This window comes from Aromatoleum tolulyticum (assembly GCF_900156155.1).
Classification (GTDB): Bacteria; Pseudomonadota; Gammaproteobacteria; order Burkholderiales; family Rhodocyclaceae; genus Aromatoleum; species Aromatoleum tolulyticum.
The window spans coordinates 1-55,762 of the sequence record NZ_FTMD01000021.1 but is presented as its reverse complement, the minus strand read 5'-3'; the positions used below and the strand labels follow the sequence as shown (position 1 = coordinate 55,762).

Below are 55,762 nucleotides of genomic sequence, written 5' to 3'. Positions count from 1 at the left end.
CTGGCCCGAACCGCCGCAGCACGAGTTCCTCGCCGAGGAGGTGTGGCACCAGACCGCCTACGGCGGCAACGCGGTGTATGACCACGGCCACCACGGCAACGCGATCCTGAGCCGGTTTCCGATCGTCTCGACGAGCAATCAGGACGTCTCCGACCACCGCTTCGAGCGCCGCGGGCTGCTGCATTGCGAGGTGCAGGTGCCCGGGGTCGAGTTGCCGGTGCACTGCGTGTGCGCGCACCTGGGACTCTTCGCGGCCAGCCGGCGCAGGCAGATGGAGGCGCTGGCCGACCGCATGGAGCGCCTGGCGCCGGACGGTGCGCCGCTGATCATTGCGGGCGACTTCAACGACTGGCGCAACCGCGCGCAGGATCTGCTGGTCGAGCGGCTGAGCGTCCGGGATGCGTTCGATTCCGGGTACGGTCGTCCGCCACGCAGTTTTCCGAGCAGGATGCCGGTGTTCCGGCTGGATCGCATCTACGTGCGGGGCTTCTCCGTGAGGCAGGCCGACGTGCATTCCGGCCCGCCCTGGTCGCGGATCTCCGATCACGCCGCCCTGACCGCGGAACTGGAGTCCGCCGGGTGAGCGTCTTCCTCGGCGGCAATGCGATCACGCTGCTGGAGAACGGCTCCGACTATTTCCCCGCCTTGATGCTGGCGATAGAAGGCGCCGAGCGCGAGATCTTCCTCGAGACCTACATCTTCGAGAACGACGGGGTCGGCTCTCGGGTAGCGACGGCGCTGGCGCGCGCGGCCGCGCGCGGTGTCGCGGTGCGCGTGCTGGTGGACGGTTTCGGCGGCCGCGCCTTCGTGCGTTCGGTGATGCCGGGCCTCGCCGCCGGCGGTGTCGGCGTGCAGATCTATCGCCGCGAACTGCGCGTCTTCGCGATGCGCCGCCACCGCCTGCGCCGCCTGCATCGCAAGCTCGCGGTCGTCGATGGGCGCGTGGCCTTTGTCGGCGGCATCAACATCGTAGACGACCTGACGCGCCACGGCCCTCCTCACCCGCGCTACGACTACGCGGTGCGCGTCGAGGGGCCGCTGGTCGAGCCGATCCTGCATTCGGTGCATCACGTGTGGCGGCTGGTTGCGTGGGCCGGGCTGCGGCAGCGGCGTCCGCAGCCGCTCGTCGCGCCGGCGCGCACCGAGCCGGCGGGCAACGTGCGCGCGTGCTTTTTGATCCGGGACAACCTGCGCCATCGTCGCGACATCGAGGAGGCCTACCTCGATGCGATCGATGCGGCCCGGCGCGAGGTGGTGATCGCCTGCGCGTATTTCTTCCCCGGGCGGCGCTTTCGCCAGGCGCTGGTCGATGCCGCCGAGCGCGGCGTGGAGGTGGTGCTGCTGCTGCAGGGAATGTCGGATCATCCGATGCTGCAGTACGCAACGCGTGCGTTGTACCCCTTCTTTCTCTCCCGCGGCATCCGCCTGTTCGAGTACCGGCAGAGCGTCCTGCACGCGAAGGTCGCCGTGGTCGACGGTCAGTGGGCGACGGTCGGGTCGAGCAATATCGATCCGTTCAGCCTGCTGCTCGCGCGCGAGGCGAACGTCGTGGTCGACGATGCGGGCTTTGCCGCAGACCTGCGCAGCAGCCTCGAACGGGCGCGCGCGAACGGCGCACACGAGCTGCGCAGCGGGGACTGGGGGCGCTTGTCGCGGCTGCGCCGGGCGGCGACCTGGGCGGCCTATCAGGTGGTGCGTCTGGCGATCGGCGTGGCCGGCTACGGCCGGCACAGCTGAGGCCGTGCCGGGCTGAACTCGACCGGGACGGCAAAGTCGAAGGGTTGTTCGGCGCCGCGCGATGCGCGTCGCGCAGGTGCCGCCCACCCCAGGAGGTGTCCCATGGAACCGCCGCTCCACACGATGAACAACCTGTTTGCCCAGCTCGGGCTGCCGTCCGACGAATCCGCGATCGAGCGCTTCATCGCCGCGCACGCGCCTCTGCCGTGCGGCGTGGAGCTCGCCAAGGCGCCGTTCTGGTCGCCGCAGCAGGCGGCTTTCCTCAGCGAGGAGCTGAAGGAGGACGCGGACTGGGCCGAGATCGTCGACCAGCTCAGCGCGCGCCTGCGCTCCTGAAACCCGCGCCCGCGTGCCGCGGTGCGGCGCGCGGCGGGGAGAGCCAACATGGAAGACCGCATCATCTCGGTCGTCAGCGGGGCGAGCCGCGGGCTCGGGCGCGCGGCGGCACACCGCCTCGCGACGATGGACGGCTATCTGGTCGTCGCCACCGCGCGCAATCCGGACGACCTCGAGCCGCTGCGCTCGAAGCTCGCCATCAGCGGCCACGTCGTCGAGCCGCACCAGCTCGACATCACCGACGACGCCTCGGTGATTGCGCTGCGCGACTGGATAGCGGGGCGCTTCGGACGCGTCGACGTGCTCATCAACAACGCCGGCATCCTGATCGATCGCCACTCGACCAGCATCCTCGAGCTGCCGCTCGAGCAGGTGCGTGAGACGCTGGAGACGAACCTGATCGGGACGCTGCGCCTCACGCAGGCGCTGGTGCCGCTGATGCGCTCGAGCCGCGCGGGGCGGGTCGTCAATCTCGCGTCGAGCATGGGGCAGCTGGCGGAAATGGATGCGGGCACGCCCGCCTACCGCATGTCGAAGACCGCGCTCAACGCGCTGACGCGCATCCTTGCGGCCGAACTCGCGGGAACCCGGATCAAGGTCAATTCGGTATGCCCCGGCTGGTGCCGCACGGATCTTGGCGGGCCGGAGGCGCCGCGCCTGCCTGAAGAGGGCGTCGAATGCGTCGTGTGGGCGGCGACGCTGCCCGAGGACGGGCCGACCGGCGGCTTCTTCCGCGATTGCCAGCCGATCCCCTGGTAGGGCGGCGTCAGGATACCGTCGCGGCGAGCCCGGCCGGCGCCTGCGCCTGACTCCGTCGCGGCACGCGATCGAGCGCCCAGTTTGCGCAGGCCCACGCCCACAGCCCGGACAGCGGCCCGCGCGCGAGCTTGGCAGGTGGCGTGTGGCCGAGGAACTCCAGCCCGGTGGCCAGGGCGGCGGCGGGCGGCAGGGCGTCGATCGGTGCGGCGAGCGTCTGCTTGGAGAGCTTCTCGCCCGCCGCGTTGACGACCACCGGCAGGTGCGCATAGCCGGGTGTCGGCACGCCCAGCAGGTGCTGCAGGTGGATCTGGCGACCGGTCGAGCCGAGGAGGTCGGCGCCGCGCACGATGTCGGTGACGCCCTCTGCCGCATCGTCGACGACCACCGCGAGCTGGTAGGCGAACTGCCCGTCGCCGCGCAGCACGACGAAGTCGCCGACCTCCCGCGCGAGATCCTCTTCCTGCCGGCCCTGGATGCGGTCGTCGAACGCCACCGTCCCTTGCGCGCGCACGCGCCACGCGTGGGCGCTGCGGCCGGGCGGCAGGCCGTTGCGGCAGGTGCCGGGGTAGATGCGCGAGCCGTCGCGCGCGAGCGCGGAGTCGGCCATCTCGCGGCGCGTGCAGGCGCACGGGAAAACGTGGCCGGCGGCCCTGAGCTGTTCGAAGGCGGCGCGGTAGGCGTCCAGCCGCCGGCTCTGCCAGACGATGTCGCCGTCCCACTCGAAGCCGAAGCGCGCCAGCGTCGCGATGATGGCGTCGGCGGCGCCGGGGATCGTGCGCGGGGCGTCGACGTCCTCGATGCGCAGCAACCAGCGGCCCCCGCGGCTGCGCGCCTCCAGATAGCTGCCGATCGCGGCGACGAGCGAGCCGAAATGCAGCGGCCCGGTCGGGGAGGGCGCGAAGCGGCCGATGTACGGTAAGGGGGCTGGGGGCATGGGGCGGAGGACGTCGCGGGCGCGGCGCTGCGCGTTCGCAGGGGCGCAAGGGCGCAAGGCGCGCATGATAACATTGCGCGCCGCGGCGACCTGCCGCCGCCGCGGGGCGCGGGCTGCACCCGAACCGCCCGCGCTATCCGACCACGCTCCCTGCCAAGGCCTCCCGCCCCGCCCCATCGTGACGCCCGATTCCCGAAACCTGTACGGCTTCTACCTGCTGCTGGGCGTGGTGTATCTGGGCGGTCTGTGCGTGCCGCTGATGAACAACGATTCGGCGCACCACGCGACGATCGCGCTGCACATGCATCTCACCGGCGACTATGCGTCGCTCGTGACCCAGGGCGAGCCCTATCTGGACAAGCCGCACCTGCTGTTCTGGCTCGCGGCCGGCGCGTACAAGCTGCTGGGCGTCACGACGCTCGCGTTCAAGCTGCCGTCGCTGCTGTTCAGCGTGCTGGGCGTCTACGCGACCTACGGGCTTGGGCGGGTGCTGTATTCGCGCGAGGTCGGGCGGGTCGCGGCGCTGATTCTCGCGAGTTCGCTCGCCTTCATCCTCGCGAACAACGATGTGCGCATGGACGCGGTGCTCACTGCGGCGATCGCGTTGTCGATCTGGCAGCTCGCGGAGTTCGCCACCTACCGCCGCTGGCGCAATCTCGTACTTGCCGCGCTCGGACTCGCGCTGGGATTCGCGACCAAGGGGATGATCGGCGTGGCGATGCCGGCGATCGCGATCTTCGTGCATCTGCTGTACCGCCGCGACTGGCGCGGGCTCTTCGATCCGCGCTGGCTGGTGCTCGCGCTGCTGACCCTGGTCCTGGCGACGCCGGTACTGTGGGCCTATCACCGCCAGTTCGGCATCGACGGCGTGAAGTTCATCCTGTGGTCGCAGAACTTCGAGCGCCTGTCCGGCGGTCGTTTCGGCACGGCAGGGGGAAGCGATCCGCTGTTCTTCTTCCACACCTTCGTGTGGGCCTTCCTGCCGTGGAGCCTGCTCGGCGCCGCGGCGGTGTGGGCGCGCGGGCGTGAACTGGTCGCGGCGCGCCTGCGGCCGGTGCCCGGGCAGGAGATGCTGACGCTGGGCACGATCGCGGTGATGTTCGGAATCATCTCGAGCTCCGGGTTCAAGCTGCCGCATTACCTGAACATCCTGCTGCCGCTCTTCGCGGTACTGCTCGCGTCCTGGCTCGTGCCGCGCATGCGGGCGCCGGCGCCGCGCGGCGCGAAGCTGGCGCAGGGGCTGGTGTGGGCCCTGATGGGCGTGCTGGCGCTCGCGTTCAACGCGTGGGCCTTCCCGCTCGACCGCGTCGCAGTCGGCGCGGGCGCCGTGGCGCTGGCGCTCGCGGGAGTCGTGCTGGCGCGTCCGGCGCAGGGCATGGCGCGGCTGGTGTTCGCCTCGGTGGTGGTCGCGGCGGTGTTCAATTTCCTGCAGAACTTCAATTTCTATCCGCAGCTGTTGCGCTACCAGGCGGGCAACAATCTCGCGCTGGCCTTGCAGGCGCGTGGCATTGACGTCGGTGGGGTGCGGCATTTCGGCGCGCGCGCGAACAGCTTCGATTTCTACACCGGACAACTCGCGCAGCCGGTGACGCTCGACGAGTTGAAGGCGACGCGCGGGGCGGTGCTGGTGTACGCGGGCGATGCGGGGCGCAAGGCGATCGAGGAGGCCGGACTGAGGGTCGAGGAACTCGCGGCGAGTCCGGAGTTCCGCGTCACGCGGCTCAGCATCCGTTTCCTCGATCCGCGCCGGCGCGAGGAAACCTTGTCGCGCCACTACGTGCTGCGCGTTTCGGGGGAAGATCGGCAATGAATCGGAACGCATCGGGCGGGCTGCGTGCGTTCGCGCTCGCAGCGATCGCCGGCGTGAGCGTGTGGGCGGCCTGGCCGGGCTTCCACACGGCACCGGCGGCGGGGTTCGTCGCACCGGCTGCGGCGGAGCGCGTCGGCAAGGGTGGCGAGCCGATGCTCGCCACCTTCGTCGTGAATGCGGCCGAACCGGCGCGCGTGCATGCCGCGTCGATCGCCGCACTGCCCGACGGGCGCCTTTTCTCGACCTGGTTCGGCGGCTCGCGCGAGGGCGCGACCGACGTGAAGGTCTATGGCGCCTTCTTCGATCCTGCAGCCGGACGCTGGGGCGAGCAGCTCACGCTCGCGACGCCCGCGCAGACCTCGCGCGACCTCGGCCGCCTCGTGCGCAAGATGGGCAACCCGGTCGCCTTCATGGTGCCGTCGGGCGAGCTGTGGGTCGTGTATGTGAGCGTGACCCTGGGAGGTTGGGCGACCAGCCACCTCAACCTGATCCGCTCGGCCGACATGGGGCGAACCTGGACGCCGGCCACGCGCCTCGTTGCCTCGCCCTTCTTCAACCTGAGCACCCTCGCGAAGGGTTTTCCGGTGTTCTTCGACAACGAAGACATCGGACTGCCCGTGTATCACGAGATGGCCGGCAAGTTCGGCGAGCTGCTCGTGCTCACGCCCGAGGGCAGGGTGCGCCGCAAGGAGCGCCTGGATCACGGCGACCGTTCGCTGCAGCCGGTGATTCTGGTCAAGGATGCGCAACACGCGGTCGTGCTGCAGCGCTTCGCCGGCGAGACCAAGCCGCCGCGCGCGTGGCGCAGCGAGACGCGCGACGGCGGGCGCACGTGGTCCGCCGTCGAAGCGAGCGATCTTGCGAACCCCAATTCGGCGCTGGCCGCGCTCGCGCTGGAAGACGGCCGCCTGATCGCGGTCGCCAACGACACCGAGGACGAGCGCCTGCGCCTGACGCTGCTCGTGAGCGAGGACGACGGCCGGCACTGGCGTGCGATTCACCGCTTCGAGGACCGCGAGGACTTCCTCGGCCGCAGCTTCGGCCCGGACGTGCTGCGTCCGCTGCTCGCGAAGGATGTCGCGTCGCTGGGGCCTGGGCCGGCCGCCGATTCCGTCGTGCGCAACGCGGAGGCCAACCTGTGCCGCGGCGAGACCTGCGCGTGGCAATACGACTATCCCTATCTCGTGCGCGGTGCCGACGGCGACTTCCACCTCGTGTATACGTGGAACCGCTCGTTCATCCGCCATCTGCGCTTCAATCAGGCATGGCTGGAGGCAAGGCTGTGATCCCTGCGCTATTCGATTCCCTCGCCTGGGCCTGCGCGTTCGCGTTGTGCCTGCCGGGGCTGCGCCGACGGCCTGCGTACGGCGCGGTTGCGGTGCTCGTGATCGCCGCCCTGCTGTGGCTGCCCGTCGGCGGCACCAGCCTGCTGGCCGTGCTGCGCGGTGCAGCGGGGGCAGCGTCGGTGACGACTGCGGCGACGCTCGCTGCCCTGCTGTGCGCGCGCTGTGCGTGCGAATGCGTCTTCCCGCGCGGCGAGCGCGCGCTCGTCGCCGCGCTGGCCGCCGCCGCCGGGCTGCTGTTCTACCCGCCCGCGCTGGGGCTCGGTGCCATCGACCCCTATGCGTGGGGCTACGGCGGCGCGCTGATGCCGCTGGCGGTCGGTGCGCTCGCGCTGGCCGCGGCTGCGACCGGGCGCTGGACGATTGCCGGGGCGCTCACGGCCGCGCTGGCGATGTGGCGGCTGCAGCTGCTCGAATCGACCAACCTGTGGGATTACCTGATCGATCCGTTGCTCGCGTCGGGCGGGTTGATCTGGCTGATTGTCGGCGCCTGGCGCGGGAAATCGGTGAAGCGCGCGGGATGCAGTCCCGCCGCGGCCAGATCCTCGGCGAACGCGGGTGACGCGAGGTAGGCGAGTTCCGTCTCGCGCGGCGTCGTGAGCACGTCGCAGGCACGCAACTCGTCATCGACGCGGCCCGGGTGCACATGCACGAGCGGCCGTGGGCCGCTGCCGGCGAGGAAGGACTGCATCAGCGTGCGGAACGGAACCCGGCCGGAAAAGTCGTGCAGGCCGGCGAAGCCGTCGTTGGCGGGCAGCCCGTGGCGGCGCAGCAGCCGGTGCAGGCCGAGGCCGAGCGATGAGATCAGCAGCGCCTTCGGCAGTGCCGTGCGACGGCGCACGCAGCGCGCCAGCGGCTCCCGGCAGTCGCGCACCCACACGGACCCGGACGGGTAGCGGCGCAGCAGCTCCTCGACCAGCGCTTCGCGGATGCCCGGCAGCACGTGCGCGTGCTGGTGGCCGTCGACGTAGTCCGGCGCGGCGTTCCAGGCGTCTTCGAAGGCGTCGAGCTGCGCGCGCAACTCGTCGCGGATCGCCTGCCACGGCAGCGCCCGTGCGAGCGCGCGCGGCAGCAGCCAGCCCATCGCCGGGAGCCGTCCTGCCTGGGCGAGTCCGACTGCAGCGGTGAGTGGCACGTGATCCGTCAGCGTGAGGTGCAGGCCGACATCGGCCGGATGTGCCGCGACGGTTTCGCGCAGCAGGCCCGCGCGCCGTTTCCAGTCCGGCAGCGGGGTCATGCAGCTCGTCGCGGACAGGCGCCCGGCCGCGATCAGCCCGGCGATCGCGGCGCTGACGCCCGGCGCGATGCCGTAGTCGTCGGCACAGACGATGATAGGGCGGGTCGGTCGGCGGTCGGCGGGGGGCTGTTCGTTCATGGCCCCCCTTATAGCGGCTCGCGCGTCAACGCGCCAGAGCCCGTTTGCGTTTATCCTGCGAGGTTTGGCGCCTCGCCCATTCATCATCCGCCGGAATAACGTGTCAGCTCCCACCACCCGCGCCACCGTGCGCGTCGCCCCATCCCCCGTGTCCGCGCCGCTGTTGTCGGTCGTGATCCCGCTGTACAACGAAAGCGGCTCGCTCGGGGCCCTGCACGAGCGTCTGAAGGCGGCGATCGCGGACCTGCCGCTGGCCGGCCACGAGTTCGTCTTCGTCGATGACGGCAGTCGCGACACGACCTTCGACGAGGTCGCCGCGCTGGCGGCCATCGATCCGGCGATCCGGGCGATCCGCTTCGCGCGCAACTTCGGCAAGGAGGCCGCGATGGCGGCCGGCCTGCGTGCGGCGCGCGGCGACATCATCGTGCTGATGGACGGCGACCTGCAGCATCCACCCGAACTCATTCCCGAGATGCTCGCGCGCTGGCACGACGGCGCGAAGATGGTCACCGCGGTGCGCCGCTCGCGCGACACCGACCCGTGGCTGCGGCGCCAGCTCTCGCGCGGTTTCTACGGGCTCTTCAAGCGCGTGTCGGAAGTCGCGCTGGAGGAGGGGGGAGGCGACTTCCGCCTCTTCGACCGTGCGGTCGTCGATGCGATCAACAGCCTGCCCGAGCGCACCCGTTTCATGAAGGGCATCACGAGCTGGGTGGGCTTCCGCCAGGAGACGATCGACTTCGAGCCTGCCGAACGTGCCGCCGGGGCTTCCGCGTGGTCGCTGCTGCGCCTGCTGCGCTACGCGATCGACGGCCTGTCGGCCTTCAGCACGCTGCCGCTGCGTGTGTGGTCGATGATCGGCGTGTGCATTTCCGGGCTGTCGGTGCTGTACGGCGGCTGGCTGGTCGTGCGCACGGCGATCTTCGGCATCGACCTTCCCGGCTACGCGTCGATCATCGTCTCGGTGCTGTTCCTGTCCGGCATCCAGCTGATCAGCCTGGGGGTTCTCGGCGAGTACGTCGGACGCATCTTCACCGAGGTCAAGCAGCGCCCGCTGTACCTGGTCTCCGAACGCATCGGCTTCGACGAGGCCGCGAAGTGAGCGCTCCCGCGGTCGCTCCGGGCGCGCCGATCGCGTCCGCAGGCCTGCTGTCGCCGCAGTTCGCCTTCCGCCTCGCGCTGGTCGTCTTCGCCGTCCTCGGCGCCTACGTGCTGTTCTCGTTCGACCAGCACGGCATCAGCAACGACGAGGAAGTGCAGCACGTCTACGGGCGCCTGCTGCTCGACTTCTATGCTTCGGGCTTCGCCGACCGCAGCGCCTTCGCGTACAAGAACCTCTATCTCTACGGCGGCCTCTTCGACCTGATCGCCGCAGCGCTCGAACGCATCGTGCCGCTGAACGTGTGGGACCTGCGCCACCTGCTGTCGGCCGGCTTCGGCGTGCTCGGCCTGGCCGGGACCTGGCTGCTCGCGCGCCTGCTGCTGGGCGAGGCCGCGGGGCTGGTCGCGCTGGTGCTGCTCGCCCTCACCGGGGCGTGGTCCGGTGCGATGTTCACGCACACCAAGGACGTGCCCTTCGCGACGACGATGGTGTGGTCGCTGTATTTCACGACGCGCTTCGCGGCCCGTCTGCCGGCGGTGAAGGCGGGCGACCTCGTCGGTCTCGGCATCGCGATCGGCTGCGCCTTCGGCCTGCGCGTCGGTGCCGTGTTCGCGGTGTTCTACCTCGGCGTCGCCGTGCTCGCCGCGGCCTGGCTGAACGGCGAGGATCTGCGTGGACGGCTGGCCGTGCTGCGCCGCGCGGTCCTTGCGCTGCTGCCCGCGGCGGCGCTCGCGTTCGCGCTGCTGGGCCTCTTCTGGCCGTGGGCGGTCCAGTCGGGCGGCAACCTCGTGAAGGCGATGACGACCTTCTCGCGCTTCTCGTTCGAGCTGTACACGATCCTCGACGGGGCGGTGATGAAGAACGGCGACGTGCCCGGCCGTTACCTCGCGAGCTACCTGCTCGTGCGCCTGCCGGAACTGTTCCTGCTCGGCATCGCGCTCGCCGCGTTGAGCGGATTGCGCGTGCTGCCCGGCCTGTTCGCGTCGGCACCCGCGCGTGCGCAGGCCCTGCGCTGGCTCCCCGTGACGCTCGCCGCGGCGTTTCCGCTCGCCTATACGCTGCTCGCCGCACCGCCGCTCTACAACGGCATCCGGCATTTCACCTTCCTGCTGCCGCCGCTGGCGGTGCTTGCCGCCGCCGGCCTGGTCGCGACCGCGGCCCGCGCGTCGCGCTGGCCCAAGGCGCGGCTCGCCGCGGTCGCGGGCTGCGGCCTGCTGGCCGCGACCCACCTCCTCACCCTCGTGCGCCTGCATCCCTACGAGTACGTCGCGTACAACGGATTCACCGGCGGTCTGCGCGGTACCGAAGGGCGTTGGGAACAGGACTACTGGGGCGACGCGCTGCGTGAGGCTGCCGGTCTCCTCAACGTCTACGTCGCTGCGGAGGGCGTGGCGCCGCGGATCTGGACCGTCGCCGTGTGCGCCGAGTCGGTGCAGGGCACGGCCTGGCTCGCGTCGGGGCTGGAGGTCACGCGCGACTGGCGCGCGGCGGACTTCTTCCTGTCGCCGACGCACATGGACTGCGATACGGCGGTGAAGGGCAAGATCATCGGCGAGATTTCGCGTGAAGGCGTTGCCCTTGCGGTCGTGCGCGACCGCCGCATGCTCGTCGGCGCCGATCGCGAGCCGCGCCCGCCGCAATGAGCGACACCGACCGTCTGCGCGGCCACGCAGGTCGCTTCCTGCGCTTCGCGCTCGTCGGCGCGATCGGCACCGTGGCCCATTACGCGCTGCTGCTCGCGCTGGTCGAGGGTGCCGGCGTCGATCCGATCGCCGGTTCCGTCGCGGGCTTCCTGCTCGGCGCGCTGGTCAACTACACGATGAATCGCACCCTGGTGTTCCGCTCCGACCGCGCGCACGCGGAGGCGCTGCCGCGCTTCCTCGCGATCGCCGGCATGGGGCTGTGCTGGAATGCCCTGCTGATGTATCTGTTCGTCGATCTTGTCGGCGTGCACTACCTGATCGCCCAGATCGTCACGACCGCCATCCTGCTCGGCTGGCACTACGTAGGCAACGCCCTGTGGACCTTCCGCAAGCGTCCGGCCGGTAACCGCGGTGGGCGGTAGAATAGGCGCTCCATCGCACATCGTGTCGCGCGCGCCGCGCGCATCCGTCGTTTCTCAAGCCTCGATTACCGTGCCGCATCTCGAACCCCGGATCGTCCATGTCGACGACTACATCATCGTCGCCGAAAAGCCCGCCGGACTGCTGTCCGTGCCGGGGCGCGGCGAGCACAAACAGGATTGCCTGATCGCGCGCATCCAGGCGAGCTACCCGGACGCGCGCATCGTCCACCGGCTGGACTTCGACACCTCGGGCCTCATCGTCCTCGCGCGCGGCGCGGAGATGCATCGCCGACTCAGCATGGCCTTCGAGAAGCGCGAGGTGGATAAGCGCTATTTCGCGCTCGTGCACGGCCATGTGCTGTCTCAGGACGGCGAGGTCGACCTGCCGCTGATCGTCGACTGGCCGAACCGTCCGCGCCAGATGGTGGATCCCGTGAACGGCCGGCGCGCGCTCACGAACTACCGCGTCGTCGAGCGCAGCGGCACGGGGCCGGACGCCGTCTCGCGCGTCGAACTCGAGCCCGTCACCGGGCGCTCGCACCAGCTGCGCGTGCATATGATGACGATCGGCCACGCGATCCTCGGCGACACCCTCTACGCCCCGCCGGAAAGCGCCGAGCGCCACCCGCGGCTGCACCTGCACGCGGCGATGCTCGCCTTCGACCATCCGCAGACCAAGCAGCGGATGAAGTTCGTCAGCCCGGTGCCGTTCTGAGCTCGCCCTGAATGAAAAAGCCCGGCGGACCGGGCTTTTCGGGTGATGGGTCGAGGCGGCTCAGACGTTGAACAGGAAATTCAGCACGTCGCCGTCCTTGACGACGTATTCCTTGCCTTCGGCGCGCATCTTGCCGGCTTCCTTCGCCCCGGCTTCGCCCTTGTAGGCGATGAAGTCGTCGTAGGCGATCGTCTGCGCGCGGATGAAGCCGCGTTCGAAGTCGGTGTGGATCACGCCTGCGGCCTGCGGGGCCGTATCGCCGACGTGGATCGTCCACGCGCGCACTTCCTTGACGCCCGCGGTGAAGTAGGTCTGCAGGCCCAGCAGCGTGTAGCCGGCGCGGATCAGGCGATCCAGGCCCGGTTCCTCGAGGCCCATCGACTCGAGAAAGTCCTTCTTGTCGGCGTCCTCGAGGTCGGCGATCTCGGCCTCGATCGCAGCGCACAGCGCGACGACCTGGGCGCCTTCGGCGGCCGCGTGGGCGCGCACGGCGTCCAGATGCGGGTTGTTCTCGAAGCCGTCCTCGGCGACGTTGGCCGCGTACAGCACCGGCTTTGCAGTGATCAGGCAGAAGGGCTTGATGCTCGCCCATTCTTCCTTGCTGAGGTCCAGTGCGCGCACCGGCTTCGCCTCGTTGAGCTGGGCGAGGCACTTCTCGAGCACTGCGACGAGGATCTTGGCGTCCTTGTCGCCGGCGGCGGCCGGGCGCTTGTAGCGGTTCACGGCCTTTTCGACGGTGGCCATGTCGGCGAGCGCAAGTTCGGTGTCGATGATCTCGATGTCGCGGATCGGATCGACGCTGCCGGAGACGTGCACGACGTTGTCGTCGGCGAAGCAGCGCACCACGTGGACGATCGCGTCGGTCTCGCGGATGTTGGCGAGGAACTGGTTGCCCAGGCCTTCACCCTTGGAGGCGCCCGCGACCAGGCCGGCGATGTCGACGAACTCGACGATCGCGGGCTGGATCCTCTGCGGCTTGACGATCTCCGACAGCGCGGCGAGGCGCGGATCGGGCACTTCGACGATGCCGACGTTGGGCTCGATCGTGCAGAAGGGGTAGTTGGCCGCTTCGATGCCGGCTTTCGTCAGCGCGTTGAACAGGGTCGACTTGCCGACGTTGGGCAGGCCGACGATGCCGCATTTGAGGCTCATGGGCGGGGTTCTTCCTTGGGTTTTGCCGGCTTCGGCGCGGCCGGGCGGGCGTTGATTCGGGTGCTGGCGGTGTTCCACTCGCCGCGGGCGATCATCGGCCAGGTCGCGAGGGCGCGTTCCATGGCTTCGTCGATCAGCACCTGTTCCTCGCGGCGCGCGGGTTTCAGGACGAAGTTTACGACCTCGTTGCGGTCGCCGGGATGGCCGATGCCGATGCGCAGGCGCCAGTAGTCGTTCGTGTTGAGGTGGGCCGAGGTGTCCTTGAGGCCGTTGTGTCCGCCGAGTCCGCCGCCGAACTTCAGGCGCAGCTGCCCGGGGGGGATATCGAGTTCGTCATGCACGACGAGGATTTCGGCCGGAGTGATGCGGTAGAAACGCGCGAGCGCGCCGATGGCCTGGCCCGAGCGGTTCATGAAGGTCTGCGGCATCAGCAGCCACACGCCGGCGTCGCGCGCATTGGCGACCAGACCGTGGAAACGGGATTCGTGATTGAAGCGCACGCCGAGCTGGTCGGCGAGGCGCTCACAAAACCAAAACCCGGCATTGTGCCGGGTCTCGGTGTATTCGGCGCCGGGGTTGCCGAGGCCGACGATGAGACGCGGTGCTGCGGCGCTCATCGTGTCGGTTCCTGCGTCATCCCGGCGCTGCGTCCCGAGGCGTCAGCCTCAGGCGGCTGCGCCTTCGGCGCCTTCTTCAGCGACAGCGCCCTTGACGGTGACTGCGGTCGCAACGACCGGGTCGCCTTCGCCGTGCGCAACCAGCTCGACGCCGGCCGGCAGCGGGAGCTGCGATACGTGGATCGACTCGCCGGCCTGCAGGTTCGCCAGATCGACTTCGATGAACTCCGGCAGGTTGCCCGGCAGGCACTGCACGTCGACTTCGGTGATGGTGTGCGAAATCATGCAGCCGCCGAGCTTGACGGCCGGGCTCGCCTCGCCGTTCGCGAAGTGCAGCGGCACCTTGAGGTGGATCTTCTGGCTCGCATCGACGCGCTGGAAGTCCAGGTGCAGGATCTGCTGGCGGAACGGATGCCATTGGGTGTCACGCAGCAGCACAGCCTGCTTCGCGCCGTCGACGTCGACCGACAGGATCGACGCGTGGAAGGCTTCCTTGCGCAGCAGGTGGTACAGCTCGTTGTGGTCCAGTGCGATGGTCTCGACGTCGCCCGAGCCGTAGATGATGCCCGGGATCTGGCCGGCGCGACGCAGGCGGCGGCTCGCACCCGTGCCCTGTTCCACGCGCTTGGTGGCCTTGAATTGGATCTGCATGGTGATACTCCTGGTTGAAACGATCCGTCCGCGACCAGACGGATGGGTTGAATCCCCGGAACTCCCGGGGACGAAATTCATTCCATGAACAGCGAGCTGACCGACTCTTCGTTGCTGATGCGCAGCATCGTGTCGGCGAGCAGCGAGGCGACCGAGACCTGGCGGATGCGCGGACAGGCCTTGGCGTCGTCGCGCAGCGGGATGGTGTCGGTGACGACCAGTTCGTCGAGATCGGATTCGGAGACGCGCGAAATCGCCGCGCCGGACAGCACGGCGTGCGTGCAGTAGGCGAGCACGCGACGGGCGCCGTGTTCCTTCAGCGCAGTGGCGGCCTTGCATAGCGTGCCGGCGGTATCGACGATGTCGTCCATGATCACGCAGGTGCGGTCCTTGACCTCGCCGATGATGTTCATCACCTCGGAGACGTTGGCCTTGGGACGGCGCTTGTCGATGATCGCCAGGTCGCACTCCATGCGCTTCGCGAAGGCGCGGGCACGGACGACACCGCCGACGTCGGGCGAGACGACCAGCAGGTCGTCGTACTTCTGCTTGTCGAGGTCGGCGAGCAGCACCGGCGCGGCATAGACGTTGTCGACCGGGATGTCGAAGAAGCCCTGGATCTGGTCGGCGTGCAGGTCCATGGTGAGCAGGCGCTGGACTCCGACGGCCTGCAGCATGTTGGCGACGACCTTCGCGGTGATCGGCACGCGCGCGGAACGCGGGCGGCGGTCCTGGCGGGCGTAGCCGAAGTAGGGGATGGCGGCGGTGATGCGGCCGGCCGATGCGCGCTTCAGGGCATCGACGAGGACCACCAGTTCCATCAGGTTTTCGTTCGTCGGCGTGCAGGTCGGCTGGAGGATGAAGACATCCTTGCCGCGCACGTTTTCGAGCAGTTCGACGTTGACCTCGCCGTCGGAGAAGCGGCCCACCGTGGCCGAGCCGATGGAAATGCCCAGTCTGCGAACGACATCCGCCGCGAGTTTGGGGTTGGCGTTGCCGGTGAAGACCATCAGGCTGCCGTAGGCCATGTCCGAATCTCCGATGCCGCTAGAATGGCGAGGGTAAAAACGACTCGGGCAGGCGCGAGGCCTGCCCGAATATGTTGGCTGGGGAAGAAGGATTCGAACCTTCGAATGCCGGAATCAAAATCCGGTGCCTTGACCAACTTGGCGACTCCCCAATAAAACTTTTTCGCCCGCTCAATCGAGCCAGTCGCTCAGCGGATGTCTTGCCAGACTTTTCGCCTTCCATGCCCGCATCGGCGCTGGGCACTTTTCGACGATGTCTTTCGCTTCCATCTCGCTGCCAACCTCGGCAAACACGCAGGCGCCTGACCCGGTCATCCGCGCGGGCGCAAACTGCGCCAGCCACTCGATTGCAGCACCGACCTCGGGATACCGATTGCATGCTACTGCTTGCAGATCGTTGCGGGTGGTGCTTGCTGCGAAGTCCGTTATTCTGATGGGTCCCGTATCGCGCGTCAACTCCTCCGCGCGGAAAATTTCGGCGGTGGGCACCAGGACCGGGGGCGCGACGACCACGTACCACGCCGGCGGCAGCGTCAGCGGCTGCAGTTCCTCCCCCACGCCCTCGGCGAAGGCGTCGCGTCCGAAGATGAAGAAGGGGACGTCGGCGCCGAGCTGCAGGCCGAGTTTCGCCAGGGCGGCGCGGCTCAGGCCGGTTCCCCACAGGCGGTTGAGGGCGATCAGGGTCGTGGCGGCGTCCGAGCTGCCGCCGCCCAGGCCGCCGCCCATCGGCAGGCGCTTGTCGATCGCGATGTCGGCGCCGTGGCGGCAGCCGCTCGCCTGTTGCAGCAGCCGGCCTGCGCGCACGACGAGATCCTGCTTTTCGGGCACGCCCGCCACTTCCGTCGTGCGATGCACGGCACCGTCCGCGCGCAGTGCGAACGTGAGGCTGTCGCCCCAGTCGAGCATGCGGAAGGCGGTCTGCAGCAGATGGTAGCCGTCGGCACGGCGACCGACGACGTGCAGGAAGAGGTTCAGCTTGGCCGGTGCGGGGCAGCGTTCGAGGCGGATCAACGGCGGGGTGTCCATTGGTCGATGACGAGCCGGATGCGCGCGTCGCCCCAGGCCGCGTCGATGCGGCGTGGAGCGGCGTCGGCCGCGGGGCCGGCGTACTCGGTGTAGTCGATGATCCAGCCGGCGTCGGCGATGCGCGTCGGGCGGCCTGCCTCGTCCAGGCTCAGCACGCGCGCGCCGGGGCGCGTGGAGGCCTGGACCCAGTGCTGCAGCCCGTCGATCGGTGCGGGAACGCCCAGCAGGCGCGGCAGGATGGCGTCGGCGTCTTCGGCCTGTTCCGTGCGGCCGTCGGCGGTGAGCAGCATCGCGCCGCGCGGGGTGCGCACGAGCTGGCCCACGATCTGGCCGAGGGGGCTGTACACGGTCCATTCGTCGGCGACCGGCGTGTGCGACCACGTCAGGGAGCCGTTCGCGGCCCGTTCGCCGTCACTGGCGGCAAGGCGTCCTTCGAGTTCGAACGCGCTGGCCACGGGGCGCGGGGCGGCGGTGAGGCCGCGCATGGCCTGGCTCGCGCAGCCGGCCAGGAGCAGCGTGGCGAGCGCGGCGGCGACAGCGCGTCCGGCTGTCCGGGATGCGGTGCGCTTCATTGGCCGCGCAGGCGCTTGACGACCGACTTCAGCGCATCGTTGTCGGGGTTGCTCTTCAGCGCCTCGTCCCACACGCGCGATGCGTCGGATTGGCGCTTGAGGGACCACAGGACTTCACCGAGATGGGCGGCGATCTCGGGATCCTGGCGTATGCCGTAGGCCTTTTCGAGATGGGCGAGGGCGCCGGTCGCGTCGTTGCGACGGAAGCGTACCCAGCCCATGCTGTCGAGGATGAAGGGGTCGTCGGGGGTGAGTTCGAGTGCGCGCACGATCAGCGCTTCGGCCTCGTCGAGGCGCACGCCGCGATCGGCGAGGGAATAGCCCAGCGCGTTGTAGGCGTGCGAAAAGTCCGGGCGCAGCGCGATCAGCTTGCGCAGCCGCCCTTCCATGATGTCGAGCTTGCCCAGGCTCTCGGCGAGCATCGACGACTCGTACAGCAGATCGGTGTCGTCGGCGTTGTCGCGCAGCGCGCCGTCGATGAGGTCGAAGGCTTCGGCCTCCTTGCCGGCGCTGCGCAGGAGTTGCGCTTCGGCGAGCAGCAGGCGTTTGCGCTCGGGCTCATCGGCCTTGACGCCGCGCAGGTGCTCGCGCGCTTCCTTGAGCTTGCCGTCGCGTGCGAGCACCGACGCGACGCGCAGCTGGGCGTCGAAGTGCTGCGGCCCCGGTTCGACGGCGCGGTACCAGCGCAGGGCCGTTTCGCTGTCCTTGCGCCTTTCCGCGACCTGGCCGAGGTTGAGGCGGATGCTGTCGCCGTCGGGATGGCCGGCGTTCAGCGCGCGTTCGAGCTGGGTCGTCGCGGTGTCGTAGTCTTCGAGCTGGGCCGACAGCAGGCCCACGGCGTACATCAGCTCGCGGTCGTCGGGGGCGCCGTCGAGGAGCTGGCGGAATTCCTTGCGCGCGGCCTCGAACTGGCGCGTCGACACCAGCGCGCGCGCATGGGCGAGGCGGGCGTTGCGGCTGTCGGGGTGGCGTTCGAGGTATTCACGGACGAGCTTCGTGGCCTCCTGCATCGCGCCGGACTGCGACAGGAGCTGCGCCTTGAACAGGATGGCCGGCTCCCAGTCCGGGCGCAGGCGCAGCGCGGTGTCGATCGAGGCGACGGATTCCATCATGTCGCCGGCTCCGACGGCGGCCTGGGCGCGGGCGAAGTGGGCTTCCGGATGGCTCGTGTAGGGCTCCGTCAGGCGCATCACGATGCCCTTGACGGCTTCCTTGTCCTGCACGCGCGAGAAGGCGCGGTTGAGTCCCATCAGGTGGTTGTCGACGTTTTCGGGCGACTGCGCGAGCAGGCGGGCGAGCTGGGTCTGCACCTGTTCGAGCTGGCCGTCGCCGCCCGCGAGCAGGCCCGCGAGGATGCGGCGCGCCTCGTCGGAGCCCGGTTCGGTTTCGGACCAGATGCGGGCGGCTTCGACCGCCGCGGGCATGTCGCGCGCGAACAGCGCGATTTCCATCGCCCGGCGGGCGATGCGCGGGTCACGGGTGCGCTGTGCGAGGTCGGCGTAGGCCTGCACGGCGATGCCGATTTCGCCGCGCGCGCCGGCGATTTCGGCCAGCAGGAAGGTATACAGGGTGCGCGCGCTGAGTTCCTGGGCGGGCAGCGAGGCAGCGGCGGCCGCCTCGTCAGGGGCGGGGGCGGCCTGCGCAGGGGCCGGGAAGGCCAGCGCGACAGTCAGTCCCAGACCGGAAGCGAACAAGGAGATAAGGCGATTCATGTACTTGGCCCAGAGGGGATTGCACGAACTTCAAACCGGCCCTGCGGTCGTGTCTGACGTATGCTGTTGCCGCGGTGCGTCGGCAGTCGTCCGTTAGAAGGCCCGAATGCGGATGCGTTCGCCCGATGTTATGCAGTTTCTTCGTTTGCGGGCAAGCGCGGCGGCTGTACGGGCCGGTTTCCGGGGCTTGTCCCCTTTGCTTTCGAGTGTCGTGAATGCCTGAATTGCCTGAAGTCGAAACGACCTGCCGCGGCATACGCCCGGCCATCGACGGCCGGACCATGACCGGCGTGAGCGTGCGTAACGGCCGCCTGCGCGTGCCGGTGCCGCCGGACCTGGGCGAGCGCGTGGCCGGTGCGCCGCTGCAGGGCGTGAGGCGGCGGGCGAAGTACCTGCTGCTCGATTTCCCCGCCGGCAGCGTGATCGTGCATCTGGGCATGTCGGGCAGCCTGCGGGTGGTCGATGCGGGTCAGCCGCCGGGCGCGCACGACCATGTGGATCTGGTCTTCGGCGACCGGGCGCTGCGGCTGCGCGACCCGCGACGCTTCGGGCTGGTCGTGTGGCAGCCGGGCGATGCGCTCGCGCATCCGCTGCTCGCGCGCCTCGGCATCGAGCCGCTCGGGGACGAGTTCACCGGCCCTTGGCTGCACCGCGCATTCAAGGGGGTGCGGGCGCCGATCAAGCAGGCGCTGATGGACGGACACCGTCTCGTCGGCGTCGGCAACATCTATGCGTCCGAGAGCCTGTTCCGGGCGCGCATTCACCCGCTGGCGCCGGCCGGCAGCGTCGGCGCGCGGCGTATCGGGCGCCTCGTCGAGGCGGTGCGCGAGACGCTGCAGGCGGCGATCGCCGCCGGTGGCAGCTCCCTGCGCGACTTCGTCGGCGGCGACGGGAAGAAGGGCTACTTCCAGCAGGAGTATTTCGTCTACGGCCGCGCCGGGCTGCCGTGCCGCGTGTGCGGCACGAGCGTGCAGCGGGTGGTGTGCGGGCAGCGTTCGACCTTCTTCTGCCCGCGCTGTCAGCGCCTGTGAATGAAATGGCGGTGGCATCGGCCGCGGGCGTCGTTCGTCGGCGCCGGCGTGCCGCCGGTCGAGCCCGCATCTTCGCGCATTGGACGGCGCCCGATTCGGCGCTATGCTCCCAGGATCTGAAACCTGTGCGCGCCCGGCCCGCGGGAACGCGCTAGCGAGACCTTAATGACCCTCGTGGATCAATTTTCCGCTTACAGTCAATGGCGTGCCGATGCGGCCGGGGCGGTCGCGCGTCTGCGGCAGTGGCTGTCGCGCAACGAGCTCGGCGACGTGCAGGGCGACCTGCGGCTGCAATACGTGCTCGACCGCCTGCGCGACGACAAGCTGACGGTGGCCTTCGTGGCCGAGTTCTCGCGCGGGAAGTCCGAGCTCATCAATGCGATCTTCTTCTCCGGGCACGGCGATCGCGTGCTGCCGTCCAGCGCCGGGCGCACGACGATGTGCCCGACCGAGCTGCAATGGACGCCCGGCGCACGGGCCGAGATCCGCATGCTGCCGATCCGCTCGCGCGCGACGCATGCGAGCGTGAGCGAGCTCAAGCAGTTTCCGGAAGAGTGGATGGTGTTGCGCCTCGATGCCGGGTCGCTCACGGACCTGCAGCAGGCCTTCGCGCGCGTCGGCGAGACCGAGCGGGTGTCGACCGAGCTGGCGTCGCGCCTGGGTTTCGACATCGACGACAAGGGCGAAACCGGCCTCAAGCCCGGTGCCGACGGCATGGTCGAGATCCCGAGCTGGCGTCACGCGGTGATCCAGTTCCCGCATCCGCTGCTCGAGCAGGGGCTGGTCGTGCTCGACACGCCGGGCCTCAACGCCATCGGTGCGGAGCCGGAGCTGACCCTGTCGCTGCTGCCCAACGCCCATGCGGTGCTGTTCGTGCTGGCGGCCGATACCGGCGTCACGCAGAGCGACATGGCCGTGTGGCGCGAGTACGTGCAGTGCGGGCAGAGCCGGCGCAAGGGCCGCCTCGTCGTGCTGAACAAGATCGACGGGCTGTGGGACGGCTTGCGCGACGAGGCGCAGATCGATGCGGAGATCGCACGCCAGGTGAGCTCGGTCGCGGAAACGCTGGACGTTCCCGAGACGACGGTGTTTCCGGTGTCGGCGCAGAAGGGGCTGGTCGGACGCATTTCCGGCGACGCCGCGCTCGTCGAGCGCAGCCGCCTGGGCGAGCTGGAGCGGGCGCTGGCCGAGGATCTGCTGCCGACCAAGCAAGAGATCGTGCGGGACAGCACGCTCTCGGAGACCGACGACCTGGTGAGGCAGACCGATACGCTGCTCGGGGCGCGGCTCACCGGCCTGCGCGAGCAGCTGCAGGAGCTGACCGACCTGCGCGGCAAGAACCAGAGCGTCATCGAATACATGATGCGCAAGATCCGCAGCGAGAAGACCGAGTTCGAGCAGGGTTTGCAGAAGTACTACGCCGTGCGCAGCGTGTTCTCGACGCTGACGAACAATCTGCTCGCCCATCTGGGTATGGACACGCTGCGCGATGAGACGCGGCGCACGCGCGAGGCGATGCTGGAATCGACCTTCACCAAGGGTTTGAGCGTGGCGATGGAGAGCTTCTTCCTGTCGCTGCGCGGCAACCTTGCGCGCTCGGCCGACGAGATCGCCGAGATCACGCGCATGCTCGACAGCATGTACAAGCGCTTCAGCGTCGAGCACGGGCTCAAGCTCGCTGCGCCCGAGGCCTTTTCGACGCTGCGCTACGAGCGCGAACTCGACCGGCTGGAGTCGGCCTTCAACCGTCAGATCAACTCGGCGCTGGCGCTCGTGACGACCGAGAAGCACACGCTGACGCAGAAATTCTTCGAGACCGTCGCCGTCGAGGCGCGGCGGACCTTCGAGGTTGCCAACCGCGACGTCGAGCAGTGGCTGCGCGCGGTGATGTCGCCGCTGGAGACGCAGGTGCGCGAGTACCAGCTGCAGTTGAAGCGCCGCCTCGAGAGCGTCAAGCGCATTCACCAGGCGACCGACACGCTCGAGGAGCGCGTCGCCGAGCTGGAGCAGGCCGAAGCGGCGATGATCGCGCAGCTTGCCGAGCTGAAGGAGATCGCCGGCGGCATCCGCGCGGCGCTGGGGGCGCCGGCACGGGCCGGGGCAAGGACCGGCATCGCGCACGCGGCCTGAGTTTTGCGGGGCCCGGGGCTGATGCCGCCGGGTGCCGCGTGAACGAAAAAGCGGACCGCTGCGGTCCGCTCTTTCGTGAATCTTCCGGCGCCGGCCGGGGGTGTTCAGGCCGTCTTGCCGGTCAGGCGCACGAACTTCTCCATCAGCTGTTCCTTGGTCTCGACCACATCCGGGTTCAGCGGGATACAGTCGACCGGGCAGACCTGCTGGCACTGCGGTTCGTCGAAATGGCCGACGCACTCGGTGCACTTGTTCGGATCGATCTGGTAGATCTCGTCACCCTGCGAGATCGCGCCATTGGGACATTCCGGCTCGCACACATCGCAGTTGATGCATTCGTCCGTAATCATCAGAGCCATCTTTCAATTCCTCGTATTCACTTCACTGAAACTTTCTGCAGCAGCCGTTGGTAGACGGCAGGCTGCACGAACTTGCTGACATCGCCACCCAGACGGGCGATTTCGCGCACCATCGTGGCCGAGATGAACATGTATTCCTCCGCCGGCGTCAAGAATACCGTTTCGACGTCGGGAAAGAGCTTCCGGTTCATTCCGGCCATCTGGAATTCGTACTCGAAGTCCGACACGGCCCGCAGGCCGCGCAGGATCAGGCGGGCGTTCTGGGCGCGCAGGAAATCCATGAGCAGGCCGTCGAAGCCGACGACGTCCACGTTGCCGAACGGAGCCACGACGTCGCGGGCGATCTGCACACGCTCGTCGAGCGTGAAGATCGGCCCCTTGCCGCGGCTTTCGGCGACGGCGACGACGACCTTGTTGAACAGCAGCGACGCGCGCCGCACGAGATCCTCGTGCCCGCGCGTGAAGGGGTCGAAGGTCCCCGGATAGATCGCCACCCCTTCCTTCATTCCTGCCTCCCATGCAGAAGATGAAAATGCACCTGGCCGGCACGGCCTGCCTTGACCGTGCTCAATCCTGCCAGTTCAGTCACTGCTGCTTCAGATTCGGCGTAAATCCAGCCGTCCGGCTTCAGCACCCGGCCGAGCCAGGGCTCCAGCCGCTCGAGCCAGCCCTTGTTGTAGGGCGGGTCGAGGAACACCACGTCGAACCTGTCAGAGGTGGTTTGCGCGAATTTTAGCGCATCGCCGCGAATGAGCTCCACCTGCGATGCCTGGAGGGTCGTTGCGGCCTGGCGCAGGGCGGCGAACGCGCGTGCGTCCGACTCGACGATCACGACGCGTTCGGCGCCGCGCGAGGCCGCCTCGAAGCCGAGGATGCCCGAACCGCCGAAGAGGTCGAGGCAGGTGAGGCCGTCGAGTTCCTGCCCCAGCCAGTTGAACAGCGTCTCGCGCACGCGGTCGGGCGTCGGCCGCAGGCCGGGGACGCTGGCGACTTCGAGCAGGCGCGAACGCCATGCGCCGCCGACGATGCGCACCCGGCTCACTTGCCGTGGCCTGCCTTCTTTGCCGCCGGCGCTGCGCTGCCCGCGCCGTTGTCGCCGTCGCCGCCGGCGACCACCGTGACGAGGTTCTCCGCCTTCACCCGCCGGGCGAAGGCGTCGCGCACCGATTCGACCGTGACCGCCGCGACCTTCTTCGGGTAGGTCTCGAGCCAGTCGAGCGGCAGCTGGTAGAACGCGATCATGCCGACGTAGTCGAGGATCTTGCGGTTGGAGTCGAGGCGCAGCCCGAAGCCGTTGACGAGGTTGTCGCGTGCCGCCTTGAGCTCTTGAGGCGTCGGTCCCTTGGCGACGAAGTCCTGGAGGACGCCGTTGGTCACCTTCAGCGCCTCCTCGGCCTGGCTGCCGCGGGTCTGCAGGCCGATCTCGAACGGGCCGGCGACGCGCAGCGGCATGAAGTAGCTCGACACGCTGTAGGCGAAACCGCGCTTCTCGCGCACTTCCTTGGTCAGGCGCGACACGAAGCCGCCGCCGCCGAGGACGTAGTTGCCGACGAGCAGCGGGAAGTAGTCCGGGTCGTCGCGGCTCATGCCGGGCATGCCCATCAGGATGTGGGCCTGCGCCGACGGGTGGGCGATGTGCTCGGTGCCGCGTGCGGGCAGCTGCGGCGCGGCGATCGGCGCGGGGGCGGCGCCCGCGGGCAGTCCTTCGGTGAGCAGGCGCGCGATCGCATCGGCGTCATCCCGGCTGACGTCGCCGACGATGGTCACGGCGGCGCTGCCCGCGGTGTAGTGCGTGCGGTGGAAGGCCTGCAGCTGATCGCGCGTGATGCCCTGCAGCGACTCGACGGTGGTCGAGCGGCCGTAGGGGTGGTTGCCGTAGATCATCGCCATGAAGCGGCGCGACGCGAGGGTGTCGGGCTGGGTGAGCGCTTCCTTCAGGCCGGCGATCGCGCGGGCGCGCTCGCGTTCGAGGATGTCGGCCGGGAAGGTCGGCTTCGCGAGCAGGCGGGCGGCGAGCGCGATTGCGGCGTCGCGCTCGGCGGCGCTCGACAGCGTGCGCACCGACAGTGTCGCCATGTCGGTATCGGCGCCGCCGCCGATGCGCGCGCCGGTGTCGGCGATGCGCTCGGCGATTTCCTGTTCGTTCAGGCCTTCGGTGCCGGCGTCGAGCAGGCTGCGCGTGAGGCTGGCGACGCCCGTGGCGCTTTCGGGTTCGTAGGCGCTGCCGGCGGGGAAGGAGATCTGGATGTCGATGAGCGGCAGGGCGTGGCTTTCGACGAAATACACGCGCGCGCCGGTCGTGGCGTTCCAGTGCTTGATGTCCGGGCCGGCGGCGGCGTTCGGGCTCGCCAGCGGGCCGAGCAGGGCGGCGCAGGCGAGCAGGGTGCGGAAGGAGCGGAAATTCGGGCGGAGAATGCGCAACGCGGTCATGGGCTTCGTCTGCATGTCAGTGTCTCGCTCCCGGGACGGCTGCGCGCGGCTTCGCGTCGGCGGGCAGCGGCAGGGGGTCGAGGCGGGCGCGGGTGAGGGTGTTGTCGGTGAAGTACTTGCGGGCGACGGCCTGGACGTCCTCGGCGGTGACCTTGCGGATGCCTTCGAGGAGCTTGTCGTCGTCGCGCCAGGACAGGCCGGTGGCTTCGAGGAAGCCGATCTCCATCGCCTGGCCCATCAGCGAGTCGCGCTTGTAGACCTGGCCGGCGACGGTCTGCGTCTTGACCCGGCGCAGTTCGTCCTCGGCGACGCCTTCCTTCTGGATGCGTTCGATCTCGGCGCGCAGCGCGGCCTCGACGTCCGCGACGGTCTTGCCGGCGGCGGGCGAGCCGTCAAGGGTGAAGAGCTGCGGGCCGCGGCCGGTGCCGTCGTAGCCGGCGCCGGCGGAGACGGCGACCTGGTTCTCGCGCACGAGGCGGCGCGGCAGGCGGGCGCCGTCGTAGCCGTCGAGGATCGCGGCCAGCACCTTCAGCGCGTGCACGTCGCGGTCGTTCTCGGGATCGCGCAGGGTCGGTGCGCGCCATGCAAGGGCGATGTAGGGCAGTTCGGCCGGCGCCTTGACGACGGTCTCGCGCGGCCCGAGCTGTTCGGGTTCGGCGGTGATGCGCCGCGGCGGCAGGGCGCGCGCCTTGATCGCTCCGTAGTGCTTGCGCGCCATGTCGAACACGGTCTTGTGATCGACGTCGCCGACGACGACCAGGCGCGCGTTGCCGGGCGTGTACCAGGTCTTGTGCCACTTGCGCGCGTCTTCCGCGGTCATCGTGTCGAGGTCCGTCATCCAGCCGATGATCGGGCGGCCGTAGGGATTGGCCTGGAAGGCGGTCGCCATCAGCTGCTCGCCGACGAGCGAGCGCGGCTGATCGTCGGTGCGCAGGCGGCGCTCTTCCTTGACGACCTCGAGTTCGGGCTTGAAGTTGGCGTCGGTGATCCTGAGGTTGCTCATGCGGTCGGCTTCGAGCTGCATCACGTCGGCGAGACGCGAGGACGGGATCTGCTGGAAGTAGGCCGTGTAGTCGTGCGACGTGAAGGCGTTGTCGCGGCCGCCGATCGCGGCGACGCGTTTGTTGAATTCGCCCGGGCCGACCTTGTCGGTGCCCTTGAACATCATGTGTTCGAGCAGGTGGGCGATGCCGGAGACGCCGGCGGGTTCGTCCATCGAGCCCACGCCGTACCACACCATGTGGACGACGGACGGGGCGCGGCGGTCTTCCTTGACGATGATCTTCATGCCGTTCGCAAGCGTGGTCTCGTACGGATTGGCTTGCAGAGGGCCGGCCGCCACGGTGAGCGCGGCGGCCACGAATGCGGCGCGTGGAAAGGTCTGGCGAAACATGGACATGTCCTGCATCTGGTAGAATTTGCGGTTCACGTGGCCCGCGATCCGGGCATCCGATTCGACGCGAAGCCGCATCTTAGCGTTATTGGCGGCTTGGCGTCCGGCGTCGTTAAAACCTCACAAGAGACCCGAGTGAGCATGTTTGGTTTCCTGAAGAAGTCCCCCAAACCCGAAGCGGCGGCGCAGCCGCAGGCGGAGGTCGCACCTCCGGCCGCAGTCGAGGCGCCCTCTTCGGCTCTCATCTCGGCGCCGGCGGCCGAGCCGGTGGTCAAGCGCTCCTGGGCGGACCGCCTGAAGGCGGGCCTGTCGCGCACGCGGCAGCAGATCGGCGGCGGGCTCGCGAGCCTGTTCGGCCGGCGCAAGATCGACGAGGATCTGCTCGAAGAGCTCGAAACGACCTTGCTGATGGCCGATTGCGGCGTCGATGCGACGCAGCACCTGCTGGACGAGCTGCGCAAGCGCTGGAAGCGCGACAAGCTCGAGACCGCGGACCAGCTGCAGGGGGCGCTTGCGGAGGAACTCCTCGCGATCCTCGCCCCGCTCGAGCAGCCGCTGGACGTGTCGGGGCATTCGCCGTACATCATCATGATCGCGGGCGTGAACGGCTCCGGGAAGACGACCTCGATCGGCAAGCTGGCGAAATACTTCCAGTTGCAGGGCAAGAGCGTGCTGCTCGCGGCCGGCGACACCTTCCGTGCCGCGGCGCGCGAGCAGCTGACGACCTGGGGCGAGCGCAACAATGTGACGGTGATCGCGCAGGAAGGGGGCGACGCCGCGGCGGTGATCTTCGACGCGATCAACGCGGCCAAGGCGCGCGGCATCGACGTCGTGCTGGCGGACACCGCCGGCCGGCTGCCGACGCAGCTCCACCTGATGGAGGAGATCGCCAAGGTGCGCCGCGTGATCGCGAAGGCCGAGCCGTCCGGCCCGCACGAGGTGCTGCTGGTGCTCGACGCCAACATCGGGCAGAACGCGCTCGCACAGGTGAAGGCCTTCGATGCGTCGATCGGCGTCACGGGGCTGGTCGTCACGAAGCTCGACGGCACCGCGAAGGGCGGCGTCGTCGCGGCGATTGCGCGCCAGTATCCGCGTCCGCTGCGCTTCATCGGCGTCGGCGAGGGGATCGACGACCTGCAGCCGTTCAATGCGCGCGAATTCGTCGATGCGCTGTTCGAACCCGTCGCAGGAGCCGGCAGCGCGGCATGATCGTCTTCAACGAAGTCGTGAAGCAGTACCCCGGCGGCTATACGGCTCTCGCCGGGGTCAGTTTCGAGATCCGCCACGGCGAGCTGGCGGTGCTGTCGGGCCACTCGGGTGCGGGCAAGAGCACGCTGCTGAAGCTGATCGCCGCGATCGAGCGGCCGACGTCGGGCAGCGTGAGCATCAACGGGCAGAACGTCTCGGCGCTGCGCCCGCGCGCGATTCCCTACCTGCGCCGCAACCTCGGCCTCGTGCTGCAGGAGCACCGCCTGCTGTACGACCGCAGCGTGGACGACAACGTGATGCTGCCGCTGGTGATCACGGGGCATCCGCCGCGCGATGCGGCCAAGCGCGTGGCGGCGGCGCTCGAGCGCGTCGGGCTGTCCGGGCGCGGGCGCGAGATGCCGGCGGGGCTGTCGGGCGGCGAGCAGCAGCGCGTCGCGATCGCGCGTGCGATCGTGAATCGTCCGTCCATCCTGATCGCCGACGAGCCGACCGCGCACCTCGACGTCGCCTACGCGAACGAGATCGCAAGCCTGTTCAAGTCCTTCAACGCCGCGGGGGTCACCGTGCTGGTGTCGACGCACGACGAGCGCCTGTTCGCGCAGCACAGCCCGCGCCGGCTGGTGCTGCACAAGGGGCTGCTGCAGGGAGCTGGAGCATGAGCAACTGGTTCTACCTGCACGGCCGCGCCTTCATGCAGGCGCTGCGGCGCCTCGCCTCGCAGCCGCTGGGGACGCTGCTGTCGGCGCTGGTCGTGGGCATCGCGCTGTCGCTGCCGGCCGCGGGCTATCTGCTGATCGACAACGTCGCGTCGCTGGCACGCGGGGTGTCCGGTACGCCCGAGATCAGCGTCTTCATGTCGCAGGATGCGTCGGCGGAGGACATCGCCGCGGCCGAAAAGCGGCTGCGCGGGGATGCGCAGCTCGCGGGCTACCGTCATGTGACGAAGGACGAGGCCTTGCGCCAGCTCGAGAAAGGCGGCTTGGGCGACGTGCTCGGCGGCCTCACCGCCAATCCGCTGCCGGATGCCTTCATCGTCACGCCGCGCGGCGAGGATCCCGCTCTTTACGACAGCCTGCACGCGCGCTTCGCGGCCTGGCCGGGCGTCGCCCACGTGCAGCTCGACTCCGCGTGGGTGAAGCGCCTGCATGCGCTGCTGGGGCTGGGCCGTTCGGCGGTGCTGCTGCTCGCGGGCCTGCTGGGCTTCGCGCTCGTGATCGTCACGTTCAACACGATCCGGCTGCAGATCCTCACGCAGCGGCACGAGATCGACGTGAGCCGGCTGCTGGGCGCGACCGACCCTTTCATCCGCCGTCCGTTCTACTGGTTCGGCAGCCTGCAGGGCCTGCTCGGCGGTTGCGTTGCGCTCGCGACCGTGTGGGCGACCGTGCATGCGCTCGGCGGGCCGGTGGCGAGCCTCGCGGAGACCTACGGCGCGGTGTTCGCGCTGACCGGGCCGGGGCCGCACGAGAGCGCGGCAATCCTCGGCTTCGCGGCTTTCCTCGGCTGGCTCGGCAGCGCGATCTCGGTGAGGCGGCACCTGGCCGAGCGGCTGACCTGATTTTCGCCCGATCGTTTGGCATGCGCCCCGGTTCGCGCCGGGGAGCGCCCCGAACATGGCCGGCAGGCGGGCGCCCATGCGGTCGCGATGATCGTCCCCGCGTTGCGCGGGGCCCGCTATAATCTTCGCCCCCAATGTTGGGGGTAAATCTTTCTCGGGATCGGATACGCACATGAATGCGCCGGAACTGCGTTCGCCCATCGTCGGCAACCGCGTCGAACTGAACATCTTCACGACGCTGACGTGCAACCTCAAGTGCTCGTACTGCTCGATCGCGGTCGGCGACGTCGTCGGCTCGCAGGGCAAGGCCCAGTATTCGCTCGACACGCTGGATACCTTCGTCGCGACGCATCTCGCGGACAAGGAGATCTACGTGACCTTCTACGGCGGCGAGCCGACGTTGAACATTCCCTTCATCGTCGGGCTGATGGAACGCCACCCGACCTGGCGCTACCAGCTGCAGACCAACGGCACGCTGCTGCATCGCCTGCCCGACGCGGTGCTGGCGAAGCTGTCGAACGTGCTGGTGTCGGTGGATGGCGCGGAGCACACGACCGACCATTACCGCGGCCGCGGCGTGTATCGCAAGGTGACCTCGAACATCGCGAAGATCCGCCCCAAGCTCGGCGGCAAGCTCACCGCGCGCGTGACCTGGGGGCACGAGGACATCAGCTTCGAGGAGCTCGACAGCCTGCTGCCGACCTTCGACTATGTGTACTGGCAGTTCGCACAGGCCGAGGGCTTTTACGATGCCGAGAACATGCGGCGCAAGAAAGCCGCGCTGACGCAGCTGATCGACAAGTTCTTCACGACCGACGGGCTCTACCCCTTCATCCCGCTGATGGGCACGGTGCGCAACAAGGTGCTGCCGTCGCGCGCCCGCGAGGCGTGCAGCGGGCACACGCAGTGCCGCTCGTCGACGCACATCCTCAACATCCTGCCCGACGGGCGCATCTTCCCGTGCCCGGATCTCACGCATCTGCCCGAATTGCAGAGCGGCGACCTGAACGCCAACTGGCTGAAGCCGAGCCCGCTGCAACCGGCCCCCGAGATGCCCTGCGAGGGCTGCGAAGCGCTTTCCTTCTGCCGCCGCAACTGCATGAAGAACCTGTACGTGGGCTACGTGCTCGACGATGCGCCGTATCGCGAGCAGGTCGTCGAGCCGATCTGCGAGCTGGTGAAGTTCATGGGGGCGGAGATCGACCGGCGCGATCCGCATGCGTGGTACGCGCAGGCGACGCTGCCGGTGCGGCGCGAGATCTCGGACTGCGAGATCTACGAGTATGTCGAAGTGATGCCCTGAGGCCTACGCGGGCCCGGTATCGAGGACTTCGCGCACGATCTGCGCGAGGTCCTCGATGCGGTAGGGCTTGCTGATCATCCGGAACTCGCCGGGAATGGCTTCCAGCTCCAGCAGCGCGTTGCCGGTGTAGCCCGAGGTGTAGAGCAGCTTCAGGTCCGGGCGCTGCTGCCGTGCGCGGCGCGCGATCTCCGGTCCGTTCATGCCGCCGGGCAGGACGACGTCGGTGAACAGCAGGTCGATGCCGGGTTCCTGCGCGAGCAGCGCGAGCGCCGTCCTGCCTTCGGGGGCCTGCAGGATGCGGTAGCCGAGTCCCCCCAGCACGCGACAGACGAGTTCGCGGACCTTGTCCTCGTCCTCGACGACAAGGATGGTCTCGCTGCCCGAGGCGTCGGGACGGGGGGCGGGCGCGTCGGCGGGCAGTGCGCCCGCCGGGCGGGCGATGATCGGCAGGAAGATCTTTACCGTGGTGCCGGTGCCGGGCTCGCTGTAGATCTTCACGTGGCCGCCGGACTGCTTCACGAAGCCGTACACCATCGCCAGGCCGAGGCCGCTGCCCTTGCCGGTTTCCTTGGTCGTGAAGAAGGGGTCGAAGGCGCGCTGGACCACCTCCGGCGGCATGCCGCAGCCGGTGTCCGATACGGCGAGCATCACGTAGGCGCCGGGCTTCACGTCGCCTTCGAGCGCTGCGTAGTGCTCGTCGAGGCTCACGGCGCCCGTCTCGATCGTCAGGGTGCCGCCTTCGGGCATCGCGTCGCGCGAATTCACCGCGAGGTTGAGCAGCGCCGATTCGAGCTGGGTGACATCGGCGAGGGCCGGCGGCAGGTCCACGGCCTCATGGAGCTTGATGTTGATGTGCTCGCCGAGGCTGCGCCGCAGCAGGCTGGTCATGCCGGCGATGAGGTCGTTGAGATCCAGCGGCACGGGGGCCAGGCGCTGCTTGCGCGAGAATGCGAGCAGGCGCCGGTTGAGCTCGGCGCCGCGCCAGGCCGCGTCGAGCGCGCCCTTGATGAGCTCGGCGGCTGTGGGGTCGTTGTGCACGCGGCGGGCGAGGAGCTGCAGGTTGCCCATCACGACCGTCAGCAGGTTGTTGAAGTCGTGCGCGATGCCGCCGGTGAGCTGTCCGACGGCCTCCATTTTCTGCGCCTGATGCAGCGCGCGTTCGGCCGCCGCGCGGTCCTCCATCTCCGTTTGCAGGGCGCGATTGGCCTGCTCGAGTTCGGCGGTGCGCTCGCGCACGCGCAGCTCGAGCTCGTCGCGCGCCTGGCGCAGCGCCGCTTGCGCCGCGCGGCGCTCGGTGATGTCGCGGATCGCCGCGGAGATGAGCACGCTGTCGCCGTTGCCGAGGGGGCTGAGGCTGATCTCGATCGGCACCTGCGAGCCGTCCTTGCGCTGGCCGGCGAGGTCCAGCCCGGTGCCCATCGGGCGCACGGAGGGTTTGCCGATGTAGGCGTTGCGTTTGCCGACATGGTCGCCGCGTAACTGCTGCGGGACCAGCATCTCGATCGACTGGCCGATGAGTTCCGCGCGCGCATAGCCGAAGAGCCGTTCGGTCTGCGCATTGATGAGGACGATGCGGCCGCCGTTGTCCACGACGACGATTGCGTCGGGGGCCGATTCGATGAGCTGCCGCGCGCGCTCCGCCATCGCCCGGCTGCGCGCGAGTTCGTCCTCGAGGCGGGCGATTTCCGCTGCGTGCGAAGTGCCGAGTCCTTCCATCCGCGCCTCTCTGCGGTTGTAGCGGGACGTGCGGGCGATCCGTGTGCGCGGGTCGGCTCCGCCGTCCTGTTCTCGTGGCTTGTCTGTTGTTGGTCCGGTGTCGCGGCGATCGGTTCCCGTGGCCGCCGGGTGTGCCTGTGCCGGACATCGTAGTCCAGGCCGACGGCGGGCAGTGCGAAATTGTGCCGCGTTGCGCGTGCTCCCGCCCGCAAAGGCGCGGGCAGGGCGTCAGCGCACGAGGATGGCGCGGAAGTCGTTGACGTTGGTGAGCGTCGGGCCGGTCGCGACCGAGTCGCCGAGTGCCTCGAAAAAGGCGTGGGCGTCGTTGTCGGCGAGGCGGTCGGCGGGGCGAAGCCCCAGATTCCAGGCGCGGGCCAGCGTATCGGGGGTGATGATCGCGCCGGCGATCTCCTCCTGCCCGTCGACGCCGTCGGTGTCGCCGGCGAGTGCATGGATGCCCGACGCGCCGTTGAGTCCGAGGGCGAGCGAGAGGAGGAATTCGACGTTGCGGCCGCCTCGTCCGTTTCCGCGCACCGTCACTGTGGTCTCGCCGCCCGACAGCAGCACGCAGGGCTTCGCGAAGGGCTGGCCGCGCCGGGCGACCTGCAGCGCGATGCCGGCCAGCACCTTGCCGACATCGCGGGCTTCGCCTTCGAGGCTGTCGCCGAGGATATGCACCGCTAGGCCCGCGTCGCGCGCGACCTGCGCGGCGGCTTCGAGTGCGAGTTGCGGCGCGGCGACGATGCGCGTCTCGTGGCCTTCGAGTCGCCTGTCGCCGGGTTTGATGCTCTCGCCGCGCCCGCTTTCCAGCACCTCGCGCACCGCGGTCGGCAGCGCGATGCCGTAGCGCCGCACGATCGCGAGGGCGTCGTCGCAAGTCGTCGGGTCGGCGACCGTCGGGCCGGAGGCGATGTCGGTCGGGTCGTCGCCGGGCACGTCCGAGAGCAGCAGGGTGACGACACGCGCAGGGTGGCACGCCGCGGCGAGCCGTCCGCCCTTGACTGCCGAGAGGTGGCGGCGGATGCAGTTCATCTCGGAGATCGTCGCGCCGGACTTCAGCAGGGCGCGATTGACCGCCTGCTTGTCCTCCAGCGTCAGCCCTTCCAGCGGGGCGTTCAGCAGCGCCGAGCCGCCGCCGGAGATCAGGCACAGCACGAGATCGTCGGGGCCGAGGCTGCGCACGCGTTCGCGCACGCGCCGCGTCGCGGCGAGGCCCGCGGCGTCGGGCACCGGATGGGCCGCTTCGACGATCTCGATGCGCTCGCAGGGCACGGCGTAGCCGTAGCGGGTGATGACGAGGCCTTCGAGCGGCCCCGGCCAGTGGTCCTCGACCGCACGCGCCATCGCCGCCGACGCCTTGCCGGCGCCGATGACGACGAGCCGGCCGGTGGGCGGCGCCGGCAGGTGCGGCGGGATGCAGCGCGCGGACTGGGCGGCGGCGATCGCCGCATCGAACATGCGGCGCAGTAGCGCGCGCGGGTCGAGGTCGGGGCTCATCAGTAGGCGCCCTTGACGAGGTTCGTCGGGCGGCCGGCGACGAAGTTCTCGATGTTGTCGATGAGCTGGTCGGCGAGCGTCTGCTGCGCCTCGTCCGAGGCCCATGCGACGTGCGGGGTGAGGATCACGTCGGGGCGGGCGGCGATGCGCATCATCGGGCTGTCGGCGGCAGGCGGCTCGCCCGCGGTGACGTCGAAGCCGGCGCCGCTGATGAGGCCCTCGTCGAGCGCCTGCACCAGCGCTTCCTCGTCGACCAGGCCGCCGCGCGCGGTGTTGATCAGCAGCGGGCGGCGCGCCATCTTGCGGAACTCGGGCAGCGCGATCATGTTGCGCGTCTCGGGCGTGAGCGGGCTGTGGAGGGTGATGATGTCGCTTGTCGCGAGCATCTCGTCCCATGGCGTGTACAGCTGGCCGAAGCCGCTCCTGCCCTTGTGCTCGGCGAACAGCGGCACCATGCCGAAGGCGCGCGCGATCGCGGCGACGCTCTGGCCGAGTGCGCCTTCGCCGATGATGCCCAGGCGTGCGCCGGCGAGATCGTGGATCGCATGGTTGAAGAAGCAGAACTGGCCGGACTTCTGCCATTCTCCCTTGATCACGTCCTCGCGGTAGGCCACGACGTTGCGGCGCAGCGCGAGGATCAGCGCGAAGGTGTGCTCGGGCACGGTGTTCACCGCGTAGCCGCGGATGTTGGCGACGGCGATGTCGTGGCGCTGGCAGTACGCCTTGTCGACGCAGTCGGTGCCGGTCGCGGCGACCGCGACGAGGCGCAGGTCGGGGAGCTGTTCGAGGATCGCGGACGTGAGCGCCACCTTGTTGGTGATCGCGATGCCCGCGCCCTGGAGGCGTTCGACGACCTCGTCGGGGCGGGTGCGCTCGTGCACGACGAGTTCGTGCACGAAGGCCGGAGTGCGCAGGCGGATTTGCGGGGCGATGGTCGCGCGGTCGAGGAAGACGATCTTGTGCATGTTGTTCTCTGTTTGGGTGGGGTCAGAGGTGGCGCTTGGCTTCGGCGGCGACGGCCGCCGGGGTGATGCCGAAGAGCTCGTAGAGCTGGTCGACGGGGCCGGAGGCGCCGAAGCCCTTCATGCCGACGAAGCCGCCGCGGCTGCCCAGATACTGGTCCCAGCCGAAACGCAGCGCGGCCTCGACGCCGACACGCACCGTGCCTTCGCCGAGCACGGCATTGCGGTAGGCGGCGTCCTGGGCGTCGAAGAGCTCCCAGCAGGGCATCGACACGACCGCGGTGGGGATGCCGTCGGCCTGCAGCAGTTCGCGCGCGGCGAGCGCGACGGCGACTTCGGAACCGGTCGCGAGGAGCGTGACGGCGCGCTTGCCGCCTTCGGGCTGGGCCAGCACGTAGGCGCCGCGGCGCGAGAGGTTGTCGTCGATATGAGACCTGCGCACGGTCGGCAGGGCCTGGCGCGCGAAGATCAGGCTCGCCGGGGTGCGGCGCTGCTCCAGCGCGACCTCCCAGCATTCGGCGGCCTCGACCGCGTCGGCCGGGCGCATCACGAGCATGTTGGGCATCGCGCGCAGCGACGCGAGGATCTCGACGGGCTGGTGCGTCGGGCCGTTCTTGCCGACGCCGATCGAGTCGTGGCTGAACACGAACTTCACCGGCAGGCCCATCAGTGCGGCCATGCGCATCGACGGGCGCTCGTAGTCCGAGAAGGCGAGGTAGGTCACCGCGAGCGCGATCGCGCCGCCGTGCGCGGCGATGCCGTTGGCCATCGAACCCATCAGGTGCTCGCGCACGCCGCAGTGGACATAGGCGCCGCTGCGGTCTTCCGCGGTGAAGGCCGTGAGGCTGCGTTTGTGGGAGGTCGGCGCTTCGAGGTCGGCGCAACCGACGATGCGCTCGGGAAGCACCTCGGTGAGCAGGTCGTTGATCTCGCCCGAGGCGAAGATGCCGGGCCTGGGCTCCGTTGCCGCGGCGGCGTCGCGCTTGTATCCGAGCAGGACCTCGCGCCAGCCTGTGGGCAGCTCGCCCGCCTGCACGCGCTCGAACTCGGCGCGTTCGGCAGCGGGCAGCGCAGCGAGGCGGGCCTGCCACGCGGCGTGGTCGGCGTCGCTGCGCCGGCCGGCGGCGCGCCACGCGGCGAGGATGTCGCCGGGGATTTCGAAAGGCGGGTGAGTCCAGCCGAGGAGTTCGCGTGCGGCGGCGGCGTCTTCGGCGTAAAGGCGCGCGCTGTGCCCGCCGCGGCTGCCTTGCAGGCGCGGGATGCCGCGGCCGATCACGGTGCGGCAGGCGATCAGCGACGGCCGCGGATCCTTCTTCGCCAGCGCGATCGCCGCCGAGACGGCCTCCACGTCGTGGCCGTCGAGCTCGACGACATGCCAGCCGGCGACGCGGAAGCGTGCGGCGACGTTCTCGCTGATCGACAGCGAAGTTGCGCCGTCGTCGGTGATCAGGTTGTCGTCCCAGAACAGGATCAGCTTGCCGAGCTTGAGGTGCCCCGCGAGCGAGATCATCTCCTGGCCGATGCCTTCTTGCAGGCAGCCGTCGCCGACGAAGGCCCACGTGTAGTGGTCGATGAGGTCGGGGCCGAACTTCGCGTTGAGGTAGGCTTCGGCGACCGCCATGCCGAAGGCGTTGGCGATACCCTGGCCGAGCGGCCCGGTCGTGACCTCGATGCCGGCGGCGGGGTCGAACTCGGGGTGGCCGGCGCAGTGCGAGCCGAGTTCGCGGAAGCTCTTGACCTGGTCGAGGCCGATCTTGGCGTAGCCGGTGAGGTACAGCAGCGAGTAGAGCAGCATCGAGCCGTGGCCGTTGGAGAGCACGAAGCGGTCGCGGTCGGGCCAGGTCGGGTCGGCGGGGTTGAACTTCAGGTGGCGCGTGAAGAGGGCCGTAGCGATCTCGGCCATGCCGAGCGGCACGCCCTGGTGGCCTTCGGTCGCATGCACGATGGTGTCGATGGACAGGAAGCGGATCGCGTTGGCCAGCGGCGTGAGATCGGCGGGGGACATGGCAAAGGTTCTCCTGTGCGCCTCCCCGGAGGGGAGGCGTCGGTAGCGAGGAAGAGCGGGGAAGGGCCGTCTAGCGGATCGTGAGCCAGGGCAGGTAGGCGAAGCCCAGCAGCAGGCCGATGGCGACCATGTAGAAGGGGATGAGCTCGATGACCACGTCGCCGATGCGTACCTTGGCGATGGAACTCGTGATGAACAGCGTCGTGCCGATCGGCGGGTGGTACAGGCCGATGGAGAGGTTCACGATCATCATGATCCCGAGCTGGACCGTGTCCATTCCGACGGCCGAGGCCAGCGGCACGAACATCGGCGTCAGCAGCAGAACCGCCGCGGGCAGGTCGATGAACATGCCGGTCGCGAGCATGATCAGGTTCATCGCCAGGATGATCAGCCAGGGGGACTGCAGGGTTTCCTTCGCGAACTGGGTGAAGGCCGCGGGCAACTGCTCGTAGGTCACGATCCAGCCGACGACGCTCGAGGCCATGATGATCAGCAGCACCACGCCGGTGGAGATTCCCGCCTCGATGGCGGCGGCCTTGAGCTTGGCCACCGAGAGGTCGCGGTACACGATGCCGGAGGCCAACAGCGCGTAGAGCGTGGACATCACGCTCACCTCCGTCGGGGTGGCGATGCCGAAGCGCAGGAAAATGATGATCAGGACCGGCATGGCCAGCGCGGGGCCGGCCTGCGCGAGCAGGCGCCAGAAGGCCGGCCACTCGAAGGGCGTGGTGTCGCGCGGGAAGCCGCGGCGCCGGCCCTGCACGTAGCACACCGCCATGAAGCCGCCGCACATCAGCAGGCCGGGCAGGATGCCGGCGATGAAGAGCGCGCCGATCGAGGCGCCCGACACCAGGGCATACACGATCATCGGGATCGAGGGCGGGATCAGGATGTCGATCGTGGCGGCCGCGGCCAGCGTGCCGGCGGCGAAAGGCGCGGGGTAGCCGAGCTTCTTCAGCCAGGGGATCAGCATCGAGCCGATGGCCGAGGCGTCCGCGACCGCGGAGCCCGACACCCCGCCGAAGATGGTGGAGGACAACACCCCCACCTGCGCCGGGCCGCCGTGGATGCGGCCGATCATCATCGACAGCAGGCTCACGAGGCTCTGCCCGAGCCGGCCGCTGACCATCAGCGCGCCGGTCATCATGAAGAAGGGGATGGCGATGAGCGGGAAGCTCTGCGTCTGGGCGAGCATCTGCTCGACCGCCAGATGCACGGGCACCCGGTCGAGGATGAACAGGCCGCCGACCGCGGCGAGCACCAGCGCGTGAGCGATGGGGATGGACAGCAGCGCGGCGCCGATGAACAGCAGGATGATGAGGGTGGTCATGGTCAGGCTCCGTGGGCGAGTGCTTCGGCGTCGGCGTCGGCGTCGGCTCGCATGGCATGCTCTCCATGCGCGTGCCATACCTGGGGCAGCCTGCAGAGCGTCACGACGGACAGCAGGATGAAGCCCAGCATCAGGCAGCCCACGCTCACCGAGCCGGGCACTTTCAGGATGGGGGTCCGCTCGTCGGCGGCGATTTCCATCAGCGGCCAGGCGAGCCCGGCCATCGCGACGTAGAGCGTGGCGACCACCAGGGATCCCCCGGCCAGCACCCAGCGGCGCGAGGCGCCGAGTTTCTGCGTGAGGATCACCACGGCGATGTGCGAGCCGTGCTGCGCGGCCAGGACCACGCCGGCCATGATGAGCCAGGGGAACATCAGCTCGGGCAGTTCGGATGCCCAGGTGATGCTGGTGCCCGCGGCATAGCGCAGCCCGACGTTGATGCTCAGGATCGCGAACACCACGGAGATCGTGACGTACAGCACGCCGCGGCACGCCGCGCCGATTGCACGGTCGATGAAATTGAGGAATGGCATCACTTGCCCTCGCAATAGGTCCGTGCGCTCGGCACGGTATTGGAACGGGTGCAGCCGGGATCCCGTCGGCGCGCGCAGTGCGCGTGCCGACGGCCCGGCTGCCCGGACGGTCAGCGCACCTGCTGGACCGCGCGCTTGACGAAGTCGCCGGTGTCGCCGGCGCTCCATTTGTCATAGACCGTGCGGGTCGCATCGACAAAGGCCTTGCGGTCGACCGTGTCGATCTGCACGCCCTTGGCCTTGAGCTCGCCGGCGAGCTTTTCGTCCGCTTCCTTGGACAGCTTGCGCTGCATCTGGGTGGCCTCGGCCGCGGCCTCCATGAACACCTTCTGATCCGCGGCGGCGAGGCGGTCCCACGTGCGCTTGCTGATCAGGAAGGGGGTGGACTCGTACTTGTGACCCGTGAGCGAGAGGTACTTCTGCACCTCGTAGATCTTGGAGGCGGCGATGTTGGCGAGCGGGTTCTCCTGGCCGTCCACGACCCCCTGCTGGAGGGCCACGTAAAGTTCGGAGAACTTGATCTGCTGCGCGTCGGCGCCCAGCGCCTGCATGATGTCCACCGTCATGGCGTCCGGCGGGGTGCGGATCTTCAGTCCCTTCAGGTCGGCGGGCGCCTTGATCGGGCGCTTGCTGTTGGTGATGTGGCGGATGCCGTTGTCCCAGTAGCCGAGCACCACCATGCCCTTGGCGGCGGTGCGCTTGGCAAGTTCCTCGCCCACCGGGCCATCGAGCAGCTGCCAGGCCTGCTGGATGTCGCTGAACAGGAAGGGCAGGCCCAGGGCGTTGTACTCGGGCACCACCGCGGACATCGCGCCCTGGCTGTTGGCCGACATGTCCAGCGTGCCGGAACGCAGCGCCGTGACCATCGCGGCGTCGTCGCCCAGCTGTGCGGAGTGCGCGACCTGGATTTCGTAGCGGCCGTTGGTCCTGGCCTTGACGGTTTCGGCGAACTTCACCGCCGCCTCGTTGCGCGGGTTGCTGGGGGCGGCGCCGTGGCCGAGCGTGAGCTTCACGGTCTGCGCCATCGCGGGGAAGGCCAAGGTGGCGCTCAGCGCGAGCGCCGCGATCTGGAAGGTTCTGCGGTTCATCAGTGTCTCCTCTGGCGCCGTCTTCGCGGCATCAGGTTAATCGAGGGCCCCCCGGCGTCGGACCAGGGGGAATGCGGCTTAGTGAATCAGCATGCCGCCGTTCACATCCAGCGTGACGCCGGTGCAGTACTTCGACAGGTCGCTGGCGAGGAACACGACGCAGCCGGCCACGTCGTTGGGCTCGCCGATGCAGCCCAGCGGGATCGATTCCAGGATCGCGGCGCGGCGGTCCTCCGGGATCTTGCCCTTGTTGATGTCGGTGGCGATGAGGCCCGGGGTGATGCAATTGACACGAATGTTGTCGGCGCCGTATTCGCGCGCCATCGCACGCGCCAGGCCCAGCACGCCGGCCTTCGCCGCCGAGTAGTGCGGGCCGCCGAGGATGCCGCCACCGCGCTGCGCCGACACCGACGAGATGCACACGATCGAGCCGCTCTTCTGCTGCTGCATCGCCGGGATCACGGCCTGCGACATGTAGAGCGTGCCGCGCAGGCTGACGTCGAGCACCGCGTCGTAGTCGGCGCCGGTGATGTCGAGCGTCTTGCGCGGCTGCGTGATGCCGGCGTTGTTCACCAGCACGTCGATGCGGCCGAGCTGCTTGAGGATTTCGGCGGCGGCAGCGTCGCACGAGGCCTTGTCGGTGACGTTGGCGACGAGGCCGATGTGCTGCGGGCCGAGCTCGGCGGCGGCGCCGGCGGGGTTGGCCTGCGCGAGATCGAGAATCGCGATGCGGGCGCCCTGCGCGGTGAGCATGCGGGCGGTGGCGAAGCCCAGGCCGTTGAGACCGGCGCCGCCGGTGATGACGGCGACCTTGCCGTCGAGGAGAAGGGATTGCGACATGTGTGTGTTCCTCTCTTTAGATGGGGTCGGGGTATCCGGCGGCTCAGCCGAGCCAGCCCTTGATCGTGTTGCTCATCGCCTCGGTCGAGATGCCGTAGCGGTCGTGCAGCGTCGGCAGCGCGCCGGCGTCGAGGAAGGCATCCGGCAGCGCGATCTGGCGGAATTGCGGGGTCACGCCGGCACGCAGCAGTGCGGCGCCGATCGCTTCGCCGAGTCCGCCGATCGTCGTGTGATTCTCGGCGACGACGACCAGACGCCCGGAGCGGCCCGCCTCGCGCAGGATCGTCGAGGTGTCGAGCGGCTTGATCGTCGGCACGTGCAGCACGCCGACATCGATGCGGTCGGCCGCGAGCGCCTTGGCGACTTCCAGCGCACGCATCGTCATGATCCCGGACGAGATCACGAGCACGTCGCGGCCGTCGCGCACGAGCTTGGCCTTGCCGAGCTCGAACTTGTAGTCGTACTCGTCGAGCACCAGCGGCACCTGGCCGCGCAAGAGGCGCATGTACACCGGCCCCTTGTGTTCGGCCACCGCCGGCACCATCTGTTCGATGTCGAGCGCGTCGCACGGGTCGATCACGGTCATGCCGGGCATCGCGCGCATCAGCGCCAGATCCTCGGCCGCCTGGTGGCTCGGGCCGTAGCCGGTGGTGAGGCCGGGCAGCGCGCAGGCGATCTTCACGTTGAGGTCGTCCTCGGCGATCGTCTGGTGCATGAAGTCGTAGGCGCGGCGCGTCGCGAACACCGCGTAGGTCGTCACGAAGGGCATCGCGCCTTCATGCGCGAAGCCGGCCGCGGCGCCCATCAGCAGCTGCTCGGCCATCCCCATCTGGTAGAAGCGCTCGGGGTAGGCCTGCGCGAAGATGTGCAGGTCGGTGTATTTCGCGAGGTCGGCGGTCATGCCGACGATCTCGGGCCGCTCGGCGGCGAGCTTCACGAGCGCGTGGCCGAAAGGGGCCGCGACGGTGCGCTGGCCCTCGCCGGCGATCGACGCGATCATCGCCGAGGTCTTCAGCTTGGGCTTTTGTGCGGTAACGGTGCTCATGCTTTCCTCCCGGCGTCCAGCGCTTCGAGGGCCAGCTGCCACTCGTTCGGCTCGACGCGGATGAAGTGGTTCTTCTCGCGCGCTTCGAGGAAGGGCACGCCGCAGCCCATCAGGGTGTCGGCGATGATCATGCGGGGCTCGGGGCCGGGGTGGTTGCGCGCGGCGTCGAAGGCGGCGATCACGGCGTCGAGGTCGTTGCCGTCGATGCGCTGGGTGAACCAGCCGAAGGCCTGCATCTTCTCGGTGAGCGGCTCGAAGGCCATCACCTGCGACGACGGGCCGTCGGCCTGCTGGTTATTGACGTCGACGATCGCGATCAGGTTGTCGAGCTTGTGGTGTGCGGCCGACATCAGGCCTTCCCACACCGCGCCTTCGTCGAGTTCGCCGTCCGAGAACAGCGTGTAGACGAAGGATTTCGAGCCCTTGCGCTTCAGGCCCAGGCCGCGGCCGACGGCGATCGTCAGGCCCTGGCCGAGCGAGCCGCCCGACATTTCCATGCCCGGCGTGTAGCTCGCCATGCCGGACATCGGCAGGCGGCTGTCGTCGCTGCCGTAGGTCTCCAGTTCTTCCTCGGGGACGATGCCGGCCTCGATCAGCGCCGCATACAGCGCGATCGCGTAGTGGCCGTTCGACAGCAGGAAGCGGTCGCGCTCTTCCCACGCCGGGTCTTCCGGCCGGTAACGCATCGCATGAAAGTAAGCCGTCGCCAACACGTCGGCGATGTCCAGCGCCTGGGCGATGTAGCCCTGGCCTTGCACTTCGCCCATCCGCAGCGCGTTGCGGCGGATGCGGTAGGCGTGCTCGGCGATCTTGGCGCGGGGGGCGGTAACGCTGGTATCCACGCAGTTCTCCTTGGTTGGGTCCGCTGCCCTGGGGCGTCGGGACGAATCGTTGCTCTCTGTCAGGAGAGGGGGCTCTCCGCCTTCGCTCGGGCTGTCTGCACAACGTCCGGCGAGTGGGAGAAAGCGTATTCCCTTGCTCGGTGTCGCTCAAACGAATAAATTAGCCTTATAGGTGAATTCAATTCATGTGGGTTTTGCGATGCAGCATCGAGTCCCTCTCAAGGCCATACAAGCGTTCGAGGCCGCCGCGCGGCTGTCGTCTTTCGCGCATGCAGCAGAAGAACTGTTCGTGACCCCCTCGGCGGTGAGCCACCAGATCAAGCTGCTGGAGGACCAATTCGGGGTGCAGCTCTTCCATCGCGTGCATCGCGCGGTGGTGCTGACGGACTCGGGCCGGCGCTACGCGGAGGAGGTGTCGGCGGCCTTCGCACGCATCGACCTCGCGACGCGCGAACTCGGGCGCACGGAAAAGAGCGACATCCTCACGGTGCATGCGACGCCCAGCTTCGCGACGCAGTGGCTGATGCCGCGCCTCGCGCGCTTCAGCTCGCTCAACCCCGACGTCGACGTGCGCCTCAACGCGTCGACCGATACCGTCGATCTGGTCGCGGAGACCGTCGATATCGACATCCGTTACGGCATGAAGCGGCTGCAGCCGGCCGGCACAATGGTGCTGACCTTCCCGCCCGAGACCATCGTGCCGATGTGCTCGCCGGCATTGATGAACGGCCCCCACCCGATCCGCACGCCCGACGACCTGGTCCACCACACGCTGATCCACAGCGAGGTGTGCCTCGTCGGCTGGCGCGACTGGATGCGCCAGCACCGCAAGGTCAAGCTCGACATCTCGCGCGGCCTGCGCTTCGACCGCTCCTTCATGGCGCTCAGCGCGGCCGTGGACGGTCTCGGCGTGTGTCTGGAAAGCCTGCTGCTCGCGCAGCGCGAGCTCGAAACCGGGCGGCTCGTCGCGCCGCTCGGGCTCGACGGGCCGAAGGTGCAGGGCTACACCTTCAATCTGTTGAAAGCGCGTGCCGAGCTGCCCAAGATCCGCAATTTCCAGGACTGGCTGTTCGGTGAACTGGAGAAGGCGTCCGCGTGAGCGGATGTCTGGCCCGGCCCGCTGTCGTGTCCTATTAATGAATGGGGGACTGCCCGGACGAGGAGGTTCCCGATGGCAAGGGAAGGGGTGGATTCAGGGGGCGGGGCGGCCGGGCCTTCAGACGGCCGCCCGTCGCCGCGGGAACGTGGATCGAGATTGGGAGCATGGATCATGTTCGACAAGGAGCGATTCATCCAGGACTGCACGCAGGCCGTGGCCGAAGGGCCGGCAGCCGTGCGCGAACTGGTGGCCGAGGCGGTCTCGGACGGCGCGGCGATCGTCGCGCAACTCGGTGAACCGAAGCACGCGGGCATCAACGCGCTGTACCGTTCGCCGGAGCTCACGATCATCAACTTCGTATGGGCGCCGTGCATGAGCCTGATGCCGCACAACCACCAGATGTTCTCGGTGGTCGGGATCTATGCCGGGCGCGAGGACAACGTGTTCTGGCGCCGCAACGCGGGCAGCATCGAGGCGATCGGCGCAAGCTCGCTGGGCGTGGGCGACGTCACCGCGCTCGAACGCGACGCGATCCACTCGGTGCTCAACCCGATCGGCAAGATGAGTTGCGCGATCCACGTGTATGGCGGGGACTTCTTCGCCCCGCCGCAGCCGCGCAGCCTGTGGGACCACGAGACGCTGGCCGAGCAGGCGTGGGAAGTGGAGAAGGTGAAGGTCCTGTTCGAGCAGGCGGAGGCGCGCTTCAACGCGTGGCATCAGTGACGCGAAGGCGGTCCCGCGCGGGCCGGGGCGTGCGAGAATCGCGCCCCCGTCTGCACGAGATGCCGCCATGAGCCAGGTCCAGCACACCATCACCCACCTCGTCGTCCACAAGCTCCACCGCGCCGGCGAGGGCCCCGCGAGCGCCGAACTGCGCGACGGCGCCTGCCGCGTCGACGATGCCGCAGTGCGCCTCGTCGAGCGCCTGTGCGGACACTACGCGGACCGCAGCAGCAGGGGCTACGGGCGTTTCGCGGAGGAGGAGGGCGAGGAGGGCTCGCCGCTGCCGCGTCTCGTGCGCGAACACGTCGTCGACAAGCGCCTCGATTTCGCCGCACTGTCGCAGCGCATGATGGACGCGCTGCGCCTGTGCGCGGACGAGGAGGGCGCGGAGGTCTCCGGCTACGTCGTGATCGCGCGCATCCTCGAAGGCGCCACCGACTGCCTGTGGATCGCCGTGGTCGGCGAAGCGGTCGGCAGCGCCGTCACGGGCGCGCTCGACATCGTCGACTGCCTGCATCTGGACTTCGCGGCGCTGCCCGCGGCCGGGCGCATCGACCTCACCGGCTGGCAGCGCGGCGACGAGCGCTACGTCAGCTTCCTCAAGGGGCGCAGCGACGTCGCGCCGTGGTTCAAGCGCTTCCTCGGCTGCGGTGACGTCGTGATCGCGCTGAAGGAAACGAAGAAGCTCGTGCAGCGCCTGTCCGACTTCGCCGAGACCCAGCGCCTGGAGGCGCCCGCGCGCGACGCGATGCTCGAGCGCGCGCACGGCTACCTCGACGAACTCGGCGAAGCCGGCTCGCCGCTCGCGCTCGACGAGATCGCACGCAAGGTGTGGCCCGAGCAGCCGGAACGCCTCGACGCGGCCCTCGCGTCAGGCGAGGCGCCGCTCGCCGGTGGCTTCGTCCCGGACCGTCGCGCAATCCGCCCGCTGGTGCGCTTCCGCGCCGCCGGCGAGCAGTGGAAGCTGGAATTCGACCGCGCCAGCCTGCATTCGGGCGCCGTGCACTACGACCGCGCGAGCGACACGCTGGTGCTGTCGGGGCTGCCGGAATACCTCAAGAAGCTGCTGCAGGAGGAATGAGGCGCCGGCACGCGCCGCTGCTCAGCGTGCGGCGAGGCGCCACAGCGACGTGACTTCCGCGGCCCGCGCCGCATGCAGCGGGTCATCCGCGTCGCTCGCCTTGCCGTGCCGGGGACGGGCGTCGAGCCGCCCGATCACCTGCAGGCCGCCGGCGTCGATCGCCGCGAGCAGCTCCTCGCGCGCGCGCAGGCCCAGATGTTCCGCGAGATCCGACAGGATCAGCCAGCCTTCGCCGCCGGGGGCGAGATGCGCCGCGAGGCCGCCGAGAAAGGCGTGCAGCATGCGGCTGTCGGGGTCGTAAACGGCGTATTCGACGGGCGAGCTCGGGCGTGCCGGCACCCACGGCGGGTTGCACACGACCAGCGCCGCGCGCCCTTCCGGGAACATGTCGGCCGGTACGACCTCGACCTGTCCCGCATAGCCGAGGCGCGCGATGTTCTCGCTCGCGCAGGCCAGTGCGCGCGGATCCTGGTCGGTCGCGACGATGTGCGCGACGCTGCGGCGCGCAAGTACCGCCGCGATTACGCCCGTGCCGGTCCCCACGTCGAAGGCCGTCGCATCGCCCGCCAAGGCCGCGGGCAGGGGCGCCTTGGCGACGAGATCGACGTATTCGCCGCGCACCGGCGAGAACACGCCGTAATGCGGATGGATCGCCGCGCCCAGCGCCGGGACCGGAACTCCTTTCTTGCGCCACTCGTGCGCGCCGATCAGACCCAGCAGTTCGCGCAGCGACGCGACATAGGGTTCGTCGGCGGCGCCGTAGGCTTCGAGGCAGGCCTGCCCCACCTCCGGCGCGCGGCGCAGCGGCAGGCTGTGGCCGGCATCGAAGGGCAGCAGGAGCATGCCCAGCACCCGCGCGCGCTGCGCCTGCGCCTGGCGGTGCAGGTGGAAGGTTTCCGCCGCGCTCTTCGCCGCGGCCGGCTTGCCGGGGCGGCGCGGTTTGCGGTCGATGCGCCGTGCCATCGCCTGCAGCAGCTGCTTCGCGTTGTGGAAGTCGCCACGGTACAGCAGCGCCGTGCCCTCGCACGCGAGCCGGTAGGCTTGGTCGGCGGGCGTCTGGTCGTCGGCGAGCACGACCCGCCGCGGCGGCGGGCTGCCGCTTTCCGAGCGCCAGCGGGCCGAATGGGGGGCGCCGGTCTCGTCCTGCCAGACGATCTGCGGGTGATCTTGCATCGGGTGTCCTTTCAATGACTGCGCTACCCGCGGGGCGCAGGGGGCCGGATCAGGCCTTGTCGTCCGAGCCGTGGGTCTCGGCGAAGCGCCGTTCGAGCTCCAGCCGCAGGGCCTTGCGCGCCTCGGCGGCGGCAAAGCGTCGCTTCTCCTTCGGGCTGAAGGGGCGCAGCGCCGGCACGGCGACCGGCTTGCCGTCGTCATCGACGGCGACCATCGTGAAGAAGCAGCTGTTCGCGTGCCGCACTTCCTGCGTGCGGATGTTCTCCGCGAGCACCTTGACGCCGATTTCCATCGACGACTTGCCGGTGTAGTTCACGCTCGCGAGGAAGGTGACGAGTTCGCCCACCATGATCGGCTGGCGGAACATCACCTGATCCACCGACAGCGTGACGACGTAGCGCGCGGCGTAACGGCTCGCGCAGGCGTAGGCGACCTGGTCGAGCAGCTTGAGCACGGCGCCGCCGTGCACCTTGCCGGAGAAGTTCGCCATGTCCGGTGTCATCAGCACCGTCATGGTGAGTTGGTGTGCGGGAAGATCCATCTGTGTTCTCGTCGGGGGGCTCGGGAGGTTCGGGGGCGTGCCCTGTGCGCAGGGTCTGTCGGCGTCTTGCCGCTACCCGCGATTCTGAGCGCGCGCGCCGGGCGACGCAAACCCGTGCGCGTTCCCGGCGCCCCGCGGTGCGACTATCACCAGAACTTCCACCACCACTTCTTTTTCTTCATCGTCGTCTTCACCTCTTCGGACCATTCCGTATAGCTCTGCAGGTCGGTGTTGCGGACGAAGTGGTTGCCGAAGCGCTTGTCGCTTTCGTTGATGTGCTTCGTGAGCCACACCTGCAGGAAGTGCAGCAGCTCGAAACTGATCGACGCCTGGCCGGTATCGAGCTTGTCCTGCAGCGACTTGACCTGGGAGATGAGGTCTTCGTGCTGCTGCTTGTGCAGCTCGAAGCCGGGATAGTGCGATACGCGCATCAGGCTTTCTTCCAGCAGGAAGTGGGTGCGCGTGTACTCGGCCAGCTGGTCGAGGATCGCGCGACAGGCCTGGCTGCCCTTGTGGTCGCGGATCGCCGCATGCAGCTGGTTGAGCAGGTCGACCAGGGTGCGGTGCTGTTCGTCGATCTCCTGGATGCCGACATTGAAACTGTCGGACCATTCGAACAGGACTTGGCTCATCGGTGTTCTCCGTACGACTTTGGAATTGTCCTGCGATAGGGATTTTCCGCGGCACACGGCCGCGCGGATACCGGATTCGCATGGTCCGATTATGCGCTGCGGAAAGGGGGCTTGTCATGCCGGATGCCGCCCGCATCGGGGCCGTGGCGGTGCTGGTGTCGTGCGCCGAAGTTCGCGACAATCGGCGCTCCGCGGAGCGCTCTTCCCGCGCCCTGCCGTCTCCCTCTCTTCCCCCCGAGGAAGCCGCGATGCCGAAGTTTGCCGCCAACCTGACGATGATGTTCAACGAGCACCCGTTTCCGCTGCGTTTCGCCGCGGCGGCGCATGCCGGGTTCGAGGCCGTCGAGTTCCTGTTCCCCTACGAGCACGCGCCGGCGGAGGTCGCCGCGTGGCTGAAGGCGCATGGGCTCGTAAACGTCCTCTTCAACATGCCGCCGGGCGACTGGGCGGCGGGCGAGCGCGGCCTTGCATCGCTGCCGGGGCGCGAGGCGGAATTCCGCGCGGGCGTGGTCCGTGCCCTGGAATACGCGCAGGCGCTGGGAACCCCGCGTCTGCACGCGATGGCCGGCCTCGTCGTGCCCGGGGCAGCGCCCGGCATCCAGCGCGCCCTGTACGTCGACAACCTGCGCCACGCGGCACGCGCCGCAGCGCCTTACGGCGTCACGGTGCTGATCGAGCCGATCAACACGCGCGACATGCCCGGATACTTCCTGAGCACGCAGGCCGAGGCGCACGCGATTCGCGAGGAAATCGGCGAGCCCAACCTGCTGGTGCAGATGGATCTCTACCACGCGCAGATCATGGAAGGCGACATCGCCACCAAGCTGCGCCGCTACCTCCCTCACGTCGGCCACATACAGATCGCGGGCGTGCCGGAGCGCAACGAACCGGACGACGGCGAACTCGACTACCGCTACCTGTTCCGCCTCCTGGACGAACTCGGTTACGCCGGCTGGGTCGGCTGCGAATACCGGCCCCGCGGCCGGACCGAGGACGGGCTGGGATGGCTGAGGGAAACCGGGGCCTGAGTGGTGGGGGATGGGGTGAAATCCCGCCCGCGAATCGGGCGAACGCGACGGGAGTCCCTTTCTCCGGCTATGCTTCGGTTTGAACATTCAACCGCATGGCCCCTCCGTCCCGCTTCCCTGAATGAGCTTCCGCATCGTAATCAACGGCTACGGCCGCATCGGCCGCTGCTTTCTGCGCGCCCTCCACGAATCGCCGCTGCGCAACTCGCTGTCCGTCGTCGCCATCAACGAGCCGGCGGACATCGAGAGCATGGCCTACCTCACGCGCTTCGATTCGACTCACGGCTGTTTTCCCGGCACCGTCGGCATCCGTGACGGTTGCCTGCATATCGACGACCAGGACATCGCGGTCACCCACGCGACGTCGCCCGACGGGGTCGACTGGCGGGTCTTCGATGCCGACCTCCTCGTCGAAGCTTCGGGGCGCTACCGTTACCGGCACGAACTCGAAGCCTTCCTCGACGCCGGCTGCCCGCGGCTGCTGCTGTCGCACCCCGGCCACAGCGCCGCCGACGTCGATCGCACCGTCGTGTTCGGGATGAACCACGAGGCGCTCGACGGCGGCGAACGCATCGTCTCGGCGGCCTCCTGCACCACCAACGCCGTCGTGCCCATCCTCGCGATCCTCGAACAGACCTTCGGCATCGAGCACGCGCTGACGACGACGCTGCACTCGGTGATGAACGACCAGCCCGTGATCGACGGCTACCACGCCACCGACCTGCGCATGACCCGCTCGGCGATGCAGTCGATGATCCCGGTCCAGACCGGCTTGGCGAAAGGCATTTCCCGCCTGCTGCCGGCGCTCGAAGGGCGCATCGTGGCGAAGGCGATCCGCGTCCCGGTGGCGAACGTCTCGGCCATCGACCTGACGGTGACGCTGCGGCGCAACGCCACGGTCGAGACCATCAACCGCCTGATGCGCCGCGTCGCCGAGGAGGACCGCCACGGCGTGCTCGCGTACTCGGACGGCCCGCACGCGTCGGTGGACTTCAACCACAACGGCTTCTCCGCCATCGTCGACGGCAGCCAGACCCGCGCCAGCGGCGAGCGCCTCATCAACCTGATGCTGTGGTTCGACAACGAATGGGCCTTCTCGCGGCGCATGCTGGACGTCGCGGCGTTCTGGGCCGGACGCCTGCGGCGCTGAGCCGGCGCGGGTGTTTCGGGTTGCGAGGCACGCCCGCAGCCCGGGCCTCCGACGGATGCCGGCCTTACGCCTGAGGCTGTAGCTCGTCGATGAAGGCTTTCCGTTTGTGACAAGGGAATACGGGGCGGCCCCTGCGTCGTAAGCGGCGGAACCGGCGACCGGTGGAACGAATGGGTGGGGCGACCGGCATCAGCCGGGGTATGCTGGAACGCAATGTCACTGCGGAGGTGTGCATGAGCAAACGGATCGTCCTCATCAAGGACGCACCCATTCCCGCCGGCCCGTATTCGCAGGGGGTATTGATGGATGGGTGGGTGTGGACGTCCGGGCAACTGGGGCTGGATCCCGCGACCGCGGCGCTGGTCGGGCCGGATGCAGTGACGCAGGCCAATCAAGCGCTGCACAACATCGAGGTGATTCTGCGATCGGCCGGATCCGCTCTGAATCAGGTCGTGCGCGTGACCGTTTTCCTCACTGACATGGACGACCTGTCTGCCGTGGATGCGGTATATGCCAACTACTTCCCGACGGACTTCCCCGCGCGCTCATGCGTGGAGGTATCCCGGCTGCCGCTCGGTGCGCGGATCGAGATCGACGCGCTGGCCCGGGTGGACCGCCTCGCTTCCCGTTAGGGCGTAACGCGACCGCTTCCGCCGCGAGCGGGGTCGACGGCGATTGCCGAATGGGATGACAATGTAAATGATTATGCCGTGCGCGCCGACGGGCAACTCGCCCGGCGTGGCCCGGAGCGCTTGTCGACGGGTTGGCGGACGCGGGTCATGCGCATGGGCTCGAACCCTCGTGGAACGATTTCGGCTGAAGTCCCGCGTCGCCGGCGTTCCCGATCGTTCGGAGGCGGAAACGTTTCGATGCTGGATGAGTAATGCCGGAAACCAACACTGTTACGATGGGCGAGTTGCGGATCGGGCTGTATGTCATGCTCGATCTCAACTGGTTTCAACATCCCTTCGCCTTCAGTCAGTTCAAGATCAAATCCGAGGATCAGATCCGGGAGATCCGCAGCCTCGGGCTGAAGACGGTGCGCTATAACCCGGCGCTGAGCGACATGACCGCACGGCAAGGGTCCGCGGCCGTGGCGGATGAGAGCATGCCGGATGCGGCCCCCGCGATCGAGGCCGAAGCCGCCGAGCCGGGGGATGCATCCGCTGCCCCTCCGGAATCGAACGCGAAAACCCAGCCGGCGCTTGCTGCCAAGCGCGCGCTGGTCGAGCGGATCCGGGCGCAGCGTGAGGCCGCTGCACGCGTGGAGGACGCGTTCGTCAGTGCGGCGAAGGCGATTCGCGACATCGAAAAAAACCTCTATTCGGATCCCAAGGAGACGGTGCAGCAGGCGACGCAACTGGTAAACCAGATTGCCGACTCGATCCTGTGTGCGCCTGATCTGGCAATCCACGTAATGGGCGATCGCACCGGCGGCGAGGAGCTGTATTTCCACGCGCTGAACGTGGCGATGCTGTCGCTGATGATCGCCCGTGATCTCGGGGTGCCCCAGGAGGCTTTCGGAGCGCTCGGCATGGGCGCACTGCTTCACGACATCGGACGCAAGGAGGTTCCGGACAGGATCCTGCTGAAGACGGAACCGCTGACCCAGGCCGAGCGCCATCTCTACCAGATGCACTGTCAGTTCGGTGTTGAAATCGGCAATCGCCTGCAGCTGTCCAAGGCTGTGCTCGAGATCATCCGCGACCACCACGAGCTGTTTGACGGCACCGGTTATCCGGCCGGCCTCAAAGGGGATGCGGTCGGCGTCCTGGCGCGCATCGTCGCCGTCACCAATTACTACGACGAACTCTGTAACCCGGTGGATATTGCCAGCGCCATGACGCCGCATGAGGCACTTTCGACGATGTTCGCGAAGTTGCGCAGCAAATTCGATCCTCGCATGCTGCAGGCGTTCATCCGTTGCCTCGGGGTCTATCCGCCCGGATCCATCGTCCAGCTCTCGAACGGTCTGATTGCAATGGTCGCTACGGTGAATACCGCCAAGCCGATGAAGCCCGTGATCGTCATATACGACGCCAACATTCCGAAGGAAGAGTCGATCCTCGTCGATTTGGCGAGAGAGCAGGACCTGAATATCGCAAAGGCGATCCGGCCGGCTCAAGTGCCGGTCGAAATATACAACTACCTGAGTCCGCGCAAACGCGTCAGCTATTACTTCGACGCGGGAAAACCCGGTCAGGATACGGTGGCCCGATGAGCAGCCTTGCCGATTTGATGCTGGATCACAGCTCGCAGATGATGCTGCTGGTCGATCCGGCTTCCCTGCGCGTCGTGATGGTCAATCAACTTGTGACCCAGACGCTCGGATACCCGCGGGCGGAACTGTTCGCGATGGCCATCACGGACATCGAAAGCTCATTGCAGGACGTCTTCTATTGGGAGGACGTGCGCAACGCGCAGTATCAGGAGATCGAAGGGCAGGAAGGGCTGTATCGATGCGCGGACGGGGCGATGTTGTCCGTGGTGAAATCGGTCCGCGTCGTCATGCATGAAGATGCCCCGCTCATCCTCGTGCTGGCGCGTGACGCCAGGTATGAACGCCAGGTCGAGGACACGCTCGAGCAGACGCTTTCACAACTGCGAGCCACTCTCGAGTCGACCGGTAACGGAATTCTCGTTATCGACTGGCAGGGAAAGATCACCAACATGAATCGGCTCTTCAGCAGCATGTGGGGAATTCCCGATGCATTGCTGCTCGAGCGCAACGATACGGCGATCTTCGACTTCATCGCCGAACGTGTCATGGAAAGCGACCTGTGTCGCGCGCGCCTGCGTGCCACCGTCGACAGCGCCGAGACGGACGATCTGCATCGACTGCGCGATGGTCGCGTATTCGAGTGCAAATCCCATCCGCAGTATATCGGCGAACGAATCGTCGGGCGGGTGTTCGGATACACCGATATCACCGAACGCACGCACGCGGAGGAAGCCCTGCGGGAATCGCGCGACCGACTCGAAGACCGGGTTCGCGAACGGACGGCCGAACTGGAGACCGCCAATACCACGTTGCAGGCGGAGAAGCGGCACCAGGAGACGCTGATTCGAAAACTCGAGGAAGCCCACAACCAGTTGCTCCAGTCGGAAAAAATGGCGTCCATCGGCCAGCTTGCAGCCGGGGTGGCGCACGAGATCAATAATCCCGTCGGTTTCGTGAATTCCAACCTGGGCACCCTGAAGCGCTATGCCGAAGACCTTCTGAGGCTGCTTACTGCCTACGAGGAGATCGAAGGATCACTGACGACGGAGCAGGTCGAGGCAATCGCGCGGGTAAAGAAGGAAATCGACGCCGGATACCTGCGTGCGGACATCGGCGAACTCCTGACGGAATCGCTCGACGGTCTGCAGCGCGTCAAGCGCATCGTTCAGGATCTGAAGGATTTTTCGCACGTCGGCAAGGCGGAGCGGGAACTGGCGAATCTGGAAGCCGGACTCGAGAGCACGCTCAATGTCGTGTGGAACGAGATCAAATACAAGGCCGATGTCGTCAAGGAGTACGGCAGTCTTCCCGCGATCGAATGCTTCCCGTCGCAGCTCAATCAGGTCTTTATGAACCTGCTGGTGAATGCGGCCCACGCGATAGAGAACCACGGCCGCATCACGCTGCGTACCGGCCATGACGAGAGCGTCGTCTGGGTCGAAGTGGAAGATACCGGGAAGGGCATCCGGCCGGAGCACCTGAGCCGCATCTTCGAGCCGTTCTTCACGACCAAGGAGGTCGGCAAGGGGACCGGACTCGGTTTGTCCCTGTCCTACGGCATCGTTAACCGCCACCATGGCCGCATCGAGGTCAGGAGCGAGTTCGGCAAAGGATCCATGTTCCGGGTGGTACTGCCGCGGATTCTGCCGCCCGAGACCGCCGCGTCGCAGTGACCGTTCGGCCGCTGCCGGCGACTCGGCTCCCGGCCGACCGTCGGCCTTGAATCCGCTGCGGCGGCCGATTCGCCGGACCGGGTGCGTGAAACCCCTTGGCGGCACTCGGGCAGCGTTTCAGATCGCTCCGTCCGCCCTGAGCGCCCGGATCGCCGTCGCGTCGTAGCCGAGCGCACCGAGCACCGCGTCGGTGTGCTCGCCCAACGCCGGGCCGGGTGATTCCGCCTCGCCCGGCGTGAGCGAGAGCTTGGGCACGATGCCCGGCATGCGGCACGCGCGCCCGTCGGGCAAGGTCACCGTCTGCAACATCTCCCGCGCGAGGAATTGCGGATCCGCGAACATGTCCGCGACCGAATAGATGCGTGACGCCGGCACCCCGACCGCGGCGAGCGCCTCCAGCACGGCAGCCTCGTCGTGATCGGCGACCCACGCGTCGATCAGCGCGTAGATCTCCTCGCGCCGCGCGTCCCGCCCGGCGTTGTCCGCAAGCGAGGGGTCTTCGGCGAGATCGTCGCGGCCCATGGTCTGCATCAGCCGGCGGAAGATTGCATCGCCGTTCGCGCCGATCGCCACGTGTTTGCCGTCCTTCGTGGTGTGGGTGTTCGACGGCGTGATGCCGGGCATGATGTTGCCGGTGCGCTCGCGCACGAAACCGAACACGTCGAACTCCGGCACCAGCGATTCCATCATCGCGAACACCGCCTCGTACAGCGCCACGTCCACCACCTGCCCGCGGCCGCCGTTCACCTCCTTGTGGCGCAATGCCATCAGCGCACCGAGCGCGCCCCACAGCGCGGCAATCGAATCGCCGATCGAGATGCCGGTCTTCACCGGCGGCCGGTCCGGAAAACCCGTCACGTAGCGCAGCCCGCCCATCGACTCTCCGATCGCGCCGAACCCCGGTTGCTGCGCCATCGGCCCGGTCTGACCGAAACCCGACAGCCGCAGCATGACGAGGCCCGGATTGACTGCCGACAGCGCCTCCCAGCCGAGGCCGAGCTTCTCCAGCACGCCGGGGCGAAAATTCTCGACCACGATGTCGGCCCCGGCCACCAGCTTGCGCACCACCTCCACGCCGTCGCGGTGCTTGAGATTCACCGTCACCGACTTCTTGTTGCGCGACTGCAGGTACCACCACAGCGAGGTCCCTTCGTACAGCTTGCGCCACTTGCGCAGTGGATCGCCGCCGTCCGGTGATTCGATCTTGATAACCTCCGCGCCGAACTCGCCGAGAATCCGCGCCGCGAAGGGGCCCGCGATCAGCGTGCCGAGTTCGATGACCTTGATGCCGGCGAGGGGTTTAGTGGTGGAGCTCATTGGTGGCGTTCCTCGTTCGTTGGCCCACTGGGTCTGGGAGCGCGAAGGGTAACCCCACTTTTCGCGTGGTGCGGCACAGGAAAGGAAAAAAGCTGAACCTGGCGGCTTGGCGGCTTCCCTTGAAGGCTGGTGGTGATGGCAGTCTCTTTGCTCGGAGTCGGACTGCCGTAAGACCTGCCGCGCATCTGATTTCAAGGTCCCGTTGGTGTCGTAGCTTGTCTTGAAATGTGTTGGTGGGCCTTTTCTATGGGACATGACGCTACAAGCGTGTTGGTCTCGGCCTGCGTCGCGTTCTCGGCCGGAGCTGACGGCCGGCACGCGGCGAATGAACAGCAGGTATCGGGCAGTCAGCAGACGTCGTGGCCTACTTGGCGCCGAAAGTCCACTTTCGGGACCAGCGAACGCGAACTGCCGAGCCTGAGTCTCCTCGACGCGCTCGGGCCTCACTTTGGCTCGCAAAGTGTCTTGAACATCTCGCGTACTTCGTCGTCCGTCTCCTGTTCTGCTGCTCGAGCCCGTCGTGAGCCAATGTTGCGCCTCTCACCACTGTCCGTGAGCACATCGGAGTCTTCATCTGCGTCGGCAATTTCCTGCTCTAACAGGGTGATGCAAAAACGCGCGACACGGTGTCAACCGGGGGGGCACGGATTGATTTTCATGACGACTTCCTCGCCGGAATTGGATTTTCAATTCGGCTCGAATTGCCCAAGCGGCCACCGGCGTGTGCCGTGGAGGCCCTTTTTGCTCCGCAGTTCACGCCTTCACCCCCGAATCACTCAATTTCGCGATTCTAAGCAGGTTGTACGCCGCGCCAGAGATGAAGGCCGCCATCTGGGTCTTCGCCTGCCCGATGAATCGACTCTTGCGCATTCCACCGACCGTTTTAAGCCAGCCGAAGATTTCCTCGACCCGTTTGCGCTTG

General features: G+C 68.3%; 53 protein-coding genes and 1 tRNA gene (1 of these 54 cut by a window edge). 24 read left to right on the top strand and 30 right to left on the bottom strand.

From position 1 onward, the window contains the following. From BW991_RS21740 to BW991_RS21725, 4 genes are all read left to right on the top strand, one after another. Positions 1–583 carry the 3' portion of an endonuclease/exonuclease/phosphatase family protein gene (locus BW991_RS21740; RefSeq protein ID WP_076604201.1) on the top strand. 167 nt of this gene lie to the left of the window's left edge, so only the last 583 of its 750 coding nucleotides appear in the window; its start codon lies beyond the left edge, outside the window; it ends in the stop codon at positions 581–583. Next, positions 580–1,737, top strand: coding sequence for a cardiolipin synthase ClsB (clsB, locus tag BW991_RS21735; RefSeq protein ID WP_076604200.1), 1,158 nt, complete (start codon positions 580–582; stop codon positions 1,735–1,737). Before BW991_RS21740 ends, clsB begins: the two co-directional genes overlap by 4 nt. Positions 1,738–1,839: 102 nt before the next feature. Further along, positions 1,840–2,073, top strand: coding sequence for a DUF2789 domain-containing protein (locus tag BW991_RS21730; protein ID WP_050414512.1), 234 nt, complete (start codon positions 1,840–1,842; stop codon positions 2,071–2,073). Positions 2,074–2,121: 48 nt separating this feature from the next. Next, positions 2,122–2,832 (top strand): SDR family oxidoreductase, encoded by a 711-nt coding sequence (locus BW991_RS21725; RefSeq protein ID WP_076604199.1) that lies wholly within the window; start codon positions 2,122–2,124, stop codon positions 2,830–2,832. A gap of 7 nt (positions 2,833–2,839) precedes the next feature. Here BW991_RS21725 and gluQRS read toward each other — a convergent pair whose 3' ends face one another. Further along, positions 2,840–3,766 (bottom strand): tRNA glutamyl-Q(34) synthetase GluQRS, encoded by a 927-nt coding sequence (gluQRS, locus tag BW991_RS21720; protein ID WP_076604225.1) that lies wholly within the window; start codon positions 3,764–3,766, stop codon positions 2,840–2,842. 178 nt (positions 3,767–3,944) lie between these two features. Here gluQRS and BW991_RS21715 point away from each other — a divergent pair, with 178 nt between their 5' ends. Together BW991_RS21715 and BW991_RS21710 are read left to right on the top strand one after the other, a co-directional pair. Then, a complete protein-coding gene (locus BW991_RS21715) occupies positions 3,945–5,576 on the top strand; it encodes an ArnT family glycosyltransferase (RefSeq protein ID WP_076604198.1) in 1,632 nt (543 codons plus the stop codon). Continuing rightward, positions 5,573–6,862, top strand: a complete 1,290-nt coding sequence (locus tag BW991_RS21710) for a sialidase family protein (protein WP_076604197.1) — start codon at positions 5,573–5,575, stop codon at positions 6,860–6,862. Before BW991_RS21715 ends, BW991_RS21710 begins: the two co-directional genes overlap by 4 nt. A 490-nt stretch (positions 6,863–7,352) precedes the next feature. Here BW991_RS21710 and BW991_RS21705 read toward each other — a convergent pair whose 3' ends face one another. Then, positions 7,353–8,294 (bottom strand): ChbG/HpnK family deacetylase, encoded by a 942-nt coding sequence (locus tag BW991_RS21705; protein ID WP_076604196.1) that lies wholly within the window; start codon positions 8,292–8,294, stop codon positions 7,353–7,355. Positions 8,295–8,466: 172 nt separating this feature from the next. On the opposite strand from BW991_RS21705, the gene BW991_RS21700 reads away from it, so the two are divergent. From BW991_RS21700 to BW991_RS21685, 4 genes are all read left to right on the top strand, one after another. Next, positions 8,467–9,393 carry a glycosyltransferase family 2 protein gene (locus BW991_RS21700; protein ID WP_076604223.1) on the top strand — a complete coding sequence of 309 codons (927 nt, stop codon included), beginning with the start codon at positions 8,467–8,469 and terminating at the stop codon, positions 9,391–9,393. Beyond that, on the top strand, positions 9,390–11,036 hold the full coding sequence (locus BW991_RS21695) for a glycosyltransferase family 39 protein (protein WP_084205191.1): 1,647 nt from the start codon (positions 9,390–9,392) through the stop codon (positions 11,034–11,036). The genes BW991_RS21700 and BW991_RS21695 overlap by 4 nt, the downstream gene beginning before the upstream one ends. Then, entirely contained in the window at positions 11,033–11,458 is a 426-nt protein-coding gene (locus BW991_RS21690; RefSeq protein ID WP_076604195.1) for a GtrA family protein, read from the top strand. The genes BW991_RS21695 and BW991_RS21690 overlap by 4 nt, the downstream gene beginning before the upstream one ends. 70 nt (positions 11,459–11,528) lie before the next feature. Then, the gene (locus BW991_RS21685) at positions 11,529–12,173 is read left to right on the top strand and encodes an RluA family pseudouridine synthase (RefSeq protein WP_076604194.1); all 645 of its coding nucleotides are present in this window, start codon (positions 11,529–11,531) and stop codon (positions 12,171–12,173) included. Between the two features lie 60 nt (positions 12,174–12,233). Here the strand turns inward: BW991_RS21685 and ychF are convergent, their stop codons facing one another. From ychF to BW991_RS21645, 8 genes are all read right to left on the bottom strand, one after another. Beyond that, the gene (ychF, locus tag BW991_RS21680) at positions 12,234–13,325 is read right to left on the bottom strand and encodes a redox-regulated ATPase YchF (protein ID WP_076604193.1); all 1,092 of its coding nucleotides are present in this window, start codon (positions 13,323–13,325) and stop codon (positions 12,234–12,236) included. Further along, entirely contained in the window at positions 13,322–13,942 is a 621-nt protein-coding gene (gene pth / locus BW991_RS21675) for an aminoacyl-tRNA hydrolase (protein ID WP_076604192.1), read from the bottom strand. Before pth ends, ychF begins: the two co-directional genes overlap by 4 nt. A gap of 48 nt (positions 13,943–13,990) precedes the next feature. Beyond that, positions 13,991–14,593, bottom strand: a complete 603-nt coding sequence (locus tag BW991_RS21670) for a 50S ribosomal protein L25/general stress protein Ctc (RefSeq protein WP_076604191.1) — start codon at positions 14,591–14,593, stop codon at positions 13,991–13,993. A 77-nt stretch (positions 14,594–14,670) separates the two neighbouring features. Beyond that, complete coding sequence (locus tag BW991_RS21665; protein ID WP_076604190.1) at positions 14,671–15,621, bottom strand: ribose-phosphate pyrophosphokinase; 951 nt, start codon at positions 15,619–15,621, stop codon at positions 14,671–14,673. Between the two features lie 75 nt (positions 15,622–15,696). Continuing rightward, a tRNA-Gln gene (locus tag BW991_RS21660) sits at positions 15,697–15,773 on the bottom strand. Between the two features lie 19 nt (positions 15,774–15,792). Continuing rightward, entirely contained in the window at positions 15,793–16,647 is an 855-nt protein-coding gene (gene ispE / locus BW991_RS21655; protein WP_076604189.1) for a 4-(cytidine 5'-diphospho)-2-C-methyl-D-erythritol kinase, read from the bottom strand. Beyond that, positions 16,629–17,219, bottom strand: coding sequence for an outer membrane lipoprotein LolB (locus tag BW991_RS21650; protein ID WP_076604188.1), 591 nt, complete (start codon positions 17,217–17,219; stop codon positions 16,629–16,631). Before BW991_RS21650 ends, ispE begins: the two co-directional genes overlap by 19 nt. Next, positions 17,216–18,931 (bottom strand): tetratricopeptide repeat protein, encoded by a 1,716-nt coding sequence (locus BW991_RS21645; protein ID WP_084205190.1) that lies wholly within the window; start codon positions 18,929–18,931, stop codon positions 17,216–17,218. The genes BW991_RS21650 and BW991_RS21645 overlap by 4 nt, the downstream gene beginning before the upstream one ends. Positions 18,932–19,146: 215 nt before the next feature. On the opposite strand from BW991_RS21645, the gene mutM reads away from it, so the two are divergent. Beyond that, positions 19,147–19,962 carry a bifunctional DNA-formamidopyrimidine glycosylase/DNA-(apurinic or apyrimidinic site) lyase gene (gene mutM / locus BW991_RS21640; RefSeq protein ID WP_076604187.1) on the top strand — a complete coding sequence of 272 codons (816 nt, stop codon included), beginning with the start codon at positions 19,147–19,149 and terminating at the stop codon, positions 19,960–19,962. Positions 19,963–20,127: 165 nt separating this feature from the next. Further along, positions 20,128–22,092, top strand: coding sequence for a dynamin family protein (locus tag BW991_RS21635; RefSeq protein WP_076604186.1), 1,965 nt, complete (start codon positions 20,128–20,130; stop codon positions 22,090–22,092). A 104-nt stretch (positions 22,093–22,196) separates the two neighbouring features. Here the strand turns inward: BW991_RS21635 and BW991_RS21630 are convergent, their stop codons facing one another. The 5 genes from BW991_RS21630 to BW991_RS21610 are packed head-to-tail and all read right to left on the bottom strand — an operon-like array spanning position 22,197 to position 26,274. Then, on the bottom strand, positions 22,197–22,451 hold the full coding sequence (locus BW991_RS21630; RefSeq protein ID WP_076604185.1) for a YfhL family 4Fe-4S dicluster ferredoxin: 255 nt from the start codon (positions 22,449–22,451) through the stop codon (positions 22,197–22,199). A 17-nt stretch (positions 22,452–22,468) separates the two neighbouring features. Continuing rightward, positions 22,469–22,957 carry a pantetheine-phosphate adenylyltransferase gene (gene coaD, locus BW991_RS21625; protein WP_076604184.1) on the bottom strand — a complete coding sequence of 163 codons (489 nt, stop codon included), beginning with the start codon at positions 22,955–22,957 and terminating at the stop codon, positions 22,469–22,471. After that, entirely contained in the window at positions 22,954–23,493 is a 540-nt protein-coding gene (rsmD, locus tag BW991_RS21620; protein WP_076604183.1) for a 16S rRNA (guanine(966)-N(2))-methyltransferase RsmD, read from the bottom strand. Before rsmD ends, coaD begins: the two co-directional genes overlap by 4 nt. Further along, complete coding sequence (locus BW991_RS21615) at positions 23,490–24,896, bottom strand: M16 family metallopeptidase (RefSeq protein ID WP_076604182.1); 1,407 nt, start codon at positions 24,894–24,896, stop codon at positions 23,490–23,492. The genes rsmD and BW991_RS21615 overlap by 4 nt, the downstream gene beginning before the upstream one ends. 1 nt (position 24,897) lies before the next feature. After that, positions 24,898–26,274: a M16 family metallopeptidase gene (locus tag BW991_RS21610; RefSeq protein WP_084205193.1), complete on the bottom strand. Its 1,377-nt coding sequence runs from the start codon at positions 26,272–26,274 to the stop codon at positions 24,898–24,900. A gap of 141 nt (positions 26,275–26,415) precedes the next feature. On the opposite strand from BW991_RS21610, the gene ftsY reads away from it, so the two are divergent. From ftsY to BW991_RS21590, 4 genes are all read left to right on the top strand, one after another. Next, positions 26,416–27,483 carry a signal recognition particle-docking protein FtsY gene (gene ftsY, locus BW991_RS21605; RefSeq protein WP_076604181.1) on the top strand — a complete coding sequence of 356 codons (1,068 nt, stop codon included), beginning with the start codon at positions 26,416–26,418 and terminating at the stop codon, positions 27,481–27,483. Then, positions 27,480–28,142, top strand: a complete 663-nt coding sequence (locus tag BW991_RS21600; protein ID WP_076604180.1) for a cell division ATP-binding protein FtsE — start codon at positions 27,480–27,482, stop codon at positions 28,140–28,142. Before ftsY ends, BW991_RS21600 begins: the two co-directional genes overlap by 4 nt. Next, positions 28,139–29,041: a permease-like cell division protein FtsX gene (ftsX, locus tag BW991_RS21595; RefSeq protein WP_076604179.1), complete on the top strand. Its 903-nt coding sequence runs from the start codon at positions 28,139–28,141 to the stop codon at positions 29,039–29,041. The genes BW991_RS21600 and ftsX overlap by 4 nt, the downstream gene beginning before the upstream one ends. Before the next feature lie 172 nt (positions 29,042–29,213). After that, positions 29,214–30,344 (top strand): radical SAM/SPASM domain-containing protein, encoded by a 1,131-nt coding sequence (locus tag BW991_RS21590; RefSeq protein WP_076604178.1) that lies wholly within the window; start codon positions 29,214–29,216, stop codon positions 30,342–30,344. A 3-nt stretch (positions 30,345–30,347) separates the two neighbouring features. Here the strand turns inward: BW991_RS21590 and BW991_RS21585 are convergent, their stop codons facing one another. The 10 genes from BW991_RS21585 to BW991_RS21540 all read right to left on the bottom strand — a co-directional run bounded on the left by BW991_RS21585 (position 30,348) and on the right by BW991_RS21540 (position 42,202). After that, positions 30,348–32,060 carry a PAS domain-containing hybrid sensor histidine kinase/response regulator gene (locus BW991_RS21585; RefSeq protein ID WP_076604177.1) on the bottom strand — a complete coding sequence of 571 codons (1,713 nt, stop codon included), beginning with the start codon at positions 32,058–32,060 and terminating at the stop codon, positions 30,348–30,350. 228 nt (positions 32,061–32,288) lie between these two features. Beyond that, positions 32,289–33,557, bottom strand: a complete 1,269-nt coding sequence (locus tag BW991_RS21580; RefSeq protein ID WP_076604176.1) for a glycerate kinase type-2 family protein — start codon at positions 33,555–33,557, stop codon at positions 32,289–32,291. Continuing rightward, positions 33,557–34,522: a D-2-hydroxyacid dehydrogenase gene (locus tag BW991_RS21575; protein ID WP_076604175.1), complete on the bottom strand. Its 966-nt coding sequence runs from the start codon at positions 34,520–34,522 to the stop codon at positions 33,557–33,559. The genes BW991_RS21580 and BW991_RS21575 overlap by 1 nt, the downstream gene beginning before the upstream one ends. Positions 34,523–34,544: 22 nt before the next feature. After that, positions 34,545–36,524 carry a transketolase gene (tkt, locus tag BW991_RS21570; protein WP_076604174.1) on the bottom strand — a complete coding sequence of 660 codons (1,980 nt, stop codon included), beginning with the start codon at positions 36,522–36,524 and terminating at the stop codon, positions 34,545–34,547. A gap of 70 nt (positions 36,525–36,594) precedes the next feature. Continuing rightward, positions 36,595–37,854: a TRAP transporter large permease gene (locus BW991_RS21565; RefSeq protein ID WP_076604173.1), complete on the bottom strand. Its 1,260-nt coding sequence runs from the start codon at positions 37,852–37,854 to the stop codon at positions 36,595–36,597. A gap of 2 nt (positions 37,855–37,856) precedes the next feature. Further along, a complete protein-coding gene (locus tag BW991_RS21560; protein WP_076604172.1) occupies positions 37,857–38,387 on the bottom strand; it encodes a TRAP transporter small permease in 531 nt (176 codons plus the stop codon). A 110-nt stretch (positions 38,388–38,497) separates the two neighbouring features. Further along, the gene (locus tag BW991_RS21555; RefSeq protein WP_076604171.1) at positions 38,498–39,475 is read right to left on the bottom strand and encodes a TRAP transporter substrate-binding protein; all 978 of its coding nucleotides are present in this window, start codon (positions 39,473–39,475) and stop codon (positions 38,498–38,500) included. Between the two features lie 78 nt (positions 39,476–39,553). Continuing rightward, positions 39,554–40,315: an SDR family NAD(P)-dependent oxidoreductase gene (locus BW991_RS21550; RefSeq protein ID WP_076604170.1), complete on the bottom strand. Its 762-nt coding sequence runs from the start codon at positions 40,313–40,315 to the stop codon at positions 39,554–39,556. A 43-nt stretch (positions 40,316–40,358) separates the two neighbouring features. After that, positions 40,359–41,360 carry a transketolase family protein gene (locus BW991_RS21545; RefSeq protein ID WP_076604169.1) on the bottom strand — a complete coding sequence of 334 codons (1,002 nt, stop codon included), beginning with the start codon at positions 41,358–41,360 and terminating at the stop codon, positions 40,359–40,361. Continuing rightward, positions 41,357–42,202, bottom strand: coding sequence for a transketolase (locus BW991_RS21540; RefSeq protein WP_076604168.1), 846 nt, complete (start codon positions 42,200–42,202; stop codon positions 41,357–41,359). The genes BW991_RS21545 and BW991_RS21540 overlap by 4 nt, the downstream gene beginning before the upstream one ends. A 199-nt stretch (positions 42,203–42,401) precedes the next feature. Between BW991_RS21540 and gcvA the strand changes: the two genes are divergently transcribed. The 3 genes from gcvA (at position 42,402) to BW991_RS21525 (ending at position 45,105) form a co-directional block, all read left to right on the top strand. After that, positions 42,402–43,301: a transcriptional regulator GcvA gene (gene gcvA / locus BW991_RS21535; protein ID WP_076604220.1), complete on the top strand. Its 900-nt coding sequence runs from the start codon at positions 42,402–42,404 to the stop codon at positions 43,299–43,301. Positions 43,302–43,472: 171 nt separating this feature from the next. Continuing rightward, positions 43,473–44,024, top strand: coding sequence for a hypothetical protein (locus BW991_RS21530; protein ID WP_076604167.1), 552 nt, complete (start codon positions 43,473–43,475; stop codon positions 44,022–44,024). A gap of 67 nt (positions 44,025–44,091) precedes the next feature. Continuing rightward, positions 44,092–45,105, top strand: coding sequence for a nucleoid-associated protein (locus tag BW991_RS21525; RefSeq protein WP_076604166.1), 1,014 nt, complete (start codon positions 44,092–44,094; stop codon positions 45,103–45,105). Positions 45,106–45,126: 21 nt separating this feature from the next. Here BW991_RS21525 and BW991_RS21520 read toward each other — a convergent pair whose 3' ends face one another. The 3 genes from BW991_RS21520 to BW991_RS21510 form a co-directional block, all read right to left on the bottom strand. Continuing rightward, positions 45,127–46,278, bottom strand: a complete 1,152-nt coding sequence (locus BW991_RS21520) for a methyltransferase (protein WP_076604165.1) — start codon at positions 46,276–46,278, stop codon at positions 45,127–45,129. Positions 46,279–46,327: 49 nt separating this feature from the next. Then, on the bottom strand, positions 46,328–46,819 hold the full coding sequence (locus BW991_RS21515) for an acyl-CoA thioesterase (protein WP_076604164.1): 492 nt from the start codon (positions 46,817–46,819) through the stop codon (positions 46,328–46,330). A 146-nt stretch (positions 46,820–46,965) separates the two neighbouring features. Next, positions 46,966–47,451: a bacteriohemerythrin gene (locus BW991_RS21510; protein ID WP_076604163.1), complete on the bottom strand. Its 486-nt coding sequence runs from the start codon at positions 47,449–47,451 to the stop codon at positions 46,966–46,968. A gap of 248 nt (positions 47,452–47,699) precedes the next feature. Here BW991_RS21510 and otnI point away from each other — a divergent pair, with 248 nt between their 5' ends. The 5 genes from otnI (at position 47,700) to BW991_RS21485 (ending at position 53,523) form a co-directional block, all read left to right on the top strand. Further along, complete coding sequence (gene otnI / locus BW991_RS21505) at positions 47,700–48,479, top strand: 2-oxo-tetronate isomerase (RefSeq protein WP_076604219.1); 780 nt, start codon at positions 47,700–47,702, stop codon at positions 48,477–48,479. Between the two features lie 121 nt (positions 48,480–48,600). Further along, positions 48,601–49,629: a type I glyceraldehyde-3-phosphate dehydrogenase gene (locus BW991_RS21500; protein ID WP_076604162.1), complete on the top strand. Its 1,029-nt coding sequence runs from the start codon at positions 48,601–48,603 to the stop codon at positions 49,627–49,629. A gap of 233 nt (positions 49,630–49,862) precedes the next feature. Next, positions 49,863–50,261 (top strand): Rid family detoxifying hydrolase, encoded by a 399-nt coding sequence (locus tag BW991_RS21495; RefSeq protein ID WP_076604218.1) that lies wholly within the window; start codon positions 49,863–49,865, stop codon positions 50,259–50,261. Between the two features lie 251 nt (positions 50,262–50,512). Further along, complete coding sequence (locus BW991_RS21490; RefSeq protein WP_076604161.1) at positions 50,513–51,850, top strand: cyclic di-GMP phosphodiesterase; 1,338 nt, start codon at positions 50,513–50,515, stop codon at positions 51,848–51,850. After that, positions 51,847–53,523 (top strand): ATP-binding protein, encoded by a 1,677-nt coding sequence (locus BW991_RS21485; protein ID WP_076604160.1) that lies wholly within the window; start codon positions 51,847–51,849, stop codon positions 53,521–53,523. Before BW991_RS21490 ends, BW991_RS21485 begins: the two co-directional genes overlap by 4 nt. 117 nt (positions 53,524–53,640) lie before the next feature. Here the strand turns inward: BW991_RS21485 and BW991_RS21480 are convergent, their stop codons facing one another. Both BW991_RS21480 and BW991_RS21475 read right to left on the bottom strand, forming a co-directional pair. Further along, the gene (locus BW991_RS21480; RefSeq protein ID WP_076604159.1) at positions 53,641–54,840 is read right to left on the bottom strand and encodes a CaiB/BaiF CoA transferase family protein; all 1,200 of its coding nucleotides are present in this window, start codon (positions 54,838–54,840) and stop codon (positions 53,641–53,643) included. A gap of 753 nt (positions 54,841–55,593) precedes the next feature. Further along, positions 55,594–55,762, bottom strand: a 169-nt coding sequence (locus BW991_RS21475; RefSeq protein ID WP_139335980.1) for a transposase, incomplete at its 5' end; no start/stop codon positions are given.

Bases quoted from the DNA above. Each gene is read 5' to 3' on its own strand.
- BW991_RS21615 (WP_076604182.1), bottom strand. From the start codon at position 24,896: ATGCAGACGAAGCCCATGACCGCGTTGCGCATTCTCCGCCCGAATTTC.
- pth (WP_076604192.1), bottom strand. From the start codon at position 13,942: ATGAGCGCCGCAGCACCGCGTCTCATCGTCGGCCTCGGCAACCCCGGC.
- BW991_RS21670 (WP_076604191.1), bottom strand. From the start codon at position 14,593: ATGCAGATCCAATTCAAGGCCACCAAGCGCGTGGAACAGGGCACGGGT.
- BW991_RS21650 (WP_076604188.1), bottom strand. From the start codon at position 17,219: ATGAAGCGCACCGCATCCCGGACAGCCGGACGCGCTGTCGCCGCCGCG.
- BW991_RS21730 (WP_050414512.1), top strand. From the start codon at position 1,840: ATGGAACCGCCGCTCCACACGATGAACAACCTGTTTGCCCAGCTCGGG.
- BW991_RS21515 (WP_076604164.1), bottom strand. From the start codon at position 46,819: ATGGATCTTCCCGCACACCAACTCACCATGACGGTGCTGATGACACCG.
- BW991_RS21610 (WP_084205193.1), bottom strand. From the start codon at position 26,274: ATGTTTCGCCAGACCTTTCCACGCGCCGCATTCGTGGCCGCCGCGCTC.
- BW991_RS21590 (WP_076604178.1), top strand. From the start codon at position 29,214: ATGAATGCGCCGGAACTGCGTTCGCCCATCGTCGGCAACCGCGTCGAA.
- BW991_RS21500 (WP_076604162.1), top strand. From the start codon at position 48,601: ATGAGCTTCCGCATCGTAATCAACGGCTACGGCCGCATCGGCCGCTGC.
- BW991_RS21555 (WP_076604171.1), bottom strand. From the start codon at position 39,475: ATGAACCGCAGAACCTTCCAGATCGCGGCGCTCGCGCTGAGCGCCACC.
- BW991_RS21550 (WP_076604170.1), bottom strand. From the start codon at position 40,315: ATGTCGCAATCCCTTCTCCTCGACGGCAAGGTCGCCGTCATCACCGGC.
- BW991_RS21665 (WP_076604190.1), bottom strand. From the start codon at position 15,621: ATGGCCTACGGCAGCCTGATGGTCTTCACCGGCAACGCCAACCCCAAA.
- ispE (WP_076604189.1), bottom strand. From the start codon at position 16,647: ATGGACACCCCGCCGTTGATCCGCCTCGAACGCTGCCCCGCACCGGCC.
- BW991_RS21600 (WP_076604180.1), top strand. From the start codon at position 27,480: ATGATCGTCTTCAACGAAGTCGTGAAGCAGTACCCCGGCGGCTATACG.
- BW991_RS21525 (WP_076604166.1), top strand. From the start codon at position 44,092: ATGAGCCAGGTCCAGCACACCATCACCCACCTCGTCGTCCACAAGCTC.
- BW991_RS21560 (WP_076604172.1), bottom strand. From the start codon at position 38,387: ATGCCATTCCTCAATTTCATCGACCGTGCAATCGGCGCGGCGTGCCGC.
- ftsY (WP_076604181.1), top strand. From the start codon at position 26,416: ATGTTTGGTTTCCTGAAGAAGTCCCCCAAACCCGAAGCGGCGGCGCAG.
- BW991_RS21630 (WP_076604185.1), bottom strand. From the start codon at position 22,451: ATGGCTCTGATGATTACGGACGAATGCATCAACTGCGATGTGTGCGAG.
- BW991_RS21520 (WP_076604165.1), bottom strand. From the start codon at position 46,278: ATGCAAGATCACCCGCAGATCGTCTGGCAGGACGAGACCGGCGCCCCC.
- BW991_RS21510 (WP_076604163.1), bottom strand. From the start codon at position 47,451: ATGAGCCAAGTCCTGTTCGAATGGTCCGACAGTTTCAATGTCGGCATC.
- BW991_RS21530 (WP_076604167.1), top strand. From the start codon at position 43,473: ATGTTCGACAAGGAGCGATTCATCCAGGACTGCACGCAGGCCGTGGCC.
- BW991_RS21585 (WP_076604177.1), bottom strand. From the start codon at position 32,060: ATGGAAGGACTCGGCACTTCGCACGCAGCGGAAATCGCCCGCCTCGAG.
- BW991_RS21485 (WP_076604160.1), top strand. From the start codon at position 51,847: ATGAGCAGCCTTGCCGATTTGATGCTGGATCACAGCTCGCAGATGATG.
- BW991_RS21705 (WP_076604196.1), bottom strand. From the start codon at position 8,294: ATGAACGAACAGCCCCCCGCCGACCGCCGACCGACCCGCCCTATCATC.
- BW991_RS21495 (WP_076604218.1), top strand. From the start codon at position 49,863: ATGAGCAAACGGATCGTCCTCATCAAGGACGCACCCATTCCCGCCGGC.
- gluQRS (WP_076604225.1), bottom strand. From the start codon at position 3,766: ATGCCCCCAGCCCCCTTACCGTACATCGGCCGCTTCGCGCCCTCCCCG.
- BW991_RS21710 (WP_076604197.1), top strand. From the start codon at position 5,573: ATGAATCGGAACGCATCGGGCGGGCTGCGTGCGTTCGCGCTCGCAGCG.
- coaD (WP_076604184.1), bottom strand. From the start codon at position 22,957: ATGAAGGAAGGGGTGGCGATCTATCCGGGGACCTTCGACCCCTTCACG.
- ychF (WP_076604193.1), bottom strand. From the start codon at position 13,325: ATGAGCCTCAAATGCGGCATCGTCGGCCTGCCCAACGTCGGCAAGTCG.
- tkt (WP_076604174.1), bottom strand. From the start codon at position 36,524: ATGTCCCCCGCCGATCTCACGCCGCTGGCCAACGCGATCCGCTTCCTG.
- BW991_RS21645 (WP_084205190.1), bottom strand. From the start codon at position 18,931: ATGAATCGCCTTATCTCCTTGTTCGCTTCCGGTCTGGGACTGACTGTC.
- BW991_RS21565 (WP_076604173.1), bottom strand. From the start codon at position 37,854: ATGACCACCCTCATCATCCTGCTGTTCATCGGCGCCGCGCTGCTGTCC.
- ftsX (WP_076604179.1), top strand. From the start codon at position 28,139: ATGAGCAACTGGTTCTACCTGCACGGCCGCGCCTTCATGCAGGCGCTG.
- BW991_RS21690 (WP_076604195.1), top strand. From the start codon at position 11,033: ATGAGCGACACCGACCGTCTGCGCGGCCACGCAGGTCGCTTCCTGCGC.
- BW991_RS21545 (WP_076604169.1), bottom strand. From the start codon at position 41,360: ATGAGCACCGTTACCGCACAAAAGCCCAAGCTGAAGACCTCGGCGATG.
- otnI (WP_076604219.1), top strand. From the start codon at position 47,700: ATGCCGAAGTTTGCCGCCAACCTGACGATGATGTTCAACGAGCACCCG.
- BW991_RS21635 (WP_076604186.1), top strand. From the start codon at position 20,128: ATGACCCTCGTGGATCAATTTTCCGCTTACAGTCAATGGCGTGCCGAT.
- BW991_RS21725 (WP_076604199.1), top strand. From the start codon at position 2,122: ATGGAAGACCGCATCATCTCGGTCGTCAGCGGGGCGAGCCGCGGGCTC.
- mutM (WP_076604187.1), top strand. From the start codon at position 19,147: ATGCCTGAATTGCCTGAAGTCGAAACGACCTGCCGCGGCATACGCCCG.
- BW991_RS21490 (WP_076604161.1), top strand. From the start codon at position 50,513: ATGCCGGAAACCAACACTGTTACGATGGGCGAGTTGCGGATCGGGCTG.
- BW991_RS21575 (WP_076604175.1), bottom strand. From the start codon at position 34,522: ATGCACAAGATCGTCTTCCTCGACCGCGCGACCATCGCCCCGCAAATC.
- BW991_RS21580 (WP_076604176.1), bottom strand. From the start codon at position 33,557: ATGAGCCCCGACCTCGACCCGCGCGCGCTACTGCGCCGCATGTTCGAT.
- gcvA (WP_076604220.1), top strand. From the start codon at position 42,402: ATGCAGCATCGAGTCCCTCTCAAGGCCATACAAGCGTTCGAGGCCGCC.
- BW991_RS21480 (WP_076604159.1), bottom strand. From the start codon at position 54,840: ATGAGCTCCACCACTAAACCCCTCGCCGGCATCAAGGTCATCGAACTC.